The 53,116-nt window shown below is 65.6% G+C and carries 61 protein-coding genes (2 of these 61 cut by a window edge); 14 read left to right on the top strand and 47 right to left on the bottom strand.

Features of this window, described 5'->3' with window-relative positions; genetic code table 11:
- The 3 genes from petA to ACFO3A_RS07600 all read right to left on the bottom strand — a co-directional run.
- A protein-coding gene (petA, locus tag ACFO3A_RS07610; protein ID WP_377725372.1) for a ubiquinol-cytochrome c reductase iron-sulfur subunit crosses the window boundary here: on the bottom strand, window positions 1-582 show its 5' portion. Its footprint begins 15 nt before the window's first position; only the first 582 of its 597 coding nucleotides appear in the window; its start codon is at window positions 580-582; its stop codon lies off the left edge, out of view.
- A gap of 160 nt (window positions 583-742) precedes the next feature.
- The gene (gene pdxA / locus ACFO3A_RS07605) at window positions 743-1,840 is read right to left on the bottom strand and encodes a 4-hydroxythreonine-4-phosphate dehydrogenase PdxA (RefSeq protein WP_377725370.1); all 1,098 of its coding nucleotides are present in this window, start codon (window positions 1,838-1,840) and stop codon (window positions 743-745) included.
- Between the two features lie 5 nt (window positions 1,841-1,845).
- On the bottom strand, window positions 1,846-2,598 hold the full coding sequence (locus ACFO3A_RS07600; protein WP_377725368.1) for a Nif3-like dinuclear metal center hexameric protein: 753 nt from the start codon (window positions 2,596-2,598) through the stop codon (window positions 1,846-1,848).
- A 112-nt stretch (window positions 2,599-2,710) separates the two neighbouring features.
- Between ACFO3A_RS07600 and ACFO3A_RS07595 the strand changes: the two genes are divergently transcribed.
- A complete protein-coding gene (locus ACFO3A_RS07595) occupies window positions 2,711-3,868 on the top strand; it encodes a trypsin-like peptidase domain-containing protein (RefSeq protein ID WP_377725367.1) in 1,158 nt (385 codons plus the stop codon).
- 80 nt (window positions 3,869-3,948) lie between these two features.
- Here the strand turns inward: ACFO3A_RS07595 and tatC are convergent, their stop codons facing one another.
- The 10 genes from tatC to galE all read right to left on the bottom strand — a co-directional run bounded on the left by tatC (window position 3,949) and on the right by galE (window position 10,339).
- Window positions 3,949-4,731, bottom strand: coding sequence for a twin-arginine translocase subunit TatC (gene tatC, locus ACFO3A_RS07590; protein ID WP_377725365.1), 783 nt, complete (start codon window positions 4,729-4,731; stop codon window positions 3,949-3,951).
- Between the two features lie 30 nt (window positions 4,732-4,761).
- Window positions 4,762-5,271: a Sec-independent protein translocase protein TatB gene (tatB, locus tag ACFO3A_RS07585; protein ID WP_377725363.1), complete on the bottom strand. Its 510-nt coding sequence runs from the start codon at window positions 5,269-5,271 to the stop codon at window positions 4,762-4,764.
- A 43-nt stretch (window positions 5,272-5,314) separates the two neighbouring features.
- A complete protein-coding gene (gene tatA / locus ACFO3A_RS07580; protein ID WP_377725361.1) occupies window positions 5,315-5,545 on the bottom strand; it encodes a Sec-independent protein translocase subunit TatA in 231 nt (76 codons plus the stop codon).
- A gap of 253 nt (window positions 5,546-5,798) precedes the next feature.
- The gene (locus ACFO3A_RS07575; RefSeq protein ID WP_377725360.1) at window positions 5,799-6,191 is read right to left on the bottom strand and encodes a histidine triad nucleotide-binding protein; all 393 of its coding nucleotides are present in this window, start codon (window positions 6,189-6,191) and stop codon (window positions 5,799-5,801) included.
- 14 nt (window positions 6,192-6,205) lie between these two features.
- Entirely contained in the window at window positions 6,206-7,243 is a 1,038-nt protein-coding gene (locus ACFO3A_RS07570; RefSeq protein ID WP_377725358.1) for a patatin-like phospholipase family protein, read from the bottom strand.
- Window positions 7,218-7,595: a DUF4870 family protein gene (locus ACFO3A_RS07565; protein WP_377725357.1), complete on the bottom strand. Its 378-nt coding sequence runs from the start codon at window positions 7,593-7,595 to the stop codon at window positions 7,218-7,220. The genes ACFO3A_RS07570 and ACFO3A_RS07565 overlap by 26 nt, the downstream gene beginning before the upstream one ends.
- Window positions 7,596-7,605: 10 nt before the next feature.
- Window positions 7,606-7,953, bottom strand: a complete 348-nt coding sequence (locus tag ACFO3A_RS07560; protein WP_377725356.1) for a phosphoribosyl-ATP diphosphatase — start codon at window positions 7,951-7,953, stop codon at window positions 7,606-7,608.
- Between the two features lie 6 nt (window positions 7,954-7,959).
- Complete coding sequence (hisI, locus tag ACFO3A_RS07555; protein WP_377725354.1) at window positions 7,960-8,349, bottom strand: phosphoribosyl-AMP cyclohydrolase; 390 nt, start codon at window positions 8,347-8,349, stop codon at window positions 7,960-7,962.
- 103 nt (window positions 8,350-8,452) lie between these two features.
- Window positions 8,453-9,253 carry an imidazole glycerol phosphate synthase subunit HisF gene (gene hisF / locus ACFO3A_RS07550; protein ID WP_377725353.1) on the bottom strand — a complete coding sequence of 267 codons (801 nt, stop codon included), beginning with the start codon at window positions 9,251-9,253 and terminating at the stop codon, window positions 8,453-8,455.
- Window positions 9,254-9,322: 69 nt separating this feature from the next.
- Window positions 9,323-10,339, bottom strand: coding sequence for a UDP-glucose 4-epimerase GalE (gene galE / locus ACFO3A_RS07545; RefSeq protein ID WP_377725352.1), 1,017 nt, complete (start codon window positions 10,337-10,339; stop codon window positions 9,323-9,325).
- 112 nt (window positions 10,340-10,451) lie between these two features.
- Between galE and ACFO3A_RS07540 the strand changes: the two genes are divergently transcribed.
- From ACFO3A_RS07540 to pelG, 7 genes are read left to right on the top strand one after another with little or no spacing between them, the layout of a single operon-like run.
- Complete coding sequence (locus ACFO3A_RS07540) at window positions 10,452-13,256, top strand: bifunctional glycoside hydrolase 114/ polysaccharide deacetylase family protein (protein WP_377725350.1); 2,805 nt, start codon at window positions 10,452-10,454, stop codon at window positions 13,254-13,256.
- Window positions 13,216-17,115: a tetratricopeptide repeat protein gene (locus tag ACFO3A_RS07535; RefSeq protein WP_377725348.1), complete on the top strand. Its 3,900-nt coding sequence runs from the start codon at window positions 13,216-13,218 to the stop codon at window positions 17,113-17,115. The genes ACFO3A_RS07540 and ACFO3A_RS07535 overlap by 41 nt, the downstream gene beginning before the upstream one ends.
- Window positions 17,116-17,139: 24 nt before the next feature.
- The gene (locus ACFO3A_RS07530) at window positions 17,140-17,691 is read left to right on the top strand and encodes a penicillin-binding protein activator LpoB (RefSeq protein ID WP_377725346.1); all 552 of its coding nucleotides are present in this window, start codon (window positions 17,140-17,142) and stop codon (window positions 17,689-17,691) included.
- A 12-nt stretch (window positions 17,692-17,703) separates the two neighbouring features.
- Window positions 17,704-19,089: a PelD GGDEF domain-containing protein gene (locus ACFO3A_RS07525; RefSeq protein ID WP_377725345.1), complete on the top strand. Its 1,386-nt coding sequence runs from the start codon at window positions 17,704-17,706 to the stop codon at window positions 19,087-19,089.
- Window positions 19,082-20,083 (top strand): hypothetical protein, encoded by a 1,002-nt coding sequence (locus tag ACFO3A_RS07520; RefSeq protein WP_377725344.1) that lies wholly within the window; start codon window positions 19,082-19,084, stop codon window positions 20,081-20,083. Before ACFO3A_RS07525 ends, ACFO3A_RS07520 begins: the two co-directional genes overlap by 8 nt.
- Complete coding sequence (gene pelF, locus ACFO3A_RS07515) at window positions 20,083-21,621, top strand: GT4 family glycosyltransferase PelF (protein ID WP_377725392.1); 1,539 nt, start codon at window positions 20,083-20,085, stop codon at window positions 21,619-21,621. Before ACFO3A_RS07520 ends, pelF begins: the two co-directional genes overlap by 1 nt.
- A 4-nt stretch (window positions 21,622-21,625) precedes the next feature.
- On the top strand, window positions 21,626-22,999 hold the full coding sequence (gene pelG, locus ACFO3A_RS07510) for an exopolysaccharide Pel transporter PelG (RefSeq protein ID WP_377725343.1): 1,374 nt from the start codon (window positions 21,626-21,628) through the stop codon (window positions 22,997-22,999).
- Window positions 23,000-23,160: 161 nt separating this feature from the next.
- Here the strand turns inward: pelG and hisA are convergent, their stop codons facing one another.
- The 7 genes from hisA to ACFO3A_RS07475 all read right to left on the bottom strand — a co-directional run bounded on the left by hisA (window position 23,161) and on the right by ACFO3A_RS07475 (window position 28,482).
- Window positions 23,161-23,904 (bottom strand): 1-(5-phosphoribosyl)-5-[(5-phosphoribosylamino)methylideneamino]imidazole-4-carboxamide isomerase, encoded by a 744-nt coding sequence (gene hisA, locus ACFO3A_RS07505; protein ID WP_377725341.1) that lies wholly within the window; start codon window positions 23,902-23,904, stop codon window positions 23,161-23,163.
- Window positions 23,905-23,992: 88 nt separating this feature from the next.
- The gene (gene hisH / locus ACFO3A_RS07500) at window positions 23,993-24,661 is read right to left on the bottom strand and encodes an imidazole glycerol phosphate synthase subunit HisH (RefSeq protein WP_377725340.1); all 669 of its coding nucleotides are present in this window, start codon (window positions 24,659-24,661) and stop codon (window positions 23,993-23,995) included.
- An 83-nt stretch (window positions 24,662-24,744) separates the two neighbouring features.
- Window positions 24,745-25,371, bottom strand: coding sequence for an imidazoleglycerol-phosphate dehydratase HisB (hisB, locus tag ACFO3A_RS07495; protein ID WP_377725337.1), 627 nt, complete (start codon window positions 25,369-25,371; stop codon window positions 24,745-24,747).
- Window positions 25,368-26,477: a histidinol-phosphate transaminase gene (gene hisC, locus ACFO3A_RS07490; protein ID WP_377725336.1), complete on the bottom strand. Its 1,110-nt coding sequence runs from the start codon at window positions 26,475-26,477 to the stop codon at window positions 25,368-25,370. The genes hisB and hisC overlap by 4 nt, the downstream gene beginning before the upstream one ends.
- The gene (locus ACFO3A_RS07485) at window positions 26,474-26,920 is read right to left on the bottom strand and encodes a PIN domain-containing protein (RefSeq protein ID WP_377725334.1); all 447 of its coding nucleotides are present in this window, start codon (window positions 26,918-26,920) and stop codon (window positions 26,474-26,476) included. The genes hisC and ACFO3A_RS07485 overlap by 4 nt, the downstream gene beginning before the upstream one ends.
- Window positions 26,917-27,186: a DUF6364 family protein gene (locus ACFO3A_RS07480; RefSeq protein WP_377725332.1), complete on the bottom strand. Its 270-nt coding sequence runs from the start codon at window positions 27,184-27,186 to the stop codon at window positions 26,917-26,919. Before ACFO3A_RS07480 ends, ACFO3A_RS07485 begins: the two co-directional genes overlap by 4 nt.
- Window positions 27,187-27,240: 54 nt before the next feature.
- Window positions 27,241-28,482, bottom strand: a complete 1,242-nt coding sequence (locus tag ACFO3A_RS07475; RefSeq protein ID WP_377725330.1) for an MFS transporter — start codon at window positions 28,480-28,482, stop codon at window positions 27,241-27,243.
- Between the two features lie 96 nt (window positions 28,483-28,578).
- Here ACFO3A_RS07475 and ACFO3A_RS07470 point away from each other — a divergent pair, with 96 nt between their 5' ends.
- Window positions 28,579-29,349 (top strand): AraC family transcriptional regulator, encoded by a 771-nt coding sequence (locus tag ACFO3A_RS07470; RefSeq protein ID WP_377725326.1) that lies wholly within the window; start codon window positions 28,579-28,581, stop codon window positions 29,347-29,349.
- Here ACFO3A_RS07470 and ACFO3A_RS07465 read toward each other — a convergent pair.
- The 18 genes from ACFO3A_RS07465 to ACFO3A_RS07380 all read right to left on the bottom strand — a co-directional run bounded on the left by ACFO3A_RS07465 (window position 29,324) and on the right by ACFO3A_RS07380 (window position 42,904).
- Window positions 29,324-30,421 (bottom strand): tellurite resistance/C4-dicarboxylate transporter family protein, encoded by a 1,098-nt coding sequence (locus ACFO3A_RS07465; protein WP_377725324.1) that lies wholly within the window; start codon window positions 30,419-30,421, stop codon window positions 29,324-29,326. The two genes, ACFO3A_RS07470 and ACFO3A_RS07465, sit on opposite strands and share 26 nt — an antisense overlap.
- Window positions 30,422-30,426: 5 nt before the next feature.
- The gene (locus tag ACFO3A_RS07460; protein ID WP_377725322.1) at window positions 30,427-30,765 is read right to left on the bottom strand and encodes a zinc ribbon domain-containing protein YjdM; all 339 of its coding nucleotides are present in this window, start codon (window positions 30,763-30,765) and stop codon (window positions 30,427-30,429) included.
- A gap of 34 nt (window positions 30,766-30,799) precedes the next feature.
- The gene (locus ACFO3A_RS07455) at window positions 30,800-31,147 is read right to left on the bottom strand and encodes a hypothetical protein (RefSeq protein WP_377725321.1); all 348 of its coding nucleotides are present in this window, start codon (window positions 31,145-31,147) and stop codon (window positions 30,800-30,802) included.
- Between the two features lie 110 nt (window positions 31,148-31,257).
- Window positions 31,258-32,577, bottom strand: coding sequence for a histidinol dehydrogenase (gene hisD, locus ACFO3A_RS07450; protein WP_377725318.1), 1,320 nt, complete (start codon window positions 32,575-32,577; stop codon window positions 31,258-31,260).
- A 23-nt stretch (window positions 32,578-32,600) separates the two neighbouring features.
- On the bottom strand, window positions 32,601-33,245 hold the full coding sequence (gene hisG, locus ACFO3A_RS07445; protein ID WP_377725317.1) for an ATP phosphoribosyltransferase: 645 nt from the start codon (window positions 33,243-33,245) through the stop codon (window positions 32,601-32,603).
- Between the two features lie 22 nt (window positions 33,246-33,267).
- Window positions 33,268-34,536, bottom strand: coding sequence for a UDP-N-acetylglucosamine 1-carboxyvinyltransferase (murA, locus tag ACFO3A_RS07440; protein WP_377725315.1), 1,269 nt, complete (start codon window positions 34,534-34,536; stop codon window positions 33,268-33,270).
- 72 nt (window positions 34,537-34,608) lie between these two features.
- The gene (locus ACFO3A_RS07435; protein WP_377725313.1) at window positions 34,609-34,851 is read right to left on the bottom strand and encodes a BolA family protein; all 243 of its coding nucleotides are present in this window, start codon (window positions 34,849-34,851) and stop codon (window positions 34,609-34,611) included.
- A 37-nt stretch (window positions 34,852-34,888) separates the two neighbouring features.
- A complete protein-coding gene (locus ACFO3A_RS07430; protein WP_377725390.1) occupies window positions 34,889-35,656 on the bottom strand; it encodes an ABC transporter permease in 768 nt (255 codons plus the stop codon).
- A gap of 2 nt (window positions 35,657-35,658) precedes the next feature.
- Window positions 35,659-36,576 carry an ABC transporter ATP-binding protein gene (locus ACFO3A_RS07425; protein WP_377725312.1) on the bottom strand — a complete coding sequence of 306 codons (918 nt, stop codon included), beginning with the start codon at window positions 36,574-36,576 and terminating at the stop codon, window positions 35,659-35,661.
- A gap of 63 nt (window positions 36,577-36,639) precedes the next feature.
- Window positions 36,640-36,951, bottom strand: a complete 312-nt coding sequence (locus ACFO3A_RS07420) for an STAS domain-containing protein (protein ID WP_377725311.1) — start codon at window positions 36,949-36,951, stop codon at window positions 36,640-36,642.
- Window positions 36,952-36,954: 3 nt separating this feature from the next.
- The gene (locus tag ACFO3A_RS07415) at window positions 36,955-37,596 is read right to left on the bottom strand and encodes an MlaC/ttg2D family ABC transporter substrate-binding protein (protein ID WP_377725310.1); all 642 of its coding nucleotides are present in this window, start codon (window positions 37,594-37,596) and stop codon (window positions 36,955-36,957) included.
- 17 nt (window positions 37,597-37,613) lie between these two features.
- Window positions 37,614-38,366: an MlaA family lipoprotein gene (locus ACFO3A_RS07410; RefSeq protein ID WP_377725309.1), complete on the bottom strand. Its 753-nt coding sequence runs from the start codon at window positions 38,364-38,366 to the stop codon at window positions 37,614-37,616.
- 20 nt (window positions 38,367-38,386) lie between these two features.
- Window positions 38,387-38,857 carry an outer membrane lipid asymmetry maintenance protein MlaD gene (gene mlaD / locus ACFO3A_RS07405; protein WP_377725307.1) on the bottom strand — a complete coding sequence of 157 codons (471 nt, stop codon included), beginning with the start codon at window positions 38,855-38,857 and terminating at the stop codon, window positions 38,387-38,389.
- 11 nt (window positions 38,858-38,868) lie between these two features.
- The gene (gene mlaE, locus ACFO3A_RS07400; protein ID WP_377725306.1) at window positions 38,869-39,645 is read right to left on the bottom strand and encodes a lipid asymmetry maintenance ABC transporter permease subunit MlaE; all 777 of its coding nucleotides are present in this window, start codon (window positions 39,643-39,645) and stop codon (window positions 38,869-38,871) included.
- The gene (locus ACFO3A_RS07395) at window positions 39,642-40,448 is read right to left on the bottom strand and encodes an ABC transporter ATP-binding protein (protein WP_377725304.1); all 807 of its coding nucleotides are present in this window, start codon (window positions 40,446-40,448) and stop codon (window positions 39,642-39,644) included. The genes mlaE and ACFO3A_RS07395 overlap by 4 nt, the downstream gene beginning before the upstream one ends.
- Window positions 40,449-40,480: 32 nt before the next feature.
- Complete coding sequence (locus ACFO3A_RS07390; protein WP_377725389.1) at window positions 40,481-41,233, bottom strand: amino acid ABC transporter ATP-binding protein; 753 nt, start codon at window positions 41,231-41,233, stop codon at window positions 40,481-40,483.
- 34 nt (window positions 41,234-41,267) lie between these two features.
- A complete protein-coding gene (locus ACFO3A_RS07385; protein ID WP_377725302.1) occupies window positions 41,268-41,921 on the bottom strand; it encodes an amino acid ABC transporter permease in 654 nt (217 codons plus the stop codon).
- Window positions 41,922-42,094: 173 nt separating this feature from the next.
- Window positions 42,095-42,904: an amino acid ABC transporter substrate-binding protein gene (locus ACFO3A_RS07380; protein WP_377725301.1), complete on the bottom strand. Its 810-nt coding sequence runs from the start codon at window positions 42,902-42,904 to the stop codon at window positions 42,095-42,097.
- Between the two features lie 354 nt (window positions 42,905-43,258).
- On the opposite strand from ACFO3A_RS07380, the gene ybeY reads away from it, so the two are divergent.
- Window positions 43,259-43,723, top strand: coding sequence for an rRNA maturation RNase YbeY (gene ybeY / locus ACFO3A_RS07375; protein WP_377725299.1), 465 nt, complete (start codon window positions 43,259-43,261; stop codon window positions 43,721-43,723).
- A 45-nt stretch (window positions 43,724-43,768) separates the two neighbouring features.
- On the opposite strand, the gene ACFO3A_RS07370 is transcribed toward ybeY, so the two are convergent.
- Both ACFO3A_RS07370 and ACFO3A_RS07365 read right to left on the bottom strand, forming a co-directional pair.
- Complete coding sequence (locus tag ACFO3A_RS07370) at window positions 43,769-44,098, bottom strand: metalloregulator ArsR/SmtB family transcription factor (protein ID WP_377725297.1); 330 nt, start codon at window positions 44,096-44,098, stop codon at window positions 43,769-43,771.
- Window positions 44,099-44,206: 108 nt separating this feature from the next.
- Window positions 44,207-44,401 carry a YgaP family membrane protein gene (locus ACFO3A_RS07365; RefSeq protein ID WP_377725296.1) on the bottom strand — a complete coding sequence of 65 codons (195 nt, stop codon included), beginning with the start codon at window positions 44,399-44,401 and terminating at the stop codon, window positions 44,207-44,209.
- A 106-nt stretch (window positions 44,402-44,507) separates the two neighbouring features.
- Here ACFO3A_RS07365 and ACFO3A_RS07360 point away from each other — a divergent pair, with 106 nt between their 5' ends.
- The 3 genes from ACFO3A_RS07360 to ACFO3A_RS07350 all read left to right on the top strand — a co-directional run bounded on the left by ACFO3A_RS07360 (window position 44,508) and on the right by ACFO3A_RS07350 (window position 46,716).
- Window positions 44,508-44,861, top strand: coding sequence for a carboxymuconolactone decarboxylase family protein (locus tag ACFO3A_RS07360; protein WP_377725294.1), 354 nt, complete (start codon window positions 44,508-44,510; stop codon window positions 44,859-44,861).
- Window positions 44,862-44,960: 99 nt separating this feature from the next.
- Window positions 44,961-45,722, top strand: coding sequence for a sulfite exporter TauE/SafE family protein (locus ACFO3A_RS07355; RefSeq protein WP_377725292.1), 762 nt, complete (start codon window positions 44,961-44,963; stop codon window positions 45,720-45,722).
- 70 nt (window positions 45,723-45,792) lie between these two features.
- Entirely contained in the window at window positions 45,793-46,716 is a 924-nt protein-coding gene (locus ACFO3A_RS07350) for a Ppx/GppA phosphatase family protein (RefSeq protein WP_377725289.1), read from the top strand.
- Window positions 46,717-46,734: 18 nt separating this feature from the next.
- Here ACFO3A_RS07350 and ACFO3A_RS07345 read toward each other — a convergent pair whose 3' ends face one another.
- The 5 genes from ACFO3A_RS07345 to ACFO3A_RS07325 form a co-directional block, all read right to left on the bottom strand.
- Window positions 46,735-47,130 (bottom strand): hypothetical protein, encoded by a 396-nt coding sequence (locus ACFO3A_RS07345; protein WP_377725288.1) that lies wholly within the window; start codon window positions 47,128-47,130, stop codon window positions 46,735-46,737.
- A gap of 207 nt (window positions 47,131-47,337) precedes the next feature.
- Entirely contained in the window at window positions 47,338-47,904 is a 567-nt protein-coding gene (gene rfbC / locus ACFO3A_RS07340; protein WP_377725286.1) for a dTDP-4-dehydrorhamnose 3,5-epimerase, read from the bottom strand.
- 2 nt (window positions 47,905-47,906) lie between these two features.
- A complete protein-coding gene (gene rfbA, locus ACFO3A_RS07335; protein WP_377725284.1) occupies window positions 47,907-48,782 on the bottom strand; it encodes a glucose-1-phosphate thymidylyltransferase RfbA in 876 nt (291 codons plus the stop codon).
- Window positions 48,783-48,805: 23 nt separating this feature from the next.
- Window positions 48,806-49,684, bottom strand: coding sequence for a dTDP-4-dehydrorhamnose reductase (gene rfbD, locus ACFO3A_RS07330; RefSeq protein WP_377725388.1), 879 nt, complete (start codon window positions 49,682-49,684; stop codon window positions 48,806-48,808).
- Window positions 49,685-49,686: 2 nt separating this feature from the next.
- Entirely contained in the window at window positions 49,687-50,475 is a 789-nt protein-coding gene (locus tag ACFO3A_RS07325) for a type III pantothenate kinase (RefSeq protein ID WP_377725282.1), read from the bottom strand.
- A 229-nt stretch (window positions 50,476-50,704) separates the two neighbouring features.
- Here ACFO3A_RS07325 and lysM point away from each other — a divergent pair, with 229 nt between their 5' ends.
- A complete protein-coding gene (gene lysM / locus ACFO3A_RS07320; RefSeq protein ID WP_377725280.1) occupies window positions 50,705-51,187 on the top strand; it encodes a peptidoglycan-binding protein LysM in 483 nt (160 codons plus the stop codon).
- A 71-nt stretch (window positions 51,188-51,258) separates the two neighbouring features.
- Here lysM and ACFO3A_RS07315 read toward each other — a convergent pair whose 3' ends face one another.
- Together ACFO3A_RS07315 and ACFO3A_RS07310 are read right to left on the bottom strand one after the other, a co-directional pair.
- On the bottom strand, window positions 51,259-52,800 hold the full coding sequence (locus ACFO3A_RS07315) for an ATP-binding protein (RefSeq protein WP_377725278.1): 1,542 nt from the start codon (window positions 52,798-52,800) through the stop codon (window positions 51,259-51,261).
- Between the two features lie 137 nt (window positions 52,801-52,937).
- Window positions 52,938-53,116: the 3' end of a MurR/RpiR family transcriptional regulator gene (locus ACFO3A_RS07310; RefSeq protein ID WP_377725275.1), read on the bottom strand. 670 nt of this gene lie beyond the right edge of the window; 179 of the gene's 849 nt are visible here — the last part of the coding sequence; its start codon lies off the right edge, out of view; the stop codon is at window positions 52,938-52,940.

Below are 53,116 nucleotides of genomic sequence, written 5' to 3'. Positions count from 1 at the left end.
TTCACCGATCAGCAGCTTCGTGTCTGACAGGTACATATGCGGGGGCACTTCCAGGTTGTCCGGTGCGGGCTTGTTCTTGAACACGCGGCCAGCCATGTCGAAAGTGGAGCCGTGACAGGGGCAGAAGAATCCGCCCTTCCAGTCATCGGGCAGCGAAGGCTGCGCCCCCGTGGCGAACTTGCTGGTCGGCGAGCAGCCCAGGTGGGTGCAGATGCCCACCAGCACCAGGTATTCGGGCTTGATCGAGCGCCATTCGTTCTTGGCGTACTCGGGGGTGGGGAATGCGGTGCGCTCGGAATGGGGGTCGGCCATGTCGCCGTCCAGCGATTTCAGTTCATCGAGCTGCTGCTGGGTGCGGCGCACGACCCACACCGGCTTGCCGCGCCATTCGACGGTTTTCATTTCGCCGGGCTGCAAGGAGGAGATATCCACCTCCACCGCTGCACCGGCAGCCTTGGCCTTCTCAGAAGGCTGGAAGGTGCTTACAAAAGGGACAGCGGCCGCGACGCCGCCTACCGCGCCAGCGCAGGCCGACGTGATGATCCACGTCCGCTTGCTGGAGTCGACAGGAGTTTCACTCATGGGGATCCTCGATTAAACATCGCTAGATTAGGGAATAACCGCTAAATTGTAGCGGAGCCGCTACAGCAACTCCAAACGCCCCACAGGGCTAGGACGGGGTTTTTCTCACCTGACAAGAGGCCTGACCCGTACCCTAGGCAGTTCTTCATCGCGCAGGTGTTCAAGAGGCCGGCGCCTGGCCAAAACCGCCTGCCAGACCCGGCGCAGCTGCCATTTGCTGCGCCAGACAAACAGCTTGCACCAGACTGGCAGGATCGGCGACACCGTGTCCGGCGATGTCGAAAGCGGTGCCGTGGTCGGGGCTGGTACGAATCAGCGGCAGGCCCAGGGTGACATTCACGCCATGTTCAACGCCCAGATATTTGATAGGAATCAAACCCTGATCGTGGTACATCGCCAACACCACCTCAAATTCCCCAGGGTGGGTGGGTGTATTGCGGGCCCGCATGAACACGGTATCCGGGGCATACGGGCCGTGGGCATCGACGCCCATGGCACGGGCCGCCGCAATCGCCGGAGCGATGGTGTCCAGCTCCTCGCGGCCAAACAGCCCGCCCTCCCCTGCATGGGGGTTGAGCCCGGCCACGGCGATGCGCGGGGCATGGCCCAGGATGGGGGTCAGCGCCTGGTGGGTGATTGCCAGGGTTTGCAGGATGTTCTCCTGGGTGACGGCGGCCAGCGCCTGGCGCAGGCTGACGTGAATACTCACCAGCACGGTACGCAGTTCGGGGGTGGCCAGCATCATGCGCACCGGCATCTGCGCGACGGGCACGCCCGCATGGCGGGCGGCCTGGGCCTGCAGCAACTCGGTGTGCCCGGGAAAGTCCACCCCGGCAGCGTGCAGGGCTTCCTTGTGCAAGGGGGCGGTAATCAGGGCCGCAATCTCGCCACGCAAGGCGGCATCGGCGGCCCACTGCACGCACTGCGCAGCGGCCGCCCCGGCAGCGGCGCTGATCTGTCCCCAGGCGGGCGGCGGCGGCAGGCCCGGCAAGGGCAGCACGGGCAGGCAGCGCGGCGGCACCCGCCAGGCATCCTGCGGCGCGGCGATCTCGGCCACGGGCAGCAGGCCCTGGCCGGGGCCGGCAATCACCTGGGCGGCACGGCGCAGCGTGGCCACGTCGCCCACGGCAAAGCAGCCGCGCAATGCTTCGGCATGGTCACGAAAGGCTTTGGCGATGATCTCCGGGCCAATGCCGGCGGCATCGCCCTGGGTAATGGCAAAGGGGGCAAAGGTTTTTTGGGTGGGGGGGCAGTGCATGGGGCTTACGCCGGGTTGGCGATTTCAATGAAACGGTGCGCGACGCCCAGCGTTTGCGCCAGATGCTCGCCCAGGGCGGCCACGCCATAGCGCTCGGTGGCATGGTGGCCGGCGGCGATGAAGGTGGCGCCCATTTCGCGGGCCAGGTGCGCCTGGGGTTCGGAAATCTCGCCCGTGATGAAGGCCTGGGCGCCTGCGGCCAGCGCGGCTTCAAAAAAGCCCTGCGCCCCGCCGCTGCACCAGGCCAGGCGGGTAATCGGCTGGTCGGGGGCGCCGCTGATCCAGGTGGCGCTGCGGCCCAGGGCGTTTTCCACCTGATCGACCAACGCCTGCGGACTGGCAAATCGGCACGGCCCGATCGCGCCCAGATCCTGCTCGCCAAAGCTGGCATCGGCCACCACCCCCAGGCGCTGGCCCAGCTGGGCGTTGTTGCCCAGCGTGGGGTGGGCGTCCAGCGGCAGGTGGTAGGCGATCAGGTTGATGTCATGCGCCAGCAGAAGGCGCAGGCGCTCCTTGAGCCAGCCGGTGACGCGCCCGTCCATGCCGCGCCAGAACAGACCGTGGTGGACGAGGATGGCATCGGCCCCGTCGGCAATGGCCGCTTCGATCAGGGCCCGGCTGGCCGTGACGCCGCTGACGATGCGGCGCACCTGCGCCCTGCCCTGCACTTGCAGGCCATTGGGGCCGTAGTCCTTGAAGCGTTCGGGCTGCAACAGGCCATCGCACTGTTGCAGCAGTTGTTCACAAGAAATCTGCATGGTGCCATTGTGCCTGTAACACTGCCTGTACCTATGCCTGCGCCGGTGCCCAAGGAGGACACGAGGGCAGGGGCCATCGCGGACAATGCGCCTTTATCCGCACTTTTTTTGTATGAAACGCTACTGGCTTCTTTTTGCCCAGACCGTGACGGTGCTCCTCGCGGTGTATTTTGTCGTGGCCACCCTGCAACCGACCTGGCTGCAACGCGGCCAGCCCTTTGGCGATACCGGGCTGGTGCTGCTGCAAGCCCCCTCTGCCCCGCACACCGAGCCGGTGGCCGGCAGCCTGAGCCACGCCGCCCAGGCGGCCATGCCTGCCGTGGTGAGCATCACCACCAGCCAGGCGGTGCGCCACCCCCGGGCCAATGACCCGTGGTTCCAGTTCTTCTTCGGCGACCTGGGCACGCAGCAGAAAACCGGGCTGGGCAGCGGCGTGATCGTCAGCAGCGACGGCTACATCCTGACGAACAACCACGTCGTGCAGGGTGCCGACGAGATCGAGGTGAGCCTGACCGATGGCCGGCGCACCAGCGCCCAGGTGATCGGCACCGACCCCGAATCCGACCTGGCCGTCCTCAAGATCGCACTGCCGGAGCTACCCGTCATCGTCCTGGGCAATTCCGACCACATTGCCGTGGGCGACCAGGTGCTGGCCATCGGCAACCCGTTCGGCGTGGGCCAGACGGTGACCAGCGGCATCATCAGCGCCCTGGGGCGCAACCACCTGGGCATCAACACCTTCGAGAACTTCATCCAGACCGACGCGGCCATCAATCCGGGCAATTCCGGCGGCGCCCTGGTGGACATCAACGGCCACCTGCTGGGCATCAACACGGCGATTTATTCGCGCTCGGGCGGCAGCATGGGCATCGGCTTTGCCATTCCCGTCTCGACCACGAAGATGGTGCTGGACGGCATCGTGCGCGAGGGCCGGGTCACGCGCGGCTGGATCGGCGTGGAGCCGGGCGAACTGTCGCCCGAGCTGGCGCAGACCTTTGGCGTGCCGCCGGGCAGCGGCGTCATCATCACCGGCGTGCTGCAGGCCGGGCCGGCAGCGCAAGCGGGGATGCAGCCCGGCGACGTGGTGTTGAGCGTCCACGGCCAGCCCACGCGCACCGTGGCCGAACTGATGAGTACCGTGGCTGCGCTGCGCCCGGGGCAAAGCTATGCGGTACAGGTCATGCGCGGGGGACAGGCCCAGGCGCTGCAAGTCACGCCGCTGACCCGCCCCAGTGCCCAGCGCGAACAAAACAATAGCTTGCAGCGCTGATGAAAAAAGGGTTTCAGGATATTTAAACCCTGAAACCCTTTGCACATCAGCGGAAGAAGCTACTTTTTATCAAGCAACCCTTATGGCGTTGCTTCACCATCTTCGGCGGGCTTGGTCTTGGCAAACCACCCGGCGGCGATGATGCCGACTTCGTACAGCAGGCACATGGGCACGGCCAGGGCCAGTTGCGAGATCACGTCCGGCGGGGTGACGATGGCGGCGATGATGAAGGCCACCACGATGAAGTAGCCGCGAAAGCTCTTGAGCTTGGCGATCTCGACCAGGCCGAAGCGCACCAGCAACATCACCACGATGGGCACCTGAAACGCCAGACCGAACGCCAGGTAGAGCGACAGGATCGCCTCCACATACGAAGCAATGTCGGGCGTGGCCGCCACGCTGGCCGGGGTGAAGCCCTGGATGAAGGCAAACATCTTGTCCAGCACGAAAAACTGCACGAAGGCGATACCCAGGTAAGCCAGCAGGCTGCCGAAAACGATCAGCGGCATGGCAAAGCGCTTTTCGTGGCTGTACAGGCCCGGGGCGACGAAGGCCCACAGCTGGTACATGATCCACGGCAGCACGGCCAGCACGCCGACCATCATCAGCACCTTCAAAGGCACGAAAAACGGCGAGAACACGCCCACGGCAATCAGCTTGGCGTCCGGCGGCATGTGCGCCCGGATGGGCTGGGCGATCAGGTCGATCAGCCCGTTGGGGCCGGGCCAGATGGCCAGCACGATCACGGCCAGCGCCACGCCGTAGACGCTGTAGAGCAGCCGGTCGCGCAATTCGATAAGGTGCTGGACGAAGGGTTGTTCGGTACCGGCCAGTTCGTCTTCAGTAGGAGGTGTGGAGGACATTGTTTTCAGTCAGCGCTGCGCTTTATTCAGTTAGCGCTTCTTCGGGCGAAACCGCGCCACCCGGGCCGCGCCCGACTGGACGTGGGTACGCAGCCCGCCCTGGCGCGTTTTGTACCAGCGCGGCACGGCGCCGCGCTTGAGGCGGAAATTCTTGCCCGGATGCCGGTAGGCGGGCACCACCTGGCTGGCGGCATCCAGGGTGCTGCGCCACAGCTCCCCGCTGGTGTCTTCCGCGTGGTCGCGCTCCAGATTCTTCAATTCGGTGCCGACGCTGCCCAGGTCTTTTTCCAGCTCGGCGGCGGTCGATTGCACGGAGGACTGCACGTCCCGCGCGGCCGATTCGACCGATTCCTTCATCTTGCGCAGCTCGTCCAGCTCCATGGAGCGATTGACTTCCGCCTTGACATCCGCGACGTAGCGCTGCGCCCGTCCGAGCAGGGAGCCGACGGTGCGGGCCACGCGCGGCAGCTTTTCCGGGCCGATGACGATCAGCGCCACGGCGCCGATCAGCGCCATTTTGGACAGACCTAAATCAAGCATGGCAAACGCTCCTTAGAAGCCGCCAGGGGCAGCAGCCACGGCATCAGCTTTTTTGCTTGGCTTCGACATCAATGGTGGTTTTCTGGGCACCTTCCTGGTGCGTGACCTGGCTGGCCGGGGCATCTGCGGCCTCGGTGCCTTCCTTCATGCCATCCTTGAAGCCTTTGACGGCGCCGCCCAGATCCTGGCCGATGTTTTTCAGTTTTTTGGTGCCGAAGACCAGCACCACGATCAGCAGCACGACGAGCCAGTGCCAAATCGAAAAAGAACCCATGAGAGATACCTCCTAGACAACGTTGCGCATTGTAGACGCGGCCTTGTCCCCTCCAGGCCACGGCCACCGGAACCAGATCAAGAAACGCTTAGAACGTGTTTACGATTTCGGCGCGAAGGGGTGCGGGATGCAGATCGGGATGGGCTGCTAGGCGCAAACCGCAGCCATAGCCGTAGCTATGGCGAGGATTTGCAACGACGCAGAGCGCCCGAGGCCGCGACTGCACACCCGCGCCGAGATCGTAAACACGTTCTCAGGCTTTTTTCCACGGGCGCGGCCCGCCGATGACGTGGACGTGCAGGTGATGCACCTCCTGCCCGCCTTCTGCACCGGTGTTGATCTGCACGCGAAAGCCGCCGTCCGGGTAGGGGTTGCAGCCTTCCTGGGCGGCCAGTTGCGGGGCCAGCGCCAGGATGCGGCCCAGCAGGGCGGCGTCGCCCGGGCCGGTGTGCGCCAGCGAGGGAATGTGGCGCTTGGGGATGATCAGGAAATGCACCGGCGCCCAGGGGGCGATGTCGTGAAAGGCGAACAGCTCGTCGTCTTCATACACCTTGCGACTGGGAATCTGGCCGGCGGCGATTTTGCAGAAGATGCAGTTGTCATCGTGGGCATGGACGTAGGGATGGGCGGTGGCGGTTTCAGTCATGGCATTCAAAATTTTCAACAGTGGTCAACGATTTGCAGCGTCTGGCGCACGCCGATGTCGGCAAAGTGGGTATGTACCCAGCGCTGGCCTTGCGCACGCCCGCGCTCGAACAGTTGCCGGATGAAGGCCAGATCGGCCCGCGCCTTGCTGGCCGCACCCAGTTCGCCCAGCGCGGCGCCGCCGTCGATGCGGTGCAGCAGCACGTTTTTGTAGCGTTTGGGGTCGAGCTTGCCTTCGGCCAGCAAGCGGCGCACGAAGTCGATGGCCCGCAGCTCGCCGAGCAGGCTGGCGTTGAAGGTGACTTCATTGACGCGCTCGGCGATCTCGGCAGCGGTGCTGGGCAGGGCGGTCTGCTCCACCGGGTTGATCTGCACCAGCAGCATGTCGGCGCAGGGCGTGTGGTAGATCAGCGGGTACAGCGCCGGGTTGCCGGAGAAGCCGCCGTCCCAGTAGAACTCCCCCTCCACCTCCACCGCCTTGTAGAGCTGCGGCAGGCAGGCCGAGGCCATGACCGCGTCGGTGGACAGGCGTTGCTCGGAAAACACCTCGCCCTTGCCGGTGCGCACGTTGGTGGCGCAGACGAACAGCTTGGGCATTCCGGCCAGATCGGCCGCAGCGTGCAGCTGGTCGAAGTCCACCGTGCGTTGCAGCAACATGCGCAGCGGGTTGATGTCCAGCGGGTTGGTCTGGTAGGGCGAGAGGAACTGGCTCATCATGCCCAGCAGCGGGTTGCTGGCCATGCCGGCGGTGAAGAAGCCCAGGGTGCCGACGCCTTCCCACAGGTCGCGCAGCGCCTTGCGGGCGCGTTCGCGGGCGGCCTTGTGGCGCGGCTTGGCGTGGTCGGGAAACTCCAGCGCGGCGCTGGCAAAACCGTGGGCCAGCGCGACGGCGTTCATGGCCCCGGCGCTGGTGCCGCTGATGCCGGGAAATTCGATGCGTCCGTCTTCCAGCAGGGCGTCCAGCACGCCCCAGGTGAACGCGCCGTGCGAGCCGCCACCTTGCAGGGCGAGGTTGAGGTGGCGCACCTCAGAGGGGCATGGGTTTGTGGTCATTCCAGAACAGCAGTCCTTTCACCATGCGGTAGATCAGCCAGATCACCAGCACGGCCAGAATAATGAATCCCACGCCGATCAGGGCCGTGATCGTCCCGACCACGGCCCAGGCCAGCCCCCACCAGAAGGTGCGCATCTGCCAGGCGAAGTGGCTTTCGTACAGGGTGCCCGCCGCGTCCTCGCGCTTGATGTAGTTGATGACGATGGCCACGATGGCCGGCACCCCGCCCAGCACCCAGCACGAGGCGTACAGGATGTAGAGGATGAGGGTGAGCTGGCGCAGGCTGGCGATTTGCTGCTCGGTCTTGCTGCCGCCGCCAACCTGCATCCAGATTTCCTTGTCTTGGTTCATGCGTTCTTCCTTACGGTGTATTGCGCTGGGCTTTTTCCTCCAGGCCGCTCAGGCCCTCGCGCCGCGCCAGTTCGGCCACCACCTGTTCGGGCGTCAGGCCGTAGTGCGCCAGCGCCACCATGCTGTGAAACCACAGGTCGGCCACTTCGTACAGTACCGCCGCCTTGTCGCCGCCGTGGTCGGCATCCTTGCAGGCCATGACCACTTCGGTGGCTTCCTCGCCGATTTTTTTCAGGAAACTGTCCGGCCCCTTGGCCAGCAGACGGGCCACGTAGCTGGTTTCGGGGTTGCCGCCGTTGGCGGGTTTGCGGCTTTCCAGCACCGCGCCCAGGCGGGCCAGGGTATCGTCACTTTGCATAGAGATTTACTTGTAGATGTTGGCCGGGTCTTTCAAGACCGGCTCCACGGCCTGCCACCGACCATCGCGCAGCACGCTGAAAAAACAGGAGTGGCGCCCCGTGTGGCAGGCGATGCCGGGTTCGTGCCCGGTCTGGGTGATGGTGAGCAGCACCACGTCCTGGTCGCAATCGACGCGGATTTCATGCACCCTCTGCACGTGGCCCGATTCTTCACCCTTGAACCACAGCTTGCCGCGCGAACGGCTGAAATACACGGCGCGGCCCAGTTCGGCGGTTTTCTGCAGGGCTTCGCGGTTCATCCAGGCGAACATCAGCACGTCCCCCGTGTCCTTTTCCTGGGCGATGACGGGGATCAGCCCCTTTTCGTCCCAGCGCAGTTGCTCTAACCAGTCCATGGTATAAACTCTTTATTCAATAGCTGTTACCGCTGGTATTTACTGGATTTCAGCATTGAATGTATCTGAAATCGTTTATTCATCAGCGGTAGAAGCTCTTTTTTTACAAACGCACGGCAATGCCGCGTTCGCGCAGGTATTCCTTGGCCTGGCGCACGGTGTATTCGCCGTAGTGAAAGATGCTGGCAGCCAGCACGGCATCGGCGCCGCCCTGGGTCACGCCGTCGGCCAGATGCTGCAAATTGCCGACGCCGCCCGAGGCGATCACCGGCACGCCCACGGCGTCGCTGACGGCGCGGGTCAGCAGCAGGTCGAAGCCGCTTTTCGTGCCGTCGCGGTCCATGCTGGTCAGCAGGATTTCGCCCGCGCCGCGCTCGGCCATTTCCACGGCCCAGCGCACGGCGTCCAGCCCGGTGTTCTTGCGCCCGCCGTGGCTGTACACGTCCCAGCCGTCGCCCACGGGCTGGCCGTTGGCGCCGATGCGCTGCGCGTCCTCGGGCGTGCGGCGCTTGGCGTCGATGGCCACCACGATGCACTGGGCGCCGTATCTGGCCGAGACTTCATTGATGACCTGGGGATTGCTGATGGCCGCCGAGTTGAAGCTGGTCTTGTCCGCCCCGGCGTTGAGCAGGCGGCGCACGTCGTCCACGGTGCGCACGCCGCCGCCGACGGTCAGCGGGATGAATACCTGGCTGGCCACGGCCTCGATGATGGGCAGGATCAGGTCGCGCCCGTCGCTGGTGGCGGTGATGTCCAGAAAGGTCAGCTCGTCGGCACCCTGCTCGTTGTAGCGGGCGGCGATTTCCACCGGGTCGCCGGCATCGCGCAGTTCGACGAAATTGACGCCTTTGACCACGCGACCACCGGTCACGTCCAGGCAGGGGATGATGCGTTTGGCAAGCATGGGCAGTGCAGTAAAAAAACGGGAAAAGGAACCGGGCAAGATACCACGGCCGGGTGGCAGAACGGGGGCTTACCCCCGGTGCAATTGGCGGGCCACCCCATCTTGCCAGCGCCAGGCGTCCCGGCACATGGCGGCGATGTCGCGCTGTGCCCGCCAGCCCAGCAGTTGCTGCGCCAGACCGGGGTCGGCCCAGCAGGCGGCCACGTCGCCGGGGCGGCGCGGCATCATGCGGTAGGGCACGGGGCGGCCGCTGGCCTGCTCGAAGCCGCGCACCATCTCCAGCACCGACGTGGGCTGGCCGGTGCCCAGGTTCACGGTCAGCAGGCCGGGGTGCTGGCGCAAATAGCGCAGCGCGGCCAGGTGCCCGTCGGCCAGGTCGCAGACGTGGATGTAGTCGCGCTCGCCCGTGCCGTCCCGGGTGGGGTAGTCGCCGCCGAAGACGCTCAGAAACTCGCGCCGCCCTTCGGCCACCTGGGCCACGAAGGGCATCAGGTTGTTCGGGATGCCCTGCGGGTCTTCGCCGATCAGGCCGCTTTCGTGCGCCCCGACGGGGTTGAAATAGCGCAGCCGGGCGATGCGCCACTGGCCGGGCTCGGCGGCGTCCACGTCGGCCAGCACCTGCTCCATCATCAGCTTGCTCCAGCCGTAGGGATTGGTGGCCGAAAGCGGGAAATCCTCGCGGATCGGCAGGCTGGCCGGGTCGCCGTACACCGTGGCCGAGGAGGAAAACACCAGCGTGCGCACATTGGCCGCCTGCATGGCTTGCAGCAAGGTGACCGTCCCCGCCACGTTGTTTTCGTAATAGCGCAGCGGCTGCGCTACCGATTCGCCCACGGCCTTGAGCGCAGCAAAGTGAATCACGGCCTCGATCGGGTAGCGGGCAAAAATGTCGGCCAGCAAGGCGGCATCGCGCACATCGCCTTCGATACACTGCGGCGCCTGCCCGGCGATCTGTCCGATGCGCTCCAGCACCGAGGGCTGGCTGTTGCTGAAGTTGTCCAGCACCAGATACGGCTGCCCTGCCTGGGCCAGCGCCACGCCCATGTGCGAGCCGATATAGCCTGCGCCACCTGTTACCAAAATCATCAAAATTCCTTATCCTCTTACCTTTTGACAATACTTTGCAAACTATTGTCAAATCAAATTGAATGCAAAAAAACTATAACGTAACATAGTTTGTACATTTTCTTGCGTCTTTATGCCTACCTGTTTTCTGTATCGTCACTCCGCCCTCCTGGGCAGCGTTTTGCGCCGCCTCGTCCTGGCCTGCACGCTGCTGGCCGGTGGTGCCTGGGCACAACCGGCGCCCGCCGTGGCACTGTATTACGGCAGCGGCATCGCCCTGAGCGAATTCGGGAATTTTGACATTCTGGTCGTCGATCCCGACCACGTGGCGGCGCCCAGGCTGCCCGCGACCCAGGTCTACGCCTATGCGTCGGTGACCGAGGTCCACCCCACGCGGGCGTATTACGACAGGATTCCGGCCCAGTGGAAGCTGGCCCGCAATGCCGACTGGCAGTCGGACGTGATCGACCAGACCACGGCGCAGTGGCCGGATTTTTTCGCCGACAACGTCATCGCGCCCCTGTGGCAACAGGGCTACCGGGGGTTCTTCCTGGACACGCTCGACTCCTACCGCCTGGCCCAGGATTTTGACGAACAGGCCCAGCAGCAGGGACTGGTGCGCGTCATCGAAACCCTGCATACGCGCTTTCCGGGCATCCAGCTGATTTTCAACCGGGGCTTCGACCTGCTGCCCCGGCTGCCCGGCAAGGTGCAGATGGTGGCCGCCGAATCGCTGTACCGGGCCTGGAACGCACGCACGCAGCGCTATGAAGAAGTCTCCGAACCGGACCGCGCCTGGCTGCTGGAGCAGCTGCGCACCGTGCAGGAGCGCGACCACCTGCCGGTGCTGGTGATCGACTACGCCCCGCCGCACGACCGCGCACTGGCCCGCCGCACGGCCGAGAAAATCGCGGCCGACGGCTTCATCCCCTGGGTCACCGACAGCGACCTGTCCAGCGTCGGCATCGGCAGCATCGAGCCGGTGGCCCGCCGGGTGCTGGTGCTGTACAACGCCGACGAGTCGCCTTCGCTGCGCTACAGCAATGCCCACCGGTATCTGCAAATGCCGCTGAACCACCTGGGCTATGTGGTGGACTATGCCGATGTCAATCAGCCGCTGCCCAGCGCCGTCTACCCCGACCGCTACGCCGGGGTGATCACCTGGTTTTCCGGCTTTTACCCGGGCAGCCGGGGGCGCATGGTCGAGCAGTGGCTGGGCCAGCGCATGGACCTGGGCCTGCCCTTGGCCATCTTCGGCACCTGGGGCAAGGAACCCGGCGCGGCGTTCGCCCGCAAACTGGGCCTGCAAAACGCCGCAGAACCGGCGGCCCCCACAGCGCTGACGCTGCTGAACCAGCACCCGATGCTGGGCCTGGAGGCGCAGCCGCCCCTGCCGGGCGCACAGACCGACCTGGAGCAGCTCGGCCCGGCCCTGCTGGCGCAATCGACCCCGCTGCTGGCGCTGCGCGATGCCCAGGGGCGCACCCTGGTCGGCGGGGCCATCACGCCGTGGGGCGGCTTCATCCTCGACCCCAACGTGCTGACCGAAATCCCCGGCACCGAGGCGGCCCGCTGGATCGTCGATCCCTTCGCCTTCCTGCAGGCCAGCCTGCGCCTGCCCGTGCTGCCGATTCCCGACACCACGACGGAAAACGGCCGGCGCCTGCTGACCGTCCACGTGGACGGCGACGCCTACAACACCCGTGCGGAATTTCCGGGCAGCCCGCTCACGGCCCAGGTACTGCTCGACCAGGTTTTCCGCAAATACCGCATCCCGCAAACCATGTCGATCGTGGAGTACGAAGCCCACGAGATGACACCGGAGCTGACGCCCCGGCTGGAAGCCATTGCCCGCGAGATTTTCAAGCTGCCCCACATGGAAGTCGGCAGCCATACCTACTCCCACCCCTTTTTGTGGGACACCTCGCGCCGCCACGGCCTGTTCCTGGAGGACAGCGAAGCGGCCCTGACCCTGGACGTGCCGGGCTACACCATGAATCTGGAGCGCGAGATCGTCGGCTCCACCGAATACATCAACACCCGCCTGGCGCCCCCGGACAAGCCGGTCAAGCTGCTGCAATGGTCGGGCGACACGGCGCCGGGCGAGGCCGCCCTGGCCATCACGGCCCGCGCGGGGCTGCTCAACCTCAACGGCGGCGACACCTTCATCAGCAAGCTCGACCCCAGCCTCACGGCCATTGGCGCCCTGGGCCTGCGCAAAGGCCCCTACCTGCAGGTCTACGCCCCGGCGACCAACGAGAACATCTACACCAACCTGTGGACCGGGCCGTTCTACGGCTTCGAGCGGGTGATCGAAACCTTCGAGATGACCGGCTCGCCCCGGCGCATCAAGCCGGTGGGCATTTACTACCACAGCTATTCCGCGTCCAAACCCGCCTCGCTCAAGGCCGTCCACAAAGCCTACGACTGGGCGCTGCGCCAGCCGCTGCACCCGGTTCATGCCTATGAGTTCGCGCAGAAAGTGCAGGACTTCTACGACTTCGCCATCGCCCGCGACGGCACCGGCTGGCGCCTGAGCGGCCCCGGACACCTGCGCACCGTGCGCCTGCCCGCCGCGCTGGGCGTGCCCGACGTGCAGGCCAGCCAGGCCATTGCCGGCTGGCGCCCGGGCGAGGAAGCGCCCTACGTCCACATGACCGGCGCCTCCGCCCGATTGCAAACCGCAGCGGCGGCAGGCGCTGCCCCCTACCTGTACGAAGCCAACGGGCGCCTGGCCGCATGGCAGCGCACCGACCAGGGCTTCACGGCCACGTTCCAGGGCCATGTGCCCCTGGTCGTCACCCTGGCCAACGTCCAGGGCTGCCGGGTGCGTGCCGACCAGCGCCCCATCGCCGCACAGCGGCGCAGCGCGAACACCCACACCTTCCAACTTGCCCATGCTGCCGCTCAGATCGACGTCCTCTGCCCAGGCCGCTGAGCGCCCCGTCCTTGCGCCCGACTGGCTCGTGCTGGCCATGGCCGCCATGGTGTGCCTGGCGCTGTGGCTGATCTATCCGCGCCAGGACCTGGAAAAACGCCTGGCCGGGCTGGCCGAGTCCGAACTGACCAATGCCTACCTGAGCAACCTCCTGCACAGCGACCCGGACAATCCGCACCTGCGCCTGCTGCTGGCGCAGCGCCAGATCGCCCACGGCGAAGTCACCCATGCCCGCCGCACCCTGGCGCCGGCCCTGGCGTCCAGCGACCCCGAGTTGCACCGCCAGGCCCTGTGGACGCAGTGGGAGCTGGCGCTGTACGAATACAACCACCTGCCCGCCAGCGCCGACCAGCGCCTGGCGCAAAGCCAGGCCATCCGCCAGCAGATTCAGGCGCTGGCGCAAATCCCCTGGCCGCCATCGCAGACCCTGCGCCTGGCCACCTGGGCCAGCCAGTTCCAGGAAAGCACGCTGGCGCTGGCCCTGTTCACCACGCTGATTCCTGACGACCCGCAGGCCGCCGTCCAGTTCTACCGCACCGCCGCCCAGGAAGCCCTGGCCCGGGGCGACTACCACGGCAGTGCCCAGCTGTACCTGCAGGCCGGCACCGCCAGCCCTTCCCCCCAGGAAGCCAAGGCGCTGTACATCGACGCCGTGCGCACCCTGCAATCGGGCAACCAGATGGCCGCCGCCCTGGCGCTGGCCGAAGCCGAGGCCGGCCCCTGGGCCAGCGACCCCGAGGTACTCACCCTGCTGGTCAACCTGGCGCGGGCCACAGGCCGGCCGGACGTGGCGGAGAAATACGTGCGCCAGCTGCTGCAGCAATCGCTCTCCGGCATGATTCAAAAACAGGAGCTTCTGGCGCTTGAAAAACAAGGATTTCAAACACAAATCCATGTGAAATACCTGATTTCATCAGCGCAACCAGCTTCTGAAATCATGGCATCTCCCGCCTATGACGACGGCGCCCGGTGGCTGCGTTCCCCGGCGCTGCGCGTCGCCGACACGCCCGCGCTGCCACGGTTCGACGAAAAAACCTACCTGCTGGGCTACCAGGTGTTTCTGGAAAACGGCAGCCTGCAGGATGCCTGGCTGCTGGCCAACGCCGCCGTACAGCACCGGCCCGAGGCCATGGACTGGCGCGAGCGCCTGGCGCAAACCTCGGAATGGACGGGCCGCCAGCCCCAGGCGCTGCAACACTGGCTGGTACTGGCCCGCAGCACCGGCAGCGATGCCGCCTGGCAGGCCGTGCTGCGCCTGGCCCCGGGCCTGTTCGACGACGCGGCCCTGGCCGAAGCCCTGGGCCACGCCCTGCAATCGCGCCCGGGCGACCGCGCCCTGCTGCACGCCTTCGTCGCCACGCAGGAGCGGGCGGGCGAACCCCAGGCGGCCATCGCCTTCCTGCAGCGCCACACCCCCACCGCCGACACCCTGGAGCTGCTGGCCCAGCTGGCCGAACGCGCCGGCCAGCCCGCACTGGCCCTGGCCACCTGGCAACGGCTGCTGGCCGATCCGCAGCAGCTCGACGCCCAGCGGGCCATGCAGGCGGCGCTGCTGGCGCTGAGGCAAGGGCAGCCCGACTTGGGCCTGGCCTGGCTGGAAGCGGCCCATGCCCTGCCGCCCCCGCAGGAATCCGAAGCGGCCGCCACCCTCTGGCGCGTCACCGGCGCCGTGGCCGAAAGCCGCGACCACCAGACCCTGGCCGTGGATGCCTACCGCCAGCTGGTCGCCACGCCCGAGGCCGAGCTGACCGACTTCGACGGCCTCATCCGCCTGCTGCTGGAACCCCAGCCGCTGCAGGCTGCCGAGGCCGCCCGGCAGGCCTGGGAACGTTTTCACGAGCCGCGCCACCTGCTGCAGGCCTGGACGATCTGGAGCAACCGCAACCAGTGGCCCCTGATGACCCAGAGCCTGACCCAGCTACAGGCACAACCGCAGCACTGGCAGGCCTTGCAGCAATCGCCCGAGTTTTTGCGTCTGCTGGGCACTTACCACCAGAACTTTGGCCGACTGGAACTGGCCCGCAAGTACTACGAAGCCGGTTTTGCCCTGGCCCCCGACTCCGACGCCATGCGCCAGACGCTGCTGTGGCTGTTCATCGACAGCAACGACGCCGTGGCCCTGCAGCGCCTGCTCACGCAGTACGAATCGCGCTGGAGCCAGTCGGAAGCCATGCACGACAGCCTGGCTGCCGCCTACCAGGCGCTGTCCCAACCCCAGGTCGCGCTGCAGCGCTATCTGACCCCGCAGGCCGAGGCCCATCGCAACGACTTCCTGTGGCTGATGAACTACGCCGATGCGCTGGGCGAGAACCAGCAGGGCGATCAGGCCTGGCGGCTGCGCCGCGCCCTGCTGGCCCGGCAGTGGCAGCAGGCCAGCCAAGGCAGTGCGGGCCAGCGCCTGAGCCGCGCCCAGGCCCGTGCGCAGTGGCTGACCCGGGAAGGGGTGGATACCGTGCAGCGCATCGCCCGCGCCCGGCTGAACCTGACCCAGCAGCCCGGCGACCCCGCGCTGGACGTGCTGCGCGAGCTGCTGCGCCTGGACCGGGACGCACAGGGCAACTATTCCAACGCCGCTGCGGAAACCGCCATCGGCTGGCTGCAGGACGCTGCCGAATACGCCGCCGAACGCCGCTTCCTCTACCACCAGTACGCCCGCAGCCACAGCCTGCGCAGCAACCGCCCGCTGTGGGCCGACATCACCCTGGCCCTGGCCGAAGACGACAGGGCCGCCACCGGCCAGCTACTGGAAACCTTCGACCAGCGCCTACCGCGCTACGACCGGGTGAATGCAGCCGCCACCATCGGCGACCTGCGTCGCGCCCAGACCGCGGCCTTTGAAACCCAGGACCGGCAGACCGACGACGACCCGCTGCACCTGCAGCTGACGGACAACCTGCTGGCCTTCAGCGACCACATCGCCCTGCGCGGCAGCACCGAACAGCTCGGGGACATGGACGAGGCCACCGCGTCGGCCCGATGGCACTGGGCCATCTCGCCGCGCCTGGCCCTGGACATCGGCTTTGCCAGCGTGCGGCGCATGAACATCGCCGACGGCTTGGCCGACACCTTGCCGGAAGAAAAAATCTTTTCCCTGCTGGCCACTTGGCAGCACCCCGACGGCCTGACGCAACTGAGCGCAGGCCGGCGCCAGGGCTATGCCGACACCACGCCGGTGCTGCTCACCCACGACCAGCGCATCGACAACCGCCTGCGCTGGTACGCCGAGCTGGGCCGGCAACTGACGACGACAGAAAGCCTGCCGCTGCGCCTGGTGGGGATGAAGGACATGGTGAGCCTCAGCCTGCGCTACCAGCTCAGCCGCCTGGACCGCCTGGCCCTGACCCACGCGCAGGAGCGCTACTACCTGCAAACCGGCGCCCAGGTCGGCAGCGGCCACCACACCACGCTGGAATACACCCACACCTACCGCCAGGACGCCCCCACGGTAGACCTGGGCGCGTTCTGGTCGACCCACAGCTACCGCCGCCGCGACCCGGCCACCCTGGGCCGCCAGGGACTGCGAGCGGCCGAGCGCATCCTGCCGCCAGGGGCCGACGCAGCGACCGCCCCCGGGTTCTACCTGCCGGAGAACTTCCAGTTCTACGGCCTGCAGGCGGCCGTCAATATGCGCTTTGAAGAGGATTACACCCGCGCCGTGCGTCCGTATGCCATGGTCAGCCTCACCCGGCACAGCCAGTTGGGCGCCGGTTACGGCCTGCGCCTGGGGCTGGCGGGCAATGTGCTGGGGCCCGACCATCTGAGCCTGAGCTGGGGCATGGACAAGTCCGGGGCCGATTCCGCCAGCAGCACCAATCGACCGACGCGCAACCTGTCTTTGTCCTACCGCCTGCATTTTTAATTTTCACTTCCAGAAAGCTTCACCATGCTGTACTGCTCTTCCTTGCTGCGCCGTCTCGGCCTGACCCTGGCTACTGCGGCGGCCTTGCTGCTCTCGGCCTGTTCCACCCTGGACCGCGGCCCTGCCCCGCAATTGCAGGCGCAATCGAGCTGGGTGGTTCCGCCCTTTGCCAACCACACCGAAACCCCCTTGGCCGGCAGCCGTGCCGAAGCCATCGCCGCCGCCGTGCTGCACGCCCAGGGCGTCGGCAGCGTGCGCCGCGCCCCGGATGCCGCCGTGCAGGAAGCCCTGTTCAGCGCTGCCGACAACAGCCGCCAGGAAGACGCCCTGGCCTGGGCCAGGGACAACCGCATCCGCTACGCCCTGGCGGGCGCCGTCGAGGAATGGCGCTACAAGGTCGGCGTGGATGGCGAGCCGGCCGCGGGCGTGACCCTGCAGATCATCGACGTGCAGACCGGCGAACTGCTGTGGAGCGGCACGGGCGGCAAGAGCGGCTGGAGCCGCGAGGCCCTGTCCGCCGTCGCCCAGCAGCTCATCCGCAAGTTGCTGCGTACCGGCCTGGCCCAGGCCCGGTAACACGTCCAAGCCATGACAAGCTCCGAGACGGCAACCGCACGCCGTGAAATTCACCACCGCCAGGACGCTGCCGCGCCCCGGGGGCTGCACGTCCCGGCGAACCTGCTGGGCAAGCTGGCCCCCTACCACCCGCACCCGGCCATCGTCCTGCTGGAGACGCTGCTCCTGCCCGCTGCGGCCCTGGCCCTGGGCCTGCTCTGGGCGCCGCAAGACCCCCTGCAAACCCAGGGGGCCGGCTTTCCCTGGCCCTGGCTGGCGCCCGTCATCCTGGCCCTGCGCTACGGCCCGCTGCCGGGCCTGGGCGCCGCGCTGGTGCTGCTGGCCGGTTGGCTGGCGCTGAACAGCGGGCACTACGACCAGTTTCCGAAAATGTATTTTCTCGGCGGCCTGGTACTGGTCATGCTGGTCGGCGAGTTCGCCAGCCTGTGGCACACCCGCACCCGGCGGGCCGAAACCCTGCAGGCCTACCTCGACCAGCGGCTGGAACACCTGGTGCGCCAGCACTACCTGCTGCGCCTGTCGCACGACCGGCTGGAGCAGGAGCTGATCGGCCGCCCCATGTCGATGCGCGATGCGCTGCTGGCCCTGCGCGATGCCGGGCAAGGCAACAATCCGCACGCCCCCGACGTGCTGCTGCGCCTGCTGGCCCAATACTGCCAGCTGGAGGCGGCAGCGCTGTACCCCCTCGCCGACGACAGGCCGGGCACATCGGCCCTGGCCAGCCTGGGCGGCGTCGGCGACCTGGACGCCACCGATCCCCTGGTCGTCCAGGCCCTGGGCTGCCACAAGCTCTGCCATGTCAGCCAGGCGCTGGCCAGCCAGCAGACATCCCGCTACCTGGTGGCCGCGCCCCTGCGGGACCTGGCCGGTTCCCTGTACGGCCTGCTGGTGGTCGAGGACATGCCCTTCTTCGCCCTGCAGGAGGAAAACCTGCAGACCCTCAACCTGCTGCTGGGCTACTACACCGACGGCCTGTCCATGCACGCCCTGGCCGCGCCCATCGTGGCGCAGTTCCCCGACTGCCCGCCGACGTTCGCCTTCGAGCTGCAAAGGCTCGGGCACATCCACCGGCAGACCCAGGTGCCCAGCATCGTGGTGGTGCTGGAGTGCCTGGAACGGGCCATCGCGCTCGGCCTGCCCCAGCAGATTCAGCGCCTGAAACGCGAAATGGATGAGATCTGGTGCCTCGAAGCGCCGCAGCGCACCACCCTGGCCGTGCTGATGCCGCTGGGCGACCATGCCACCGCCGAAGGCTACATCGCCCGCCTGCAGGGCTGGGCCGCGCAGCAAGGCCATGCCTCGCTGGCCGATGCCGGCATTTTTCCCCACGTCATCGCGCTCAGCAGCAGCGCCCCCGAAGCCACCGTGGCCCGCATCCACGGCATTGCCCATGCTTAACCTGAAACTCGGCCTGGCCGCATTGGGGATGGAGGTCAGCGCCTGGACGACCGTGGCCCTGCTGTACGAGCGCTCCGATACGGCCCTGGCCGGGTATCTGCTGCTGCACACCCTGGCCTGCGTATTGCTGTCGCTGACGCTGCTGCCCCTGGTGCGCCAGCGCCAGGGGCGGCCGGGCTGGACGCTGCTCCTGATCATGGCGTGCAGTTACGCCATTCCCGTAGCGGGCTTCGTCGGGGTCGTGGCGGCCTTCGTCTTTCTGACGCTGTACCGCAAGCCCCGCCCCCGCGACGATTTCGAAACGCTGGAATCCCCCGAGTTCGACCAGCACGAAAAGCGGCGCAACAGCTTTCGGCACATCGGCATGCGCTCCTTCCTGACCAATACCAAGGCGCCCCTGCACGCGCGGATGCGGGCCATGTCGGCGCTGCAATACGTCGGCGGGCGCACGGCCACCCCGCTGCTGCGCACGGCAATGGGCGATGCCAGCGAAGATCTGCGCCTGCTGGCCTACGGCATGCTGGACAACCTGGAAAAGCGCATCAACCACGCCATCGACCAGGAGCTGCAGACCTGGCACGGCGCCCAGGCGGCAGGCGACGAGGTGCAGAGCATGGACAGCGCCCGCCAGCTGGCCGACCTGTACTGGGAGCTGGTGTACCAGGCGCTGGTGCAAGGCGACTTGCGGGACCACGCCTGCGCCCAGGCGCTGCACTACTGCGAGTACGTCCTGGCCCGCCAGCCCGACAACGCCGCCCTGGTGCTGCGCAAGGGCCGCCTGCTGCACGCCCAGGGGCACAGTGCCGAGGCCCAGGCGGCTTACGCCCATGCCCGCGCCCTGGGGCTGCCGGCCACGCGCGTGCTGCCCTACGAGGCCGAGCTGTGCTTCGAGCAGCGCGATTTCCCGCGCACCCAGGCGCTCATGAGCGCATTGGACCAATGGGGCGCACTGCCGCGCCTGCGCCCGGTCATCAATTACTGGAAGGGCCGCTGATGGAACACCCCAAGGCCGGCGACGCCGACATCGCCTTGTTGCTGGAAGGCACCTTTCCCTACGTGAGCGGGGGCGTCTCCAGCTGGATCAACCAGATCGTCCGCGCCTACCCGCAGTACCGCTTTGCCATCGTCTTCCTGGGCAGCAAGCGCCAGGATTACGGCGCATTCCGCTACCCCCTCCCGGACAACGTGGTGCATTTCGAGGAGCACTTCCTGTACGAAGACGTACAGCGCAGCACGCAGCTGCAGCCCACGCAGCGCCCGGGTAACCCGCAGGGCACGGCCCTGGTCAGGGACTTTCTGGCCGCCCTGGCCGCTGGCGGCCCCCGGGCACCGCAGGCGATGGCGGCATTCGAGGCCGTGGCGGCCCAGTTGCAGCCCGGCGGGGCGATTGCCCTGGAGGATTTCCTCTACAGCCGCCAGTCCTGGGACCTCCTGTGCCAGATCTACCGCGACCACTGTGCCGACCCCTCGTTCGTGGATTTTTTCTGGACGGTGCGCATCATGCTGCAACCCCTGTGGACCCTGGCCCGGGTGGCCCGGGCGCTGCTGACGGTGCGGGCGGTGCATTGCGCCTCGACCGGGTACGCGGGCTTTCTGGGCGGCCTGCTGGCGCAGACCCGTGGCATTCCCCTGGTGCTGTCCGAGCATGGCATCTACACCAAGGAGCGCAAGATCGACCTGTTCAAAAGCGAATGGATTCACGACAACCGCAACATCTTCCAGCGCGACCCGTCGGAGCTGTCCTACTTCCGCCAGTTGTGGATTGCCTTCTTCGAATGGCTGGGCCGCTACTGCTACCGCCGGGCCGATCCGATCATTGCGCTGTACGAGGCCAACCGCCTGCGCCAGATTCAGGACGGTGCCCAGGCCGAACGCACCATGAACATCCCCAACGGCATTGCCCTGGCCCGCTTTGCGCCGCTGCGCAGCCAGCGTCCGGCCAGCCCGCCGCCAGTGCTGTGCCTGATTGGCCGGGTGGTGCCGATCAAGGACATCAAGACCTTCATCCGCGCCATGCGCCGGGTGGTCAACCAGCACCCCCAGGCCCAGGGCTGGATTGCCGGGCCGCAGGATGAAGACCCGGCCTACGCCCAGGAATGCCGCAACCTGGTGCGCAGCCTGGGCCTGGACGAGCAGGTGCGTTTTCTGGGGATGCAGAAGGTGGAAGACCTGATGCCGCAAATCGGCCTGGTGGTGCTGTCCTCGATCAGCGAGGCCCTGCCCCTGGTGCTGCTGGAAGGCTACGCCGCCGGGGTGCCGGCGGTCAGCACCGATGTCGGCTCGTGCCGCCAGCTGGTGTACGGGCTGGATGCCGAAGACCAGGCGCTGGGCGCTTCCGGCGCCGTGGTGCCGATCGCCCAGCCGCAGCAGCTGGCCGATGCCGCCCTGGCCCTGCTGGGCGACCCCGCCGCCTGGCAGGCCGCCAGTGCCGCCGCCGTGGCGCGGGTGGAACGCTATTACACCGACACCCTGATGTTCGACCGCTACCGCCGGGTGTACGAAGGGGCGCTGGCGCCCGCCGCGAAAGGATAAGACCATGGCCGGGATTGGTTTCGAGCTGCGCCACATGCTGCGCAAGAACACCCTGCTGGGGCTGCTGCAGGCGTACACCTACGCCAGCGTGATCGGCTCGGGGCCGTGGGTGCTGTCCATCGTCGGCATCCTGCTGATCGGCATTTTCAGCGCCAGCGTGGTCGTGCCGGCCACCCTGGTCACGCAGTTCCAGACCTCGGTGACCTACCTGGTGGCGTGCAGCCTGATCTATACCGGGCTGGCGCAGCTGGCGTTCACCCGCTTCGTCTCCGACCGGATGTTCGAGCGGCGCAAGCAGGCCATCCTGCCCAATCTGCACGGCCTGATGGCGCTGGTGCTGCTGGGCGCGGGCGGCCTGGGCACGCTGGCGCTGTTTTTCGTGCTGCCCGGCGAAGGCGTGCTGTACCGCCTGCTGATGCTGGCCGGGTTCATCCTGCTGTCGGGCGTGTGGATTCTGACGGTGCTGCTCTCGGGCATGAAGCGCTACAAGGCCATCGTGGCGCTGTTTGCCCTGTCCTACGGGCTGATCGTGGTCAGCGCCCTGCTCATGCGCCGCTGGGGGCTGGAGGGGCTGCTCGGCGGCTTCGTGCTGGGCCACTACGTGCTGCTGGCGGGGATGTGGCTGCTCATCGTGCGCGAGTTCCACCCGGCGCGGCGCATGGTGGCCTTCGACTTTCTGCAGGCGGGCAAGCTCTACCCCTCGCTGGTGGCGGTGGGCTTTTTGTGGAACCTGGGCATCTGGGCCGACAAGTTCATGTTCTGGTTCTTCACGCCCACTTCGCAGGCCATCGTCGGCCACCTGCGGGCCTCGCTGATCTACGACCTGCCGGTGTTCCTGTCCTACCTGTCGATCATCCCCGGCATGGCGGTGTTCCTGGTGCGCATCGAGACGGATTTCGTCGAGTACTACGACAAGTTCTACGACGCGGTGCGCGATGGCGGTTCGCTGGAGTTCATCGAGGCCATGCGCGACGAAATGGTCTACGCCATCCGCCACGGCCTGAGCGAGATCGCCAAAATCCAGACCCTGGCGGTGCTGATCACCTTCGTCGGCGGGCCGGCCATCCTGGACTTCATCGGCATCTCGCGCCTGTACCTGCCGCTGCTGCAGGTGCAGGTGATCGGCGCGGGCCTGCAGGTGGGGCTGATGGCGGTGCTGAACGTGTTTTTCTACCTCGACCAGCGCCGCATCGTGCTGTGGCTGTGCGTGCAGTTCGTACTGCTGAACGTGGTGCTGACCGGCCTGAGCCTGTGGTTTGGCGCAGCCCTGTACGGCTACGGCTTTGCGCTGGCCACGCTGCTGACCCTGGCCACGGGCCTGCTGCTGCTCTCGCGCAAGCTCGACCGGCTGGAGTACCAGACCTTCATGCTGCAATAGCAGCCATCCACAAAAAACGGCCAGGATTTCCTGGCCGTTTCTTATTGGTGGTACGCCTTATTCCATTTCCAGATCAAGCGTGAACGCGAAGGCGAAGCGCAGACAGTACAGGCGTACGGAAAGCGAAGCCGACAAAGTGCACGTTTGATATGGAAATGGAATTACGCCTGTTCGGTCAGCGCATCCGCCCGTTCCTGCGCGGCGGCAAAGTCCAGGTCGCCGGAATAAATCGCCCGGCCGCAGATCACGCCTTCGATGCCCTCGTCCTGCACGGCACACAGCGCATCGATGTCGGCCATGCCCGCCAGCCCGCCCGAAGCGATGATGGGGATACGCACGGCCTGCGACAGTTTCACGGTGGCGTCGATGTTGATGCCGGAGAGCATCCCGTCGCGGCCAATGTCGGTGTAGATGATGGATTCCACGCCCCAGTCCTCGAAGCGCTTGGCGGTGGGGATGACCTCCTGGCCGGTGAGCTTGCCCCAGCCATCGACGGCAATCTTGCCGTCCTTGGCATCCAAGCCGACGATGATGTGCCCGGCAAAGGCGCTGCACGCATCCTGCAAAAAGCCGGGGTTCTTCACGGCGGCGGTGCCGATGATGATGTAGTCCATGCCCAGATCGACGTAGCGCTCGATCGTGTCCAGGTCGCGGATGCCGCCGCCCAGCTGCACGGGGATTTCGCCGTCCACTTCTTTCAGGATGGCCTTGATCGCGGCCAGGTTCTTCGGCTGGCCGGCGAACGCGCCGTTCAAGTCCACCAGATGCAGGCGCCGCGCTCCGGCATCCAGCCAGCGGCGGGCCATTTCGGCGGGGTCGCCGAAGATGGTCGATTGGTCCATATCGCCTTGTTTCAGGCGTACACATTGGCCGTCTTTGAGGTCGATGGCAGGAATGAGCAGCATGGGTGATGAGGGTGCAAAAGTGGCGTCAGAGTGCCGGGTTGAGGGAAGGTGAAATCTTAGAGCGAAAACAGGCGCTTAGGAACCGGCTCTAAGGCTGCCAGTGCAGAAAATTTCGGTACAGGCGCAGCCCCTGGGCGGCGCTTTTTTCCGGGTGGAACTGGGTGGCGAACATGCCGCCGTGGGCCACGGCGCTGGCAAACCGGTGGCCGTAGTCGGTGGCGGCGGCGCAATCGCGCTCCTGCGCCGGCTGGGCGTAGAAGCTGTGCACGAAGTAGAAAAAGCTGCCGTCCGCCACCCCGTCCCACAGCGGATGGCGCTGCCCGCCATGCTCGGCCTGCCACACCTGGTTCCAGCCCATTTGCGGCACTTTGAAGCGGCTGCCGTCGGCCTGGCGCTGGCCGGCCAGGTCGAAGCGGCGCACCTGGCCGGGGATCAGGCCCAGGCCGGGGGTGTCGCCCTCTTCGCTGTGTTCCAGCAGCATCTGCATTCCGACGCAGACACCGAACAGCGGCTTGCTGGCCGCCGCGTCGCGCACGGCGTCTTCCAGCCCGCTTTGGCGCAGCGCCGCCATGCAGTCGCGCATGGCGCCCTGGCCGGGCAGCACGACGCGGCTGGCCGAGCGCACCACGGCGGGGTCTTGCGTGACCTGCACGCGCACGGCGCTGTCGGCAGCGGCGGCCAGCACGGCCTGGGCCACGGAACGCAGGTTGCCCATGCCGTAATCGACGACGGCGACGGTGTTTGTGATTGTTTGCATAGCTGCTTGCGTTGGTCAATACTGGTCTTTAGACTGTTTTCCATCTGAAAACCAATCCATGCCAGCAGTAAAAGCTCTCTTTTTTACAAAGCGCCCTTGGTCGACGGAATCACCCCGGCCATGCGCGGGTCGTGTTCCAGCGCAAAGCGCAGCGCACGGGCAAAGGCCTTGAAGATGGTTTCGCACTGGTGATGGGCGTTGAAGCCTTTAAGGTTGTCGATGTGCAGCGTCACGCCCGCGTGGTTCACGAAGCCCTGGAAGAACTCGTACACCAGTTGCGTGTCGAGCTGGCCGATGCTGCCGGCGGTGAACTTCACGTCCATGTGCAGGCCGGGGCGGCCCGAGAAGTCGATGACCACGCGGGAGAGGGCTTCGTCCAGCGGCACGTAGGCATGGCCGTAGCGGCGGATGCCTTTCTTGTCGCCGATGGCCTGGGCAAAGGCCTGGCCGATGGTGATGCCGATGTCTTCCACCGTGTGGTGGCCGTCGATGTGCAGGTCGCCCGCGCATTCCACGTCCAGGTCGATCAGGCCGTGGCGGGCGATCTGGTCGAGCATGTGGTCGAGAAAGCCGATGCCCGAATTAAGCCGGGCCTGGCCCGTGCCGTCCAGATTGACGCGCACCTGCACGCGGGTTTCCGCCGTGTTGCGCTGCACTTCGGCAGTGCGGGCAGTGGTGGGCTGGGTGGTGACTAAAGCGTTGCTGGTCATAAGGACTCCTGTAAAGCGGCCAACATCTGGGTATTTTCTTCGGCGCTGCCCACGGTCAGGCGCAGGCAGTTGTGCAGCAGCGGGTGCAGGGCAGAGACGTTTTTCACCAGCACGCCCCGCGCCTTCATCGCCGCCAGGGTGCGGGCGGCATCGGGCACGCGCAGCAGCACCATGTTGGCTTCCGAGGGCCAGACCTTCTCCACCCCCGCCATGCCCTGCAAGGCCGCCACCAAGGCGCTGCGCTGGGCACACAATTCCTGCGCCTGCGCGGCAAACACCTCGGCATGTTCCAGCGCAAACAGGGCGGCTTCGCTGTTCAGCACGCTGACGTTGTACGGCGGGCGCACCTTGTCGATTTCCGCCACCAGCGCCGCCGCGCCCAGCATGTAGCCCAGGCGCACGCCGGCCAGGCCGAATTTGCTCAGGGTGCGCATCAGCAGCACATGGCCGTTGCGCTCAGGCTCGGCCCGCAGTTGGTCGAGCCACGTGCGGCTGGCAAAGGGCTGGTAGGCCTCGTCGACGACGACGATGCCGCCCACCTGCGCCGCAGCGTCGATCACCGCCTGCATGTCGGCCTGCGCCCACAGCGTGGCGGTGGGGTTGTTCGGATAGGCCAGATAGGTGATGGCCGGGCGCTCGCGGGCCATGGCGGCGCACATGGCGGGCACGTCCAGGGCGAAGTCCGCCGTCAGATCGACGCCGACAAACTCCAGCCCCTGCAATTGCGCACTCATGGCGTACATGACAAAGCCCGGCAACGGCGCCAGCACCTTGGCCCCCGGCTGGGCGCAGGCCAGGCTGACCAAGCTGATCAACTCGTCCGAGCCATTGCCCAGCATGAGCTGGCAGCCCGCAGGCACGTCCACATACTGCGCCAGCGCCTGGTGCAGCAGGCCGATACGCTCGCCCGGGTAGCGGTTGATGGCCAGGGCGCCCAGGCGCTGGCCCAACGCGGCCTGCAATTCGGGCGGCAACGTGAAGGGGTTTTCCATCGCATCCATCTTCAGCAGCCCGGCGGCGGGCTGGACGTGGTAGGCGGCCATGGCCCGCACGTCGGGGCGGATGCGTTGCACGGCGGCAGCGGTGGCATCAGTGGTTGTGGTCATAACTTTCCTTCGGCAAATTCCTGCGGCGTGCTGTGCAAGGGGTGGCACACCCGCACCCCGCCATACACCGCGCCATGCGGCAGGTGCAGGCTGAGCATGGCTTCGCAGCCGCTGTGCTGGGCGCAGGCCAGGGCCAGGCAGTCGCCAAACGGCAGGTCGTGCCGCGCCTCGATGGCCCAGGCGGTTTCCAGCGTGGCGGCATCGGTTTTCCAGGGCGTCCAGGTCTGGTAGCGGCGCAGCGCAGCGCGGGCATCGCCCCGGGGCATGGGCCGGGGGGCGGCAACCACCTGGTCGTAAAACTCCACCAGCGCCTGGTTGCCGGTGCGGCCGCTGCGGTGCTGCCACAGCCCGTCCAGCCAGTCCAGGCAGGCCCGGTACAGCGGGCCGCCGCCCGTGTCCTCTGCCGCAATCAGCACCGAGGTATCGACGAACACCGGGTTCATGCTGCGCCCCCGTCTTTCCCATCGTTCTGGCCGTCAACCCTTTGCGGGCTTGCGCTACGCGCTGCGGTTTTTTGCACAGGCTGCGCCTGCCAGCCGCGCTCGTCGGTGCGCCAGGCCAGATAGGCGCGTTCGTAGGCATCCTCGCGCTGCTGCATCTCGGCCATGAAATCCCCCACCATGCGCGAGACGCTGGTGCCCCGGCGGGCCGCCTCGATGCGGGCCCATTCCAGCACGCTGTCTTCCACGGTGATGGTCAGATTTTTCATGCGGCACAGTTTACACGAAATTCGTGTTGCACGAATTTCGTGTAACAACCAGCATCACGCTCGCCGTTTGCCGGTATCCGGCAGCAGCGCCGTCGCCAGCCCCAGCAGCGGCAGGTAGGCCGTCACCCCGTACACCCAGACAATGCCGTGGACGTCCGCCAGCTTGCCCAGCCCCGCCGCTCCCAAGCCGCCAATGCCGAACATCAGCCCGAACATCAACCCCGACACCATGCCCACGCGGCCCGGCACTGCCTCCTGGGCGTAGACCACCATGGCGGCGAAGGCCGAGGACATCACCAGCCCGATCAGCATCGCCAGCACCGCCGTCCAGAACAGGCCGACGTGCGGCAAGGCCAGCGCGAACGGGGCCACGCCCAGGAAGGACACCCAGATCACCGCCTTGCGCCCGATGCGGTCGCCCACCGGCCCGCCCGCAAAAGTGCCCACGGCAACGGACGCCAGAAACATGAACAGGAAAACCTGGCTTTGCTGCACGCCCACGCCAAAGCGCTGCATCAGGTAGAAGGTGAAATAGTTGGTGAACGCCGCGATGTAGACGAACTTGGCAAACAGCAGCACGCAAATCACCGCCACGGCCCGCACCACGCCGGCACGGCCCAAACCACCGGCATGGCCTTGACCCAGACTACGGGCCTGCGCCTGCCCGTGGCGCCGCACCCAGAGCGTGAGTCGGTACAGCACAAAGATCGCTGCCAGCGCAATCAGCATGAACCACGCCACCGCCCCCTGCCCGTGGGGAATGACGATGGCCGCCGCCAGCAGCGGGCCGATGGCCGAGCCGGTATTGCCACCCACCTGAAAGGTCGATTGCGCCGTGCCGAAACGCCCGCCCGACGCCAGCCGGGCAATGCGCGAGGCCTCCGGGTGGAAGGTGGCCGAGCCCACGCCCACCACCGCAGCCGCCACCAGCAGCATCGGATAACTGCCCGCCGTCGCCAGCAGCCCGATGCCGATCAAGGTCATCACCATCCCGGACGGCAGCAGATAGGGCAAGGGATGCCTGTCCGTCACCAGCCCCACCCAGGGCTGCAACAGCGATGCCGTCGCCTGATAGACCAGCCCGATGATGCCGATCTGCCCGAAACTGAGCGCGAAGTTCTGCTTGAGCAGCGGAAAAATCGCCGGCAGCATGGCCTGGATCAGGTCATTGAGCAAATGCGCCAGCGCCGCACCGCCCACCACGGGCAACAGAAAACCGTGCTGCCGGGCGGGGACAGGAGAAGAAGCCGGTGCCGTGGCAACGGTCTCCGGGCAGGTGGCAGTGGGTGTGGTCATAAAACAATACGAATGAAAAAGCGAACGCCCGCGAGGGTACGTTGTACCGTGATGGCTGTCCTGCGCTAATCTGCCAATAACCATCGAGTTTCTGCCATGCACACCACCACGCTCCCGCCCCATCGCCCCCCGACACTTGCACCGGCCGTACTGGCCGTGGAACGGATGTACCCGTCAGGCGCATCGACCGGCTGGCATACCCACGATGCAGGGCAACTGCTGTACGCCACCAACGGCGTCATGCTCGTGCATTCGGAGGGCGGCGCCTGGGTGGTGCCGCCGCATCGCGCCCTCTGGCTGATCGCCGGGCTGCGCCATAACGTCACCATGTCGGGCGCCGTCCTGATGCGAACTGCCTACATCCGCGCAGAGACAGTGCCCGGCCTGCCGCCGCAAAGCTGCGTGCTCAACGTCTCGCCGCTGCTGCGGGAGCTGCTGGTTGCGGCGGTGCAGATCACGCCAGCCCCGGCGCTGTCCGGAAGGGACGCCCACCTCATCGCCCTGCTGCTGGACGAGGTACGTGCCGCCCCTGCCATGACCCTGCATCTGCCCCTACCCCGCAATGTGCGGCTGCAGGCCATCTGCCATGCGTTGATGAACCGCCCCTCGGACACCACCAGCGCAGCCGCCTGGGCACGCACCCTGGGCGTGGGAGAGCGCACCCTGTACCGGCTGTTTACCCAGGAAACCGGTATGCGCTTCGCCCAATGGCGCGAACAGGCCCGGCTGCTGCACGCCCTGCGCGGCATTGCCGAAGGCCGCAAGATCATCGACGTGGCGCTGGACTGCGGCTACGCCAGCCCCAGCGCATTCACCGCCATGTTCAAGCGGCATTTCGGGGCTACGCCGTCCAGCTTTTACCTCTGAGCGCGTGCGAGATACGCCGCAGCATCCCGAAAAACGTCAGCCCCCAGGCCGTCAGCGCGACCCACCAGAACGCCAGCGGCACGCTGCGCAAAAAGCCGAAGGCCATCGCCTTGTCCAACTGCCAGGTGCAGGCCGCATACATCCCCAGCGGAAATACCGCGCCCCAATACAAGGGGTCGTACTGCAAGGGAAAGCGCCGGTAGACGTGCCGCCAGATGCCCAGCACCAGCAGCATGGGAATCCACCAGGTGCCGGTGGCCCAGTAGAACAAGGTGAAGCCTTTGAGGAAGGGCAGCAGCTCGGCCAGATACGGCGCATGCGGGGCGTTCTGGATCAGCAGCGAACCGGCCAGGGTGGAAATGGCCATGGCGCCCATGTTGATCCAGTACGGCGGGGCCAGGTCGCCGGGGGCGAAACGGAAAAAGGTGTAGCGGTAAAAAATCAGCGACATCATCCAGATGTAGAGCATCCCGCCCCACAGCCACATGGACAGCGCCAGCAGATTCAGCTCCAGCCGCAGGGGCTGGCCGATGCGGTCGGCCAGCAGGCAGCTGCTCACCGCCAGCGACTGCGTGGCCACCACCGCCAGCAGCCAGGCACCGTTGATGCCCTTGTCCAGCGGCGGCTTTTCCTGCTTGACGGTGAAGGCGGTAAAGATGGAATACGTCAGCACCAGCCACAACAGCAGCGCCAGCGCCCACAGCCCCACGCCCAGCGGCAGATAGTCCAGTTGCACCACCGCCTGGCTGGCCAGAATCCCCGAAGCCGCCACTGTGGTGAAAAAACCCGGCCCGCGCAGATGGTCGATCAAATCCTGGAAAAACCGCTGCGGATACAGCACCGCCCGCGCCCCGTACAGCAGCCACAGCAGGGCGTACTGGCCGAAGTTCAGCCACAACAGCCCCCGCGCCACCAGCGGATGTCCCATCATCCCCGCCCCCAGCGAGACGATGCCCGTGGCCATCACCAGCCCGAAATAGGCAGGCGACAAATCGGCCAAAGGGGCATGCCAGGGTGGGGGGCGTGTGGTCAAGACCGGCCTTTCCGCCACATCGGCCAATCTTTTCGCCATGAAGATCAGGCTTTCTTGATGTACTCGGATTTCAATTGTATCGACCCGAACCCGTCGATCTTGCAGTCGATGTCGTGGTCGCCATCCATCAGGCGAATGTTCTTGACCTTCGTTCCGACTTTGACCACCGAAGAGGAGCCCTTCACCTTGAGGTCTTTGATAACGGTGACCGAATCTCCGTCTTTCAGTGCGTTGCCAAAGGCGTCTTTCCACACACGCTGTTCCTCTACAGCCTCTTGCGTAACACGGCTCCATTCGTGGCCGCATTCGGGGCAAACGTACTGGCTGCCGTCTTCATAGGTGTAGGTCGAATCGCACTTTGGGCAGCACGGGAGATTGTTCATTATCATTCCTTATCAAAATTACAAAAATCCGGGATTATTCTCGACAAAATCCTTTTCCGATTTTTTTATATTCCCCACTCAAACTTCTTTCTCGTTCATCGATGAGTGCGACAAGGGCGGCATTGGTCTTTGATATTGATACAGCGGCGGCAGTGGCGACGTTCAGTGCCGCTACCGCCGCACCAGCAGTAATAGCGAGGAATAGATTTGTCTGGGCAAAATATGCAAAAACCCCGACCAAGACGCCTGCCAGGTATGCAAAAGGAAGTTGCCAAATCTTTAATGGCACAGCCTGTGCCGCCAAGCACACTTTTTTAAAAGCTTGCTCACGTCGCAGCTCTGCAAGATGCAGTTCTTCTGGTAATTGTGGTGTGGGTTTCATAATGATGGGTACAGGACAATATGGTGGCGCCAACGAAAACAATAGCTATTATCAATCACTATTACTTCGCAGCCCATATGCTCCAGACAGGCTGCGACGGGACGCTGACGTTACGCCTTCAACCGCATTTCCGCCGCCCGCGCATGGCCCTGCAAGCCTTCGCCGTGCGCCAGTACGCTGGCGATGCGGCCCAGGGTTTGGGCGCCCTGTTCGCTGACTTCGATCAGGCTGCTGCGCTTCTGGAAGTCGTACACGCCCAGGGGGGAGCTGAAACGGGCCGTGCCGCTGGTGGGCAGGACGTGGTTGGGGCCGGCGCAGTAGTCGCCCAGGCTCTCGGAGGTATAGGCGCCCAGGAAGATGGCCCCGGCGTGCTTCAACAGCGGCTCCCAGCGGTGCGGATCGCGGCTGGAGACTTCCAGGTGTTCGGGGGCGATGCGGTTGCTGATGGCGCAGGCTTCTTCCATGCTGCGCGTATGGATGAGGGCGCCCCGGTCGCTCAGGGACTTGGCGATGATTTCGGCGCGGGGCATTTCGGGCAGCAGGCGGTCGATTTCGCGCTGCACGGCGGCGATGTAGTCGGCATCGGGGCACAGCAGGATGGACTGGGCCAGTTCGTCATGCTCGGCCTGGCTGAACAGGTCCATCGCCACCCAGTCCGGGGGCGTGCTGCCGTCGGCCAGCACCAGGATTTCGGATGGCCCGGCGATCATGTCGATGCCGACCAGGCCGAACACGCGCTTTTTCGCGCTGGCGACGTAGGCGTTGCCGGGGCCGGTGATCTTGTCCACCTTGGGCACGGTGGCCGTGCCGTAGGCCAGCGCGGCCACGGCCTGGGCGCCGCCGATGGTGAAGCCGCGCGTGACGCCGGCGACGTAGGCGGCGGCCAGCACCAGCGGGTTTTTCTCGCCCTTGGGCGTGGGCACGACCATGATGATTTCCGGCACACCGGCGACGTGGGCAGGGATGGCGTTCATCAGCACGCTGCTGGGGTAGGCGGCCTTGCCGCCGGGCACGTAGATGCCCACGCGGTCCAGCGGGGTGACTTTCTGGCCCAGCAGGGTGCCGTCGGCGTCGCGGTAGCTCCAGCTTTCGCCGCTGGCCTTTTTCTGGGCCTCGTGGTAGCTGCGCACGCGCTGGGCGGCGGCCGTCAGGGCGTCGCGCTGCGGGGCGGGCAGGCTGTCGTAGGCGGCTTTCAGCTCGGCCTGGGTCAGCTCCAGTGCCGCCATGCCTTCGGCGGGCAGGCCGTCGAAGCGGGCGGTGTAGTCCAGTACGGCGGCATCGCCGCGCTGCTGGACGTCGGCCAGGATGGCGGCAACGCGCTCTTCGATGGCAGCGTCCTGTTCGGCCGACCAGTGCAGGCGCCGGGAAAAATCTTGCTCAAAAGTGCTTGAAACCGTTGACAGGCGGGCGGGAGTAGCTACTAAGTTCATGATTTTTCCTGGCGAATGCTGCGTTAATCTTGGGTGATGGCCCCGGCAAAGGCGTCGATGATGGGGCGCAGTTTGGCTTGCTTGATTTTCAGCGCCGCCTGGTTCACGACCAGGCGCGAGCTGATGTCCATGATGCGCTCGACCTCGACCAGGTTGTTGGCTTTCAGGGTGCTGCCGGTGGAGACCAGATCGACGATGGCGTCCGCCATGCCGGTCAGCGGCGCCAGCTCCATGCTGCCGTAGAGCTTGACCATATCGACGTGGACGCCTTTCTGGGCGAAAAACTCGCGGGCGATGGTGGTGTATTTGGTGGCGATTTTCAGGCGGGCGCCTTGCTGCACGGCGGCTTCGTAGTCAAAACCGGCACGCACGGCAACGCTGACGCGGCACTGGGCGATGTGCAGGTCCAGCGGCTGGTACAGGCCCTGGCCGCCGTGTTCGATGAGCGAATCCAGGCCCGAAACGCCCAGGTCGGCCCCGCCGTACTGCACGTACACCGGCACGTCCGAGGCCCGCACCAGCACGACGCGCACGTCCGGCTGGTTGGTGGGGAAGATCAGCTTGCGGGACTTTTCCGGGTCTTCCGCCACGGTGATGCCGGCGGCGGCCAGCAGCGGCAGGGTTTCTTCGTAAATGCGGCCCTTGGACAGGGCGATGGTGATGCTCATAACGGCAGCGATCTGAATGGAGTTAGGAAATGCGCTGGATGTCCGCCCCCAGGGCCCGCAGCTTGTCTTCCATGCGGTCGTAGCCCCGGTCGAGGTGGTAGATGCGCTCCACCGTGGTTTCGCCCTGGGCCACCAGGGCGGCGATGACCAGGCTGGCCGAGGCCCGCAGGTCGGTCGCCATGACGGTCGCCCCGGTCAGGCGCTGCCCGCCGGTGACGCTGGCCACGCGCCCGTCGGTGCTGATCTGCGCCCCCAGGCGGCGCATTTCATTGACGTGCATGAAGCGGTTTTCAAAAATGGTTTCGGTCACCGTGCTGCTGCCTTCGGCCACCAGATTGAGGGCCATGAACTGCGCCTGCATGTCGGTGGGAAAGCCGGGGTATTCGGTGGTGCGAAAGCTTTGCGCCTTGAGCGGCCCTTCGCTGCGGATGCGCAGGCCGCCTTCTTCAGCCAGCACCTGGGCACCGGCGTCGTGCAGCTTGTCCAGCACCGCGCCCAGGTGGTCGGCGCGGGCATGGCGCAGAAAGGCTTCGCCGCCGGTGGCGGCCACGGCGCACAAAAAGGTGCCGGCCTCGATCCGGTCGGCCACGACCTGGTGCTCGCAACCGTGGAGTTTTTCCACCCCGTCGATGACGATGCGGCTGGTGCCGTGGCCGGAGATTTTCGCGCCCATGCGGATGAGCATTTCCGCCAGGTCGGTGATCTCGGGCTCCATGGCGGCGTTTTCCAGCACGGTCTGGCCTTCGGCCAGGCAGGCGGCCATGAGGAAGTTTTCCGTGCCCGTCACCGTCACCATGTCGGTGCTGATACGGGCGCCGCGCAGGCGCTGGCGGCCCAGCGGCAGGCTGGCCAGCATGTAGCCGTGGTCGACGGTGATTTCCGCACCCATGGCCTGCAAGCCCTTGATGTGCTGATCGACCGGGCGCGAACCGATGGCGCAGCCGCCGGGCAGCGATACCTTGGCGCGGCCAAAGCGGGCCAGCAGCGGCCCCAGCACCAGCACCGAGGCCCGCATGGTTTTCACCAGCTCGTAGGGCGCCTCGGGGTTGAGCGTGTCGGGGGCGGTGAAGCTCATGCCGCCGCGCTCGCCGTGGGTTTCGGTGGCCACGCCCATGTGGTCGAGCAGGCGGCGCATGGTGGCCACGTCGTGCAGGCGCGGCACGTTGGTGAGGTGTACCGGGTCGCCGGTCAGCAGCGCCGCGCACATTTGCGGCAGTGCGGCGTTCTTTGCGCCGGAGATCAGCACCTCGCCCTGCAGGCTCTGGCCGCCACGGATAAGGAGTTTGTCCATAACCAATCGCTGGTGATTAAGAGAAAAATGGGCCTGCGGTGCCTGCCGGACAAGCGTCGGCAGCGATCGGTTTCAGGCTTGCAGCTCGGCCCATTCGGCGGGCGTGAGGGTTTTCATCGACAGGGCGTGCAGCTCGTCGGTGACCATCTTGGCGTGGACGGTGGCGTTCACCATGCGCTGGCGCTGCACGCGGTTCTGGCCCTCGAAGGCGCTGGAGACGATGACGGCGAACCAGTGGCGGCCGTCGCCTTCCACTTCGATGTGTTGGCACTCCAAACCTGTAGCTATCAGCGCTTGAATATCTTCAGCATTCATATTAAAACCTCTTGAAATCGTTATTTAATCAGCGGTACTAGCTGCGAATTTTGTAGCCCGTGCGCAGCAGTTGCAGCGCCAGCGCACTCACCAGCAGCCAGGCCGTGCCCGCCATGGCCAGACTGAACCAGGGAGACACGTCGCTCTGGCCGAAGAAGCCGTAGCGAAAGCCGTCGATCATGTAGAAAAACGGGTTGAAATGGCTCAGGTTCTGCCAGAACGTCGGCAGGGAGTGGATGGAATAGAACACGCCGGACAAAAACGTCATGGGCATGATGAGGAAGTTCTGGAAGGTCGCCATCTGGTCGAACTTGTCCGCCCACAGCCCGGCAATCAGCCCCAGCGTGCCCATCATGGCGCAGCCCAGCAGGGCGAACACGGCAATCCACAGCGGCGCGGCAAATTCCGGAATGGCAAAAAACAGGGTGATGGCAAACACCCCGGCGCCCACCAGCAGCCCGCGCAGGATCGCCGCGCCCACGTAGGCGCCAAACCAGGCCCAGTGCGACAGCGGGGTGAGCAGCAGGAACACCAGCGACCCCATGATCTTGCTTTGCACCAGGCTGGAGGCGCTGTTGGCAAAGGCGTTCTGCAACATGCTCATCATCACCAGCCCGGGGATGAGGAAGGCGGTGTAGCTCAGGCGGTCGTAGACCACCATGCGCCCTTCCAGCACGTGGCCGAACACCAGCAGGTACAGCACGGCGGTCAGCACCGGCGCGGCGATGGTCTGGAAAGCCACTTTCCAGAAGCGCTGCACTTCCTTGTACAGCAGCGTGCGCCAGCCGGCGCCTGGCTTGGGCATGGTCATTGGCCGCCTCCCTGCTGCTGTTGCATGACGTGGATGAACACGTCCTCCAGATCGGCACGGCGGATTTCCACCTCCTGCGGGCGCACGCCGCCCTGGCGCAGTGCGGCCAGGAGCTGCTCGACATCGGCGGCGTCGTGGGCCGGAATCTGCACGATGCGCCCGGTCACCCGCGCCCGCGTGGCCAGATCGGCGGGCAGGGCATCGTCGGTCTTGAACTGCAACACGGTGCTGGATGCGGATTTGAGCAAGTCGTCCATGCGCGAAAGGGTGACGATCTGCCCGCGCTTGAGCATGGCGACGCGGCTGCACAGCGCCTCGGCCTCTTCCAGGTAGTGCGTGGTCAGCAGCACGGTATGGCCCTGCTTGTTGAGCTGGGCGATGAACTGCCACAGCGTCTGGCGCAGCTCCACGTCCACCCCGGCGGTGGGTTCGTCCAGCACGATCACCGGCGGCTTGTGTACCAGCGCCTGCGCCACCATCACGCGGCGCTTCATGCCGCCGGAAAGCTGGCGCAGGTTGGCCGTGGCCTTGTCGGCCAGGCCCAGGCTTTCCAGCAGTTCGTCGATCCAGGCGTCGTTGTTCTTCAGGCCGAAGTAGCCGGACTGCAACTGCAAGGTTTCGCGCACGTTGAAGAAGGGGTCGAACACCAGCTCCTGCGGCACGATGCCCAGGCGCTGGCGGGCGGCGGAAAAATCGCCCTGCACATCGTGCCCCAGCACCGATACGCGCCCGCTGCTGGCACGCGCCAGCCCTGCCAGGATGCTGATGAGGGTGGTTTTGCCAGCCCCGTTGGGGCCGAGCAGGCCGAAAAATTCGCCCACCTCGATGTCCAGGCTGACGTTTTGCAGCGCGTGGAAATCCCCCTTGGGGGTGGTGTAGGTCTTGGAGACGGATTGGAAAGAAACTGCGGTCATGAGCTTGCCATTTTACGGTGCGGCCCGCAGCACCATGCTGCGCTGCACCAATGGCCGCAGGGCCTATGCGCTTTGCGCCAGGGCCGGCGCTTCGGGGGCCAGCCACGCGGCCACGCCGTACACCTGCGCCAGCGCGTGCAACTTGTCGGGCCACTGCGCCACATGCACGGTCTTGCCGCTGGCCAGCGCGTGGCGGCGGCAGGCCAGCAAAACGGCCAGCCCGGCCGAATCGAACTGCTGCACCTGCGCCGCATCCAGCACGCAGGCGCTGCCGGCGGGCAGCGCATCCAGCGCCTGGCACAGCCGGGCCAGCTGTGCCGTGGCGCAGCCGGTGTCCAGCTGGGGCGGCAGGGCAATGCGGTGCGGGGTCGTCATGGCTTACTGCCGGGTCTGGGCCGTTGCCGGGGCGCTGGCATCAAAGGTGCGGGTGGACAGGGCCTGGATCAGCCCGTCGATGCCGCCCTTGTTCAGCTCCTGCGCAAACTGGGTGCGGTAGGTTTCCACCAGCCAGATGCCCAGCACGTTGAAGTTGTAGACCTTCCAGCCCTCGCCCGGTTTTTTCTCCAGGCGGAAGTCCAGCGGCACCGGCTCGCCCTTGCCATGCACTTCGGTGCGCACCAGCACGTCGGTGTCGCCCGGGGCGGCCCGCAGCGGCTTGACGACCACTTTCTGGTCGCTGACCTGCGCCAGCGCTCCCGCATAGGTGCGGATCAGCATGGCCTTGAACGACTGTTGCAGCTTGTCGCGCTGCGCTTCGTTGGCCTGGCGCCATTGCGGGCCGACGGCCGCCGAAGTCATCCTGCGGAAGTTCACGTAGGGCATGACTTCCCGATCGACGACTTCGGAGATATGGGCGATATCGCCTTTCTTGAGCTGCGGGTCTTGCTTGATCAGCTCCAGCAGGTCGGCGGACAGGCGCTTGATGAGCGCATCGGGCGCCTCCTCGGCCTGCGCCCAGGCAGGCAGAGCGGCACAGACTGTCAGGGATGCCAGCAAAGTGGCCAGGGTACGTCGTTGCATGAAAAACTCGCTGTATCTCAATCGTCAAAATCTTCAATTTTCCCGGCGTTCTCGTCCTGCGCCTTGGGATCACGCTGCTGCAGGTAGAAGTCGCGGATCAGGCTGTAGCGGTCCAGGGCGATGGCGTCCACCATGTCGGTGGTGTCGAGCAGGTTGGCCCGCTTGTCCGTCCAGCGCACCACGGTCAGGGTATTGCGGTGCGACACCGGGTGCATCCGGTCGAGGACATAACCCCTCCAGTCCACCGGCAGGGCCACGGTATCGCGCAGCGTCGAAGGCCCCCAGAACGGCAGCACCAGGTACGGCCCCGGCTTCATGCCCCAGTGCGCCAGGGTCAGGCCGAAGTCCTGCTTCTCGCGGGGAATCTGCGCCTCGGTGGCAATGTCGAGTACGCCGCCCAGGCCGAACACGGTGTTGGTGGTAAAGCGCACCATGTGGTTGTAGGCTTTTTCGCCCCGGCCCTGCAGCAGGTAGTTCACCATCGACCACAGGTCGCCGATGTTGTCGAAGAAGTTGGTCACCCCCGTGCGCACCGGCCGGGGCGTGACGGTTTTGTAGGCGGTCGCCACAGGCTTGAACACCGCCGTATCGACCTTGTCGTTGAACGTCATCATCGAGCGGTTGTAGCCCTCCCAGGGGTCTTGCGGGTTGCGGGCCTGCCCTTCGGGCACCGAAGCGCACCCGGCCAGAACCAGACAGCCACCGGCCAGGGATGCGGCCAGTGCCCTGCGGGAGAACGAAAAAAAGGAAAGCAGTTTTTTGGACATCATGTTCACCTTTGCCGGACGCATCAATTGGCTGCGCCGCCCTCTTGCGCCTTGCCGTAGAGGAACTGGCCGATCAGATTTTCCAGCACCACGGCCGATTGCGTCGCCGTGATGCGATCCCCCTGGGCCAGATTGGCTTCCTCGGCCCCGGCCTCGATACCGATGTACTGGTCGCCCAGCAGGCCGCTGGTCAGGATTTTCAAGGAGCTGTCCTTGGGAAAGGCGTAGCGCTTTTCCAGCGACAGATGGACGGTGGCCTGGAAGGTCTGGTCGTCGAAGCCGATGCCATCGACCCGGCCCACGACCACGCCGGCGCTTTTCACCGCCGCCTTGGGCTTGAGGCCGCCGATGTTGTCGAAGCGGGCCGTGACCTGGTAGGTCTGCTCGAAATTCAAGCTGAGCAGGTTGGCCGATTGCAGCGCCAGAAAGGCCAGCGCCAGACCGCCGATCAAGACGAACAAGCCCACCCATACGTCGTTTTTGGAACTTTGCATGTGTCGATTCCTTAAATGCTGAACATGGACGCCGTAAGAAGAAAGTCCAACCCCAGTACGGTGAGCGAGGCCACTACCACGGTGCGCGTCGTGGCGCGGGAGACGCCTTCGGGCGTCGGCTTGGCGCTATAGCCCTGATAAAGAGCGATGAAGCTCACCGCCACGCCGAACACCAGGCTTTTGAGGACGCCGTTGGCCAGGTCGTACCACCAATCGACACCGCCTTGCATCTGTCCCCAGAAAGCACCGCCATCCACGCCGATGAGCAGCACGCCCACCACCCAGCCGCCAATCACGCCCACGGCGCTGAACACCGCCGCCAAAAGCGGCATGGTGATGACCCCGGCCCAGAAACGCGGCGCCAGAATGCGGCGCACCGGGCTGACGGCCATCATTTCCATCGCCGTGAGCTGCTCGCCGGCTTTCATCAGGCCGATCTCTGCCGTCAGGGCCGTACCGGCGCGGCCCGCAAACAGCAGCGCCGTGACCACCGGCCCCAGCTCGCGCAGCAGCGACAGCGCCACCAGCAGGCCCAGCGCCTCGGCCGAGCCATAGCGCTGCAGGGTGTAATAGCCCTGCAGGCCCAGCACGAAGCCGACGAACAGCCCGGACACGCCGATGATGGCCAGCGAGTAATTGCCCAGAAAATGGATTTGCTCGCCCACCAGCCGAAAGCGCCCCAGGCTGGCGGGCAGCAGGCCCAGCAATTGCACGAACAGCCGCGCGGCCTGCCCCAGGGCCGCCAGTTGCGCCCGGGTGCTGCGCCCCAGTGCTGCCAGCAGATTCATGGCGCACCTCCGAAGTCCTGCGCCAAGCTGGGCGCCGGGTAGTGAAACGGCACCGGCCCGTGCGGGCGGGCGTGGACGAACTGCTGCACCAGCGGGTCGGGGTTGTCCATGACCTCCTGCGGCGTGCCCTGGGCGGCGACGCCGCCGGCGCCCAGGATGATCACCTGATCGGCCACGTGAAAGGTTTCCTGCACGTCGTGCGACACCACGATGCTGGTCAGCCCCAGGGTGTCGTTCAAAGTGCGGATCAGGCGGGCCGAGGTGCCCAGGGAAATCGGGTCGAGTCCGGCAAACGGCTCGTCGTACATGATGAGTTCGGGGTCGAGGGCCATCGCCCGCGCCAGCGCCACGCGCCGCGCCATGCCGCCGGAGATTTCGCTGGGCATCAGGTCGCGTGCGCCGCGCAGGCCGACAGCGTGCAGCTTCATCAACACAATGTCGCGCACCAGCGCTTCGGGCAGGTCGGTGTGTTCGCGCAGCGGAAAGGCCACGTTGTCCAGCACGTTCATGTCGGTGAACAGGGCGCCGAACTGGAACAGCATCCCCATGCGCCGGCGCATGGCGTAGAGCGCGGCAGTGTCCATGCGCCCCACGTCCTGCCCGTCGAACAGCACCTGGCCCTGCTGCGCCCGGTTCTGCCCGCCGATCAGGCGCAGCACCGTGGTCTTGCCGCCGCCGGAGGCGCCCATCAGCGCCGTCACCTTGCCGCGCGGCACGGTCAGCGAGAGGTCGCGCAGGATCACCCGTTCACCGTAGCCAAAGGTGACGTTGCGCAGTTCGACAAGGTTTGCGGAGGCAGGCATAGAGGAAGAAACGCGCTTCTGGAGCCGGAAGCTTACAAGGTGTTGTGCAGGAACGCCCGGGTGCGCTGCTGCTGCGGGTTGGCGAAAAACGCCTGGGCAGGCGCCTGCTCGACGATTTCACCCTTGTCCATGAAGACCACGCGGTTGGCCACGTCGCGGGCAAAGCCCATTTCGTGGGTGACGACCAGCATGGTCATATGCTCCTGCGCCAGGGCACGCATGGTGCGCAGCACTTCGCCGGTCAGCTCGGGGTCGAGGGCCGAGGTCGGCTCGTCGAACAGCAGGATGTCCGGCCCCATCGCCAGCGCCCGGGCAATCGCCACGCGCTGCTTCTGCCCACCCGAGAGGCGGTTGGGATAGGCATCGCGCTTGTCCAGCAGGCCGACCTTTTGCAGCAGCTGCTCGGCCTGGGGCACGATGGCGGCGCGGGCCATTTTTTTCACCAGCATGGGCGCTTCGATGATGTTCTCCAGCACCGTCAGATGCGGGAACAGGTTGAACGACTGGAACACCATGCCCATCTTGCGGCCGATGCTGCGGATTTGCGCATCGGGCACATAGCGGGCCTGACCGCTGGCATCGTTCTCGACCAGCACCTCGCCCTCGACGGTGATCCTGCCGCTGTCGATGGTTTCCAGATGGTTCAGGCAGCGCAAAAAGGTACTCTTGCCCGAGCCGGAGGGGCCGATGATGGCCACCACCTCGCCGCGTTGCAGCTCCAGCGAGATGCCGCGCAGCACGCTGGTGGCGCCAAAGCTTTTGTGGATGTCCCGGGCGCAGATCATGGCCTCGGGCATGGCCTTGGTGGCAGGCGTCGTATCAGGCATCAAAGCGGGCATGGCGGCGCTCCAGGTATTGGAAGACCCAGGTCAGAATCAGCGTCATCCCCAGGTAGAAACAGCCCGCCACGATGAACGGCGTGAACGTGAAGTCGCGCTGCACCATGCCGCGAGCCACGCGCAGCAGGTCGTTCAGGGCCAGCACGTAGATCAGGCTGGTGTCCTTGACCAGGGTGATGGTTTCGTTGCTTACCGGCGGCAGGATGCGCGTCCACATCTGCGGCAGGATGATGCGGCGCATGGTCTGACCGTAGGTCAGGCCCAGCACCTTGGCGCCTTCGTACTGCCCCCGGTCGATGGACTGGATGCCGGCGCGGAAAATTTCGGCAAAGTAGGCCGCATAGTTCAGCGCAAAGGCCACCACTGCCGAGGGAAAGTCCGGCAGGCGCACGCCGATCACCGGCACAAACGGCAGGGCAAAGTAGATGAACAGCAGTTGCAGCATCAGCGGCGTGCCGCGCATCAGCCAGATGTAGGCGCCCACGGCGGCGCTCAGGCTGCGAAAACGCGAGATGCGCACCAGTGCCAGCGTCAGCCCCAGCGGGATGGACAGCAGCATGGTGATCACGAACAGCTTGAGCGTGACCTGCGCCCCACTCCACATGGGGCTCAGGAGAGAAATCACATATTCCATAAAGGTCTTGGCACGCCCGGGTGGCAGAGAACGTAAACACGTTCTAAGGAGCAGGCAACGAAAAAGCCGACAAGGCCAAGCCTTGCCGGCTGCAGGGGGCGTAACCGCCGATTCTAGCAAGGCACTGCGGCCACGGTGGCCACTGTGCCATGCCGGGCCGAAGCCGCGTTGGGTTACTTGATGATGTCCTTGCCGAACCACTGCTCGGCAATCTTGGCGGCGGTGCCGTCCTGCTTCATGCCGTTGATGGCCGCTTCCAGCTTGGCCAGCAGCTCGGCATCGTCCTTGCGCAGGCCCACGCCGTATTCCTCGGTGCCGAAGTTCTCGTCCAGCACGGCGTACAGATCGGGCTTCTTGGCCACGTAGTAGCGGCCCACGACCTCATCGACCACCACGGCTTCCAGGCGGCCCGTGGTCAGGTCCATCAGCGCGGCCACGTTGTCGCCAAAGGTTTTCAGTTCCTTGAAGGAGTTGAAAACGGCTTCTTCCTTCTTGATGGCGTCCACGGCGCTGGAGCCTTCCTGGGCGCCGACCACCTTGCCGGCCAGATCAGCCTTGGTCTTGATCTCGGAGTTGGCCGGCACCACGATGATCTGGTGGTTTTCCATGTAGGGCGCGGTGAAGGCGATGTTCTGCTTGCGCTCTTCGGTGATGGTCAGGCCGTTCCACAGGGCATCGACGCGCTTGCCGGAGAGTTCGGCTTCCTTGGCGCTCCAGTCGATGGGCTTGAACTCCACTTTCAGGCCGGCCCGCTCGGCAGCGGCGCGGGCCATGTCGATGTCGAAGCCGACCAGCTCGTTCTTCTCGTCCCGAAAGCCCATGGGCGGGAAGTTGTCGTCCAGGCCGACGACCAGCGTGGCAGCAACTGGAGCGGCCTCGGGCGCAGCGGCCGGGGCGGCGCTGCTGGCGGCAGGTTCGGTTTTGCCGCAGGCGGCCAGCACGGCAGCCAGCGCCACCGAAGCGAGAAGAGTGCGTTTCTTCATCTGAAAAATCTCCAAGGAATAAATAGTCAATCTGCAATTGTGCCGGGAAACCCGGCGCTGCCCAAGACGGCAGCGGCACAATACACCCCTCCTGCCCACACGCTATGACCGACGCCTCCCGCCCATCGATGCGCATGAGGGCGAGGCCATCACGCCCGAAAGCATCCTGCCCCTTCGTGGCCGCTGGTACTGCCCATCGTGCTGGCCGTGGAGCAGAATGCCTGAAGCATCAAAACAATAGCTGTTTCCTCTGATGAATAAACATTTTCAACATCACTTATATCTGAAAATGTTTATTCATCAGCGGAAACAGCTATCAATTCACCACCATCGCGCAAAGGAACCGCACCCACCATGGCATTGAACCCCCTGAGTCTGTCGCTGCAATTTGGCCGGGACATCGACGACATTGCCACCCACCGCGCCGTACTGACCCGCAGCCGCGTGACGCGCTGGATTCGCCACGCGCTGGCGCTGGATGCGCAGATCACCGTGCGCATCGTCGGCAGCAGCGAAGGCCGGCAGCTCAACCAGCAGTACCGCCACAAGGACTACGCCACGAACGTGCTGACGTTTGATTACGAGCAGGAGCCGGTCGTCATCGCCGACCTGGTGCTGTGCGCCCCCGTCGTCGCCCGCGAGGCGCAGGAGCAGAACAAGACGCTGGAAGAACACTACGCCCACCTGCTGGTGCATGGCACGCTGCACGCCCAGGGCTGGGACCATGAAACCAGCGAGGAAGATGCGCAGGAGATGGAAGACTACGAAACCGCCATCCTGCGCGAAATGGGCTACGCCGACCCGTACGCCAAGGACTGACCTCGGCAGCGTCTGCGCCCCGGCGTCAAAAGCACCCGCCGCCCTTCACTGGGGGCAATACAGGCCGTACATGGTCTGGATGAGCTGCAGGATGCGGGCATCCTCCAGGCGATACCAGATGAACTTGCCCTCGCGCCGCGTCGCCACCACGCCCTCGCGGCGCAGAATGCCCAGCTGCTGCGACAAGGTCGGCTGGGTCACCCCGGTGAGCTGCTCCAGATCGCCCACGGTGCGCTCCTGCAAGGCCAGCTGGCACAGCAACAGCAGCCGGTCGGCATTGCCCAGCAGTTTCAGGATGACCACCACCTGGCTGGCGTGACTGCGCATCACGTCCAGGTCAATCGGGGCAGCAGCGGGGGCAATCGGCGATGTCATGATCACAGCGGTCAAAATTCAAAAGCTGCGTACCTTAAAGCACAATGAAAGCAAACAGGAAATGCCAGACATTGTCTTTTGCCGGACAAGCAGCCCGGATGGCCAAGTTTATTTCTGCTTGAGCGGGCAGGTGCTGATGCCCAGCAGCGTGTACAGCGGGCAAAAACGCATCAGCCCCGTGGCCAGCGGCACCACGCCCAGCCAGCCCCACCAGCCAACCTGCCCGGTAGCGGCCAGCGAGATCAGGACAATCCCCACCAGGATACGCAAAACGCGGTCGACGCCGCCCATGTTGGCTTTCATAGCAATGCTCCTTCAAACAAAACGCGCAAGATCACGCAAGCTGCAAGTTGGCATTATTATATAAATATGTAAATTATTTGTCCCGCAGCTTTTCCCAGGAGGATGTATGAGCACCTTTGACCATGCCGGTCTGACCCAGAACATCAACACTGCCCTCAAGAGCTTTCGCCAGTCGCAAAGCCAGGTCATGCAGAACTTCTACCAAATGTCCCAGGCGGCGATGGTTGATGGCGCCATCGATGCCAAGACCAAGGAGCTGATCGCCCTGGCCATCGGCGTGACGCAGAAATGCTCGGGCTGCATCGGCTTTCACGTCCAGGCGCTGCACAAGCTGGGCGCCACGCGGGCCGAACTGGACGAAATGCTGGGCATCTGCGTCTACATGGGCGGCGGCCCGGCCCTGATGTACTGCGCCGAGGCCATCGACGCCTGGGAAAAACTCGCAGTCAAAACAGCTTAACCGCCCACCACGGCGCGGCCACGCCGCCCGGGCCACGGATTCCCCCTAAGATCGCCCCCTGTTGCGAAATCAAGAGGCAAGAGGGGAGCGAAGATGGAAATGTTTGGCCCGTTGGACCACGTGGCACTGCTGCTGGTAGCCGCTTTTCTGGCCGGAGCGCTCAATGCCGTGGCCGGGGGCGGCAGCTTTCTGACCCTGCCGGCGCTGGTCTTTACCGGCGTGCCCGCCGTCACCGCCAATGCCACGGGCACGGTGGCGCTGCTGCCCGGCTACGCGGCCAGCACCTGGGGCTTTCGCGAAGACATGGCTGCGCCGCCGGGACTGTCGATGAAGCTGTCGGTGGCCCTGTCGCTGCTGGGCGGCGCTGCCGGTGCCGGGCTGCTGCTGGTCACGTCCGACGCCACCTTCAAGAAAGTCGTGCCCTGGTTGCTGCTGGGCGCCACCGCCCTGTTCGCCTTCGGCCCGCAGATCCGCGCCTGGGCCGCAGGCCAGCAGCACGGCAGCCCCTCGACGGTCAAGGCCGCGCTGGGGATGCTGGCCGTGGCGTTTTACGGCGGCTACTTCAACGGCGGCCTGGGCATCCTGTGCCTGGCGCTGTTCAGCCTGCTGGGCCAGACCAACCTGAACGCCATGAACGGCATGAAGAACCTGGTGTCCACCCTGCTCACCGCCATCGCCGTCGGCGTGTACGCCGCCGGCGGCATCGTGCTGTGGCCCCAGGCGCTCTTGATGATGGTGGCGGCCACCGCCGGGGGCTACGGCGGCGCCCGCGTGGCCCGCAAAATCCCCGCACCGATACTGCGCTGGGGCATCGTGGTCACGGGGCTGGTCATGTCGGTACTGTTCTTCACCAAGGTCTGAGCGGGAGAAAACCGTCGGCACGGGCAAAAACTGGCTGAAAATCGGCGCTCTTTGCTTGCCAGGAGTTGCCATGGGCCAACCCACCATGATTGCCGCCATCGACTTGGGCTCGAACAGCTTTCGCCTGGAGATCGGGTATTTCCAGCCCCAGGGCTTCATGCGCACGCACTACCTCAAGCGCACGCTGCGCCAGGGCGCCTGCCTGCAGGGCGGCGCCCTGAGTCCCGCCGCGCTGGAAGTCGGCTGGGCCTGTCTGGCCGAATTCGGCCAGCTCCTGCGCCGCTACCAGGTCACCCGTGCCCGCGCCGTAGCCACCCAGACGCTGCGCGAGGCCAGCAACAGCCCCCTGTTCGTGCGCGAAGGCAGCCGTCTGCTGGGCGTGCCCATCGACATCATCAGCGGCGAGCAAGAGGCAGCGCTGATCTACCGTGGCGTGGCCAGCCAGCTGCCGGTGTCGGACGACCGGCGCCTCATCATGGACCTGGGCGGACGCTCGACCGAGCTGGCCCTGGGCCAGGGCGTGCAGGCGCAGCAGCTGGTGTCCTACCCGCTGGGCAGCGTGCTATGGACGGGGCGCTTTTTTGCCGATGGCGCCTTGACGGCCCCGGCCTTTGCCCAGGCCGAGGCCGCTGCCTGCGCCGTGCTGGCCGATGCGCCCAGCCGGTTTGCGCCGGGCAGTTGGGATTGCGCCTACGCCTCGGCAGGCACGGCCACGGCCGTCAGCGACGTGCTGGCCGCGCACGGCAAGGGGGCCAGCCCGATCACGCGCGAGGATTTGTTCTGGCTGCGCGAGCAACTGCTGCGCTGCGGGCGCATCCAGCGCCTGGCGCTGCCCGGCCTGCGGGCCGACAAGGCGCCGGTGGTGGCGGGCGGCCTGAGCGTGCTGCTGGCCACCTTCCACACCCTGCAATTGCAGGCGATGGTGCCGGCCCAGGGGGCGCTGCGCATCGGGGTGCTGCACAGCCTGCTGGATGGGCCGGACGCTGGCCGCTGAGAACGCGCAGGAAGCCGATCAGGCCGCAGCGCGGCGGTTGGCGTAGGGCTTGCTCCAGGCTTGCAGCTTGCCGTGCGGCAGGGTGGGCAGGCGTTGCAGCAGGCGGCGGCAGTAGCCCTTGACCCACAGGCACTTGTTGATTTCCTCGACCGGGAAGGGGCCACTGATGACGACGATGTCCGCCGCTTCCTGCCACATGCCGGCGGCACGCAGGCGCCGGCGCTTGGTGATGGCCCAGGACTGGATGCGGGCCGGGGTGCCGTGCTGGTGCAGCTCGCCGGTGTAGGCATCGAAGGCGATCGCCAGGAGGTCGGTTTTCAGCTTGAAGCGGCGCTCACCTGTGACTACGCTGGGGGTGTCGCGCATGTCGTACAGGTAGTAGCTGCCGGCTTTAAGCTGATATTGCAATTCCATGGAAAACCTCGGTGCCGCATCTTAGGCCAAACCCCTGGGCAAGAAAACCCGAAGTACCGCCCCGCACCGGCCTTGCTTGCCCGATTGGTGCAGCAGGGGCCAGGCATTGAACTATCCATTCAATAGCTGTTTTCGCTGATGATTAAACGATTTCATGGTGTTTCATACCTGAAATCTTTTAATCATCAGCGGTAAAAGCTATATAAATCATGATTGCCACGCCCCGTCGGGCAGCGCGGCCCGGGCCAGTGCGGGCTGCCGGTCGTCCTTGGCCGAGAGCTGGTAGCCGCCCTCCACGGCGGGCCAGGCAATGGCCAGGTCGGCGTCGTTCCAGGCAATGCCGCGCTCGCAGGCCGGGTCGTAGTAGGCGGTGGTTTTGTAGAGGCAGTCGGCCTCGGCGCTCAGGGTGAGAAAGCCGTGCGCCAGTCCAGGGGGAATCCACAATTGCTGGTGCTGTTCGGCATCCAGCGCCAGCCCCAGCCACTGGCCGAAGGTGGGCGAGGTGCGGCGCAGGTCGACGACTACATCCCACACCCGCCCGCGCACCACGCGCACCAGCTTGCCCTGGGCGTGCGGGGGCAACTGGTAGTGCAGGCCGCGCAGCACGCCCCGGCGGGAACGGCTGTGGTTGTCCTGCACGAAAGGGACATCCACCCCGGTGGCCTGCGCAAAGCGGCGCTGGTTGAAGCTCTCGACGAAAAAGCCGCGCTCGTCCTGGAACACCTGGGGTTGCAGCAGCAGCACGCCGGGCAGGGCGGTGGTTTGCACTTGCATGGCTAGTCGCTCAGGCAGCGCAGCAGGTACTGGCCGTAGCCGGATTTGCTCAGGGGCCGGGCCAGCTGTTCCAGCTGGGCGTTGTCGATCCAGCCCATGCGCCAGGCGATTTCCTCGGGGCAGGAGACTTTCAGCCCCTGGCGTTGCTCGATGGTGGCGATGAACTGGCTGGCGTCCAGCAGGCTGTCGTGCGTGCCCGTGTCCAGCCAGGCAAAGCCCCGGCCCAGCGGCTGCACCTGGAGCTGGCCTTGCTCCAGGTAAAGGCGGTTCAAGTCCATGATCTCCAGCTCGCCCCGGGCCGAGGGCTTGAGCCTGCGGGCCAGCTCGACCACCTGCGCGTCGTAGAAATACAGGCCGGTCACGGCGTAATGGCTTTTGGGCTGCGCGGGCTTTTCTTCCAGGCCGATGACCTGGCCCCGGGCGTTGAACTCGACCACGCCGTAACGCTGCGGGTCCTGCACGTGGTAGGTGAACACGCAGGCGCCGCCGGGCTGGGTGGCCGCCTTGCGCAAAATGCCTTGCAGCGTGTGGCCGTAGAACAGGTTGTCGCCCAGCACCAGAGCGCAGGGGCTGCCGTCCAGGAAGGATTCGGCAATCAGGAACGCCTGCGGCAATCCGTCCGGACTGGGCTGCACGGCGTACTGCAGGCGCAGGCCCCACTGGCTGCCGTCGCCCAGCAGTTGCTCGAAGCGCGGCGTGTCCTGCGGGGTGCTGATGATGAGAATGTCGCGGATGCCCGCCAGCATCAGCGTGCTGAGGGGGTAATAAATCATCGGCTTGTCGTACACCGGCAGCAGTTGCTTGCTGATGGCCAGCGTGGCCGGGTGCAGCCGGGTGCCGGAGCCGCCGGCCAGGATGATGCCTTTGCGTTGTGTCATGGGCGAGAACCTTTGGGGCAATGTCACAGAATCTGCGCAAGCATACGCGCCACGCCCTGCTGCCAGGGCGGTGGCGTGAGGCCGAAAACCGCTTGCAGCCTGCCGCAGTCCAGGCGCGAATTGTGCGGACGCCGCGCCGCCGTGGGGTAGGCGCTGCTGGGCACAGGCAGCACCTCGGTGGTTTTTATCCTTGCCGCCCATGCCGATTGCCGGGCCTGGGCCACCACCAGCGCAGCGTAGGCGCACCAGGTCGTCGCCCCCGCTGCGGTGCAGTGGTACAGGCCGCCATCCTGCGGGCGGCGCAGCAGGTGGACGATGGCCTGCGCCGTCACCTCGGCCAGCCAGTCGGCACTGGTGGGGGCGCCCCACTGGTCGTCCACCACCGTCAGGCGCGGGCGTTCCTGCGCCAGACGCAGAATGGTCCGGACAAAATTCCGGCCCTGCGCCGCGTACACCCAGCTGGTGCGCAGCACCAGGTGCGGGCCGCCCGCCTGGGCAATCAGCACCTCGCCCGCGTGCTTGCTGTGGCCGTAGCTGGAAAGCGGCGCGGGCGCATCGTCCTCCCGCCAGGGACGGCTGCCGCTGCCGTCGAACACGTAATCGCTGCTGTAGTGGACGAACAACACGCCGCGCCGCGCCGCCCACTCAGCCAGCAGGCCGGGCGTCGTGGCGTTGATGCAGTGGGCCAGGGCCGGTTCGCTTTCCGCCCGATCAACGGCGGTGTACGCGGCGGCATTGACGATCACATCCGGCCGGTGCCGCGCCACGGCAGCCACGGTGTGTTCGGGGTGGGTGAAATCCGCCTCGGCCCGGCCCAGGGCGATGACCTGGCCCAGCGGGGCCAGACTGCGCTGCAATTGCCCACCGATCTGGCCGCTGGCGCCCAGCAGCACCATCTTCATGCTCATGCGCCGGGGGGCGCAAAACGCTGCTCGGCCAGGGCCACCAGCCCTTCAAACACCAGGTTGTCGACCAGCTCGAAGGGGCGCGTCATGCTGGGCACCATCTTCCAGCCCGCGCCGCCGGCCATGATGCAGGCCGGCTCCATGCGGCAGTGCAGGTACAGGTGCTGGTACATGCGCTCCACCGCCCCGGCAATGGCGTAGGTGCCGCCGCTGGTCAGCGCATCGCTGGTATTGGTCGGAAAGGGCGTGACCTGCCCGGTGGGCACATGCAGCCCGGCCGTGCCCGTCTCCAGCGCCCGCAGCATGATGCCGTGGCCCGGCAGGATGAGGCCGCCGAGGAAGCGCCCCTCGGCATCCAGCGCGTCCACCGTCACCGCCGTGCCGACCATGACCACGATCAGCGGGCGCGGCCCGCCGCGTTGCAGGATGCGCTGGCGGGCGCCGATCATCGCCACCCAGCGGTCGGCCCCCAGGCGCAGCGGCTGGTCGTAGCCGTTGGTCACGCCCGCTTCCCGGGCGCTGGGCACGACCCACTGCGGGGCAAAGTCCCAGCCGAGCATCTGGTCGATCTGCTCATGCACGCGCCGGCGGGTGATCTCGCTGGCCACGGCGCAGCCCAGCATGCAGCCGGGCGCGGGCAGGCGGCTCCAGGGGCCATCGGCCAGTTGCTCGATCTGCTCCAGGAACTCCGCCCCCTGCGCCAGCAGCGCCGCGCCGCGCCGGGGAGCGTCGTACATGGCCCACTTCAAGCGGGTGTTGCCGATGTCGATGGCTAGGAATCTGTTCATAGGGGCGGAATTATCAAGATTTTTTCCCGCCATTCCCGCCAGGGGCAGGAATCCAACAGCGGCCTCGCAAAACGTGTTGAATGCCAACGCGGCTGCCGACGCACCCGCCGCTGCGTGCGGGGCAGCGAATTGTCAAAAAACCTGCATTCGCGCTCAAGGAGCCGGCTTTTCCGGCGGGAAGCCGTTAAAGTGCAGAACGTTTTTTGCAACGCATAAGGAGTCTTCCCCCATGAGTCTGTTTAGTTTTATCAAAGAAGCTGGCGAAAAACTCTTTGGCGGCAAGGAAGCCCAGGCCGCCACACCGGCTGCGCCTTCGGCCGATGCCCTCAATGCCCAGGCGGCCAACGCCATCACCACCTACATCCAGGCGCAGAACCTGGGGCTGGAAGGCCTGCAGGTGGCCTTTGACGGCAGCCAGGGCAAGGTGACGGTGCAAGGCGCCGCGCCCACCCAGGCGGCCAAGGAAAAAGTCACCCTGTGCTGCGGCAACGTCGCCAGCGTGCAGAGCGTGGACAACCTGATGACCGTCACCAACCCCGAACCCGAGGCCCAGTACCACGACGTGGTGCGCGGCGACACCCTGAGCGCGATTGCCAAGAAGTACTACGGCAACGCCAACAAGTACCCGGTGATCTTCGAGGCGAACAAGCCCATGCTGACCCATCCGGACAAGATCTACCCCGGCCAGAAGCTGCGCATTCCGCCCCAGTAAGCCGGGCCATTGCACTTCAGGAAAGAACCAGCCCTTTGGGCTGGTTTTTTTTGGGTCTGGCGTTGGCAGCGCTACACCGTCAGCGTCTCGAACCCGACGATGTTGCGGCTCTCGCGGCTGAACTCCACGCCGATCAGGTGGACCGGCCCGTCGGCACGGTATTTGTCGGCATAGCCTTTGTCCTGCAACTGCTGCAAGGCTTTGCCTTCGGGCACCAGCTCGACCACCTTGAACTCGAACAGCCAGGTGTGTCCGTTCAGGCGCAGGGCCATGTCGATGCGGCCATGGTTGGTGGCGTCTTCCAGGGCCATCTCCACGCCCAACGAGGCAAAGTAGCTGTAGAACACGCTGGCCCAGTAGCCTTCGTATTGCGCAATGGGGTTGTTGCGGTGCCAGTCGTGCGGAATGCTGGCGATAAAGGCGTGCAGCACGTCGCGCAAAGCAGCCAAGTCATTCGCCAGCAGTGCGTCGTACACCGCCCCCATGGCACGCGGCCTGCCGCCAGAAAGCGCGGCCAGCAGGCTGGCGTTCAGGCTGGTTTTGACCTCCATGTTCGGGTAGCGCAGTTGCAGCTCCAGCCGCCCGGGCCAGTGCCGGGCTTTTTCGATGGTCAGGTAGCCGGCCTGGAACAGCAAGGCCTCAGCAGGGATGTTGTCCACGTCGAAGGTGGACAGCAGCGTTTCCGGGGCCACCAGATGCTCCAGATCAGGGGTGAACTGCTGGTGCTGGGTGAGCAATTTGATGAGGAAGGTGGGCGTGCCGGTTTCAAACCACCAGGGGAAGAACTGCCTGCGGTCAAACAGCAGCAGCAGATCGAAGGGGTTGTAGACCGATTCGCCCAGCCAGTTGTAGCCGTTGTACCAGTCGCGGATTTGCGCCCTGTCCAGCCCTTCCAGCTCCGGGGCGAACACGGTATCCACATCGGCATCGGTATAGCCACAGATGGCGCTGTAGCGGGCATCGAGGGTGATGTCCTGCAGATTGTTCAAACCAGAGAACAAACTGACCTTGCTGAATTTGGAAACGCCCGTAAGAAAGGTGAAACGGACATAAGGGTCACTGTCCTTGATGATGGAGTAGAAGTCCTTCAGCCCCTCGCGGATTTCCAGGGCCTTCTCCTTGTCCTCGATGCGGTCGAGGATGGGTTTGTCGTATTCATCGACCAGCACCACCACGCGCTGGCCGGTGACCTCAAACAGATGCTGGATCAGGCTGCGAAAACGCTCGGCAGCGCTGGAGTCCTGCGCCGTCAGTCCATGCTCTTGTTCAAAGCGGCGCAGGTGGGAATCCAGCCGCTCTTGCAATTCCTGAGCGCTATGGATGACTCCACCGCCAAAGCTGAAACGCAGCACGGGAAACTTCACCGACCAGTCCCAGTGCTTTTCCGCATACAGCCCCTTGAACAGTGCCTCGTTGCCCTCGAACAGCTCTTTCAAGGTATCCAGAAACAGGCTCTTGCCAAAGCGCCGGGGCCGCGAGAGGAAGAAGTATTTGCCCTGGCCAATCAACTGCAGCGCGATGGGCGTTTTGTCTACGTAGTAGTAGCCATCCTCGCGGATTTCGCGCAGGGTCTGGATGCCGATGGGGAGTTTCTTGCGGGTCATGGGCGGCATTGTAGGAAACCCGCCTTATTCATTGAAATCGTAGCTTTTACCGCATATAAATAAACGGTTTCAGGTATTTTTCATTCTGAAACCCTTTATTGATCAGCGGAAGCAGCTCATAAAATTCATTGCCATACAGCGCCTGTTCACTGCTCGTAGCGCTTGCTGCGCAAGAGCTGCTTGATGACTTGCGAGTGCTGCTGCACGCTGGGGCCGATCTGCAGGGCCACGCAGGTGGCCAGCACGTCGATGATGAGCAGGTGCAGCAGGCGCGACACCATGGGGCTGTAGAGGTCGTAGCCCTCCGGGTGGTCGGCGGCCAGGT

Source organism: Comamonas nitrativorans, from assembly GCF_042654765.1.
GTDB lineage: Bacteria > Pseudomonadota > Gammaproteobacteria > Burkholderiales > Burkholderiaceae_C > Comamonas > Comamonas nitrativorans.
Note: the sequence above shows the minus strand (reverse complement) of the source record. Positions and strands in the feature narration are given on the sequence as shown.

Coding starts and splice junctions, on each gene's coding strand:
- pdxA (WP_377725370.1), bottom strand. CDS start 1,840: ATGCACTGCCCCCCCACCCAAAAAACCTTTGCCCCCTTTGCCATTACC.
- ACFO3A_RS07600 (WP_377725368.1), bottom strand. CDS start 2,598: ATGCAGATTTCTTGTGAACAACTGCTGCAACAGTGCGATGGCCTGTTG.
- ACFO3A_RS07595 (WP_377725367.1), top strand. CDS start 2,711: ATGAAACGCTACTGGCTTCTTTTTGCCCAGACCGTGACGGTGCTCCTC.
- tatC (WP_377725365.1), bottom strand. CDS start 4,731: ATGTCCTCCACACCTCCTACTGAAGACGAACTGGCCGGTACCGAACAA.
- tatB (WP_377725363.1), bottom strand. CDS start 5,271: ATGCTTGATTTAGGTCTGTCCAAAATGGCGCTGATCGGCGCCGTGGCG.
- tatA (WP_377725361.1), bottom strand. CDS start 5,545: ATGGGTTCTTTTTCGATTTGGCACTGGCTCGTCGTGCTGCTGATCGTG.
- ACFO3A_RS07575 (WP_377725360.1), bottom strand. CDS start 6,191: ATGACTGAAACCGCCACCGCCCATCCCTACGTCCATGCCCACGATGAC.
- ACFO3A_RS07570 (WP_377725358.1), bottom strand. CDS start 7,243: ATGACCACAAACCCATGCCCCTCTGAGGTGCGCCACCTCAACCTCGCC.
- ACFO3A_RS07565 (WP_377725357.1), bottom strand. CDS start 7,595: ATGAACCAAGACAAGGAAATCTGGATGCAGGTTGGCGGCGGCAGCAAG.
- ACFO3A_RS07560 (WP_377725356.1), bottom strand. CDS start 7,953: ATGCAAAGTGACGATACCCTGGCCCGCCTGGGCGCGGTGCTGGAAAGC.
- hisI (WP_377725354.1), bottom strand. CDS start 8,349: ATGGACTGGTTAGAGCAACTGCGCTGGGACGAAAAGGGGCTGATCCCC.
- hisF (WP_377725353.1), bottom strand. CDS start 9,253: ATGCTTGCCAAACGCATCATCCCCTGCCTGGACGTGACCGGTGGTCGC.
- galE (WP_377725352.1), bottom strand. CDS start 10,339: ATGATTTTGGTAACAGGTGGCGCAGGCTATATCGGCTCGCACATGGGC.
- ACFO3A_RS07540 (WP_377725350.1), top strand. CDS start 10,452: ATGCCTACCTGTTTTCTGTATCGTCACTCCGCCCTCCTGGGCAGCGTT.
- ACFO3A_RS07535 (WP_377725348.1), top strand. CDS start 13,216: ATGCTGCCGCTCAGATCGACGTCCTCTGCCCAGGCCGCTGAGCGCCCC.
- ACFO3A_RS07530 (WP_377725346.1), top strand. CDS start 17,140: ATGCTGTACTGCTCTTCCTTGCTGCGCCGTCTCGGCCTGACCCTGGCT.
- ACFO3A_RS07525 (WP_377725345.1), top strand. CDS start 17,704: ATGACAAGCTCCGAGACGGCAACCGCACGCCGTGAAATTCACCACCGC.
- ACFO3A_RS07520 (WP_377725344.1), top strand. CDS start 19,082: ATGCTTAACCTGAAACTCGGCCTGGCCGCATTGGGGATGGAGGTCAGC.
- pelF (WP_377725392.1), top strand. CDS start 20,083: ATGGAACACCCCAAGGCCGGCGACGCCGACATCGCCTTGTTGCTGGAA.
- pelG (WP_377725343.1), top strand. CDS start 21,626: ATGGCCGGGATTGGTTTCGAGCTGCGCCACATGCTGCGCAAGAACACC.
- hisA (WP_377725341.1), bottom strand. CDS start 23,904: ATGCTGCTCATTCCTGCCATCGACCTCAAAGACGGCCAATGTGTACGC.
- hisH (WP_377725340.1), bottom strand. CDS start 24,661: ATGCAAACAATCACAAACACCGTCGCCGTCGTCGATTACGGCATGGGC.
- hisB (WP_377725337.1), bottom strand. CDS start 25,371: ATGACCAGCAACGCTTTAGTCACCACCCAGCCCACCACTGCCCGCACT.
- hisC (WP_377725336.1), bottom strand. CDS start 26,477: ATGACCACAACCACTGATGCCACCGCTGCCGCCGTGCAACGCATCCGC.
- ACFO3A_RS07485 (WP_377725334.1), bottom strand. CDS start 26,920: ATGAACCCGGTGTTCGTCGATACCTCGGTGCTGATTGCGGCAGAGGAC.
- ACFO3A_RS07480 (WP_377725332.1), bottom strand. CDS start 27,186: ATGAAAAATCTGACCATCACCGTGGAAGACAGCGTGCTGGAATGGGCC.
- ACFO3A_RS07475 (WP_377725330.1), bottom strand. CDS start 28,482: ATGACCACACCCACTGCCACCTGCCCGGAGACCGTTGCCACGGCACCG.
- ACFO3A_RS07470 (WP_377725326.1), top strand. CDS start 28,579: ATGCACACCACCACGCTCCCGCCCCATCGCCCCCCGACACTTGCACCG.
- ACFO3A_RS07465 (WP_377725324.1), bottom strand. CDS start 30,421: ATGGCGAAAAGATTGGCCGATGTGGCGGAAAGGCCGGTCTTGACCACA.
- ACFO3A_RS07460 (WP_377725322.1), bottom strand. CDS start 30,765: ATGAACAATCTCCCGTGCTGCCCAAAGTGCGATTCGACCTACACCTAT.
- ACFO3A_RS07455 (WP_377725321.1), bottom strand. CDS start 31,147: ATGAAACCCACACCACAATTACCAGAAGAACTGCATCTTGCAGAGCTG.
- hisD (WP_377725318.1), bottom strand. CDS start 32,577: ATGAACTTAGTAGCTACTCCCGCCCGCCTGTCAACGGTTTCAAGCACT.
- hisG (WP_377725317.1), bottom strand. CDS start 33,245: ATGAGCATCACCATCGCCCTGTCCAAGGGCCGCATTTACGAAGAAACC.
- murA (WP_377725315.1), bottom strand. CDS start 34,536: ATGGACAAACTCCTTATCCGTGGCGGCCAGAGCCTGCAGGGCGAGGTG.
- ACFO3A_RS07435 (WP_377725313.1), bottom strand. CDS start 34,851: ATGAATGCTGAAGATATTCAAGCGCTGATAGCTACAGGTTTGGAGTGC.
- ACFO3A_RS07430 (WP_377725390.1), bottom strand. CDS start 35,656: ATGCCCAAGCCAGGCGCCGGCTGGCGCACGCTGCTGTACAAGGAAGTG.
- ACFO3A_RS07425 (WP_377725312.1), bottom strand. CDS start 36,576: ATGACCGCAGTTTCTTTCCAATCCGTCTCCAAGACCTACACCACCCCC.
- ACFO3A_RS07420 (WP_377725311.1), bottom strand. CDS start 36,951: ATGACGACCCCGCACCGCATTGCCCTGCCGCCCCAGCTGGACACCGGC.
- ACFO3A_RS07415 (WP_377725310.1), bottom strand. CDS start 37,596: ATGCAACGACGTACCCTGGCCACTTTGCTGGCATCCCTGACAGTCTGT.
- ACFO3A_RS07410 (WP_377725309.1), bottom strand. CDS start 38,366: ATGATGTCCAAAAAACTGCTTTCCTTTTTTTCGTTCTCCCGCAGGGCA.
- mlaD (WP_377725307.1), bottom strand. CDS start 38,857: ATGCAAAGTTCCAAAAACGACGTATGGGTGGGCTTGTTCGTCTTGATC.
- mlaE (WP_377725306.1), bottom strand. CDS start 39,645: ATGAATCTGCTGGCAGCACTGGGGCGCAGCACCCGGGCGCAACTGGCG.
- ACFO3A_RS07395 (WP_377725304.1), bottom strand. CDS start 40,448: ATGCCTGCCTCCGCAAACCTTGTCGAACTGCGCAACGTCACCTTTGGC.
- ACFO3A_RS07390 (WP_377725389.1), bottom strand. CDS start 41,233: ATGATCTGCGCCCGGGACATCCACAAAAGCTTTGGCGCCACCAGCGTG.
- ACFO3A_RS07385 (WP_377725302.1), bottom strand. CDS start 41,921: ATGGAATATGTGATTTCTCTCCTGAGCCCCATGTGGAGTGGGGCGCAG.
- ACFO3A_RS07380 (WP_377725301.1), bottom strand. CDS start 42,904: ATGAAGAAACGCACTCTTCTCGCTTCGGTGGCGCTGGCTGCCGTGCTG.
- ybeY (WP_377725299.1), top strand. CDS start 43,259: ATGGCATTGAACCCCCTGAGTCTGTCGCTGCAATTTGGCCGGGACATC.
- ACFO3A_RS07370 (WP_377725297.1), bottom strand. CDS start 44,098: ATGACATCGCCGATTGCCCCCGCTGCTGCCCCGATTGACCTGGACGTG.
- ACFO3A_RS07365 (WP_377725296.1), bottom strand. CDS start 44,401: ATGAAAGCCAACATGGGCGGCGTCGACCGCGTTTTGCGTATCCTGGTG.
- ACFO3A_RS07360 (WP_377725294.1), top strand. CDS start 44,508: ATGAGCACCTTTGACCATGCCGGTCTGACCCAGAACATCAACACTGCC.
- ACFO3A_RS07355 (WP_377725292.1), top strand. CDS start 44,961: ATGTTTGGCCCGTTGGACCACGTGGCACTGCTGCTGGTAGCCGCTTTT.
- ACFO3A_RS07350 (WP_377725289.1), top strand. CDS start 45,793: ATGGGCCAACCCACCATGATTGCCGCCATCGACTTGGGCTCGAACAGC.
- ACFO3A_RS07345 (WP_377725288.1), bottom strand. CDS start 47,130: ATGGAATTGCAATATCAGCTTAAAGCCGGCAGCTACTACCTGTACGAC.
- rfbC (WP_377725286.1), bottom strand. CDS start 47,904: ATGCAAGTGCAAACCACCGCCCTGCCCGGCGTGCTGCTGCTGCAACCC.
- rfbA (WP_377725284.1), bottom strand. CDS start 48,782: ATGACACAACGCAAAGGCATCATCCTGGCCGGCGGCTCCGGCACCCGG.
- rfbD (WP_377725388.1), bottom strand. CDS start 49,684: ATGAAGATGGTGCTGCTGGGCGCCAGCGGCCAGATCGGTGGGCAATTG.
- ACFO3A_RS07325 (WP_377725282.1), bottom strand. CDS start 50,475: ATGAACAGATTCCTAGCCATCGACATCGGCAACACCCGCTTGAAGTGG.
- lysM (WP_377725280.1), top strand. CDS start 50,705: ATGAGTCTGTTTAGTTTTATCAAAGAAGCTGGCGAAAAACTCTTTGGC.
- ACFO3A_RS07315 (WP_377725278.1), bottom strand. CDS start 52,800: ATGCCGCCCATGACCCGCAAGAAACTCCCCATCGGCATCCAGACCCTG.